Annotated in this window: 45 protein-coding genes (1 of these 45 running past the window's edge); 16 read left to right on the top strand and 29 right to left on the bottom strand. The window is 61.1% G+C overall.

The features are described 5' to 3' along the window. On the bottom strand, nt 1–533 hold the 5' end (the start) of the coding sequence (locus tag NFR19_RS00735) for a site-2 protease family protein (RefSeq protein ID WP_251211866.1). Its footprint begins 577 nt before the window's first position; only the first 533 of its 1110 coding nucleotides appear in the window; it begins with the start codon at nt 531–533; its stop codon lies beyond the left edge, outside the window. Nucleotides 534–818: 285 nt separating this feature from the next. On the opposite strand from NFR19_RS00735, the gene NFR19_RS00730 reads away from it, so the two are divergent. The 3 genes from NFR19_RS00730 to NFR19_RS00720 are packed head-to-tail and all read left to right on the top strand — an operon-like array spanning nt 819 to nt 6251. After that, nucleotides 819–4970, top strand: a complete 4152-nt coding sequence (locus NFR19_RS00730) for a VaFE repeat-containing surface-anchored protein (RefSeq protein ID WP_251211865.1) — start codon at nt 819–821, stop codon at nt 4968–4970. Nucleotides 4971–5017: 47 nt separating this feature from the next. After that, nucleotides 5018–5509, top strand: coding sequence for a hypothetical protein (locus NFR19_RS00725; RefSeq protein WP_251211864.1), 492 nt, complete (start codon nt 5018–5020; stop codon nt 5507–5509). Beyond that, complete coding sequence (locus NFR19_RS00720) at nt 5502–6251, top strand: class B sortase (RefSeq protein WP_251211863.1); 750 nt, start codon at nt 5502–5504, stop codon at nt 6249–6251. The genes NFR19_RS00725 and NFR19_RS00720 overlap by 8 nt, the downstream gene beginning before the upstream one ends. Here NFR19_RS00720 and dxr read toward each other — a convergent pair. The 5 genes from dxr to pyrH are packed head-to-tail and all read right to left on the bottom strand — an operon-like array spanning nt 6239 to nt 10564. Beyond that, entirely contained in the window at nt 6239–7342 is a 1104-nt protein-coding gene (gene dxr, locus NFR19_RS00715; protein ID WP_251211862.1) for a 1-deoxy-D-xylulose-5-phosphate reductoisomerase, read from the bottom strand. The two genes, NFR19_RS00720 and dxr, sit on opposite strands and share 13 nt — an antisense overlap. Beyond that, nucleotides 7332–8480, bottom strand: a complete 1149-nt coding sequence (locus tag NFR19_RS00710) for a phosphatidate cytidylyltransferase (RefSeq protein WP_251211861.1) — start codon at nt 8478–8480, stop codon at nt 7332–7334. The genes dxr and NFR19_RS00710 overlap by 11 nt, the downstream gene beginning before the upstream one ends. Beyond that, on the bottom strand, nt 8480–9253 hold the full coding sequence (uppS, locus tag NFR19_RS00705) for an undecaprenyl pyrophosphate synthase (protein WP_251211860.1): 774 nt from the start codon (nt 9251–9253) through the stop codon (nt 8480–8482). The genes NFR19_RS00710 and uppS overlap by 1 nt, the downstream gene beginning before the upstream one ends. A gap of 19 nt (nt 9254–9272) precedes the next feature. Next, nucleotides 9273–9836 (bottom strand): ribosome recycling factor, encoded by a 564-nt coding sequence (gene frr, locus NFR19_RS00700; protein ID WP_251211859.1) that lies wholly within the window; start codon nt 9834–9836, stop codon nt 9273–9275. 11 nt (nt 9837–9847) lie between these two features. Then, nucleotides 9848–10564: a UMP kinase gene (pyrH, locus tag NFR19_RS00695; RefSeq protein ID WP_251211858.1), complete on the bottom strand. Its 717-nt coding sequence runs from the start codon at nt 10562–10564 to the stop codon at nt 9848–9850. Between the two features lie 393 nt (nt 10565–10957). Between pyrH and NFR19_RS00690 the strand changes: the two genes are divergently transcribed. Further along, complete coding sequence (locus NFR19_RS00690) at nt 10958–11656, top strand: sortase domain-containing protein (protein WP_251211857.1); 699 nt, start codon at nt 10958–10960, stop codon at nt 11654–11656. Nucleotides 11657–11725: 69 nt separating this feature from the next. Here NFR19_RS00690 and NFR19_RS00685 read toward each other — a convergent pair whose 3' ends face one another. Beyond that, nucleotides 11726–13030, bottom strand: coding sequence for a (Fe-S)-binding protein (locus NFR19_RS00685; RefSeq protein WP_251211856.1), 1305 nt, complete (start codon nt 13028–13030; stop codon nt 11726–11728). Nucleotides 13031–13194: 164 nt separating this feature from the next. Here NFR19_RS00685 and thrH point away from each other — a divergent pair, with 164 nt between their 5' ends. Next, nucleotides 13195–13794, top strand: a complete 600-nt coding sequence (gene thrH, locus NFR19_RS00680; protein ID WP_251211855.1) for a bifunctional phosphoserine phosphatase/homoserine phosphotransferase ThrH — start codon at nt 13195–13197, stop codon at nt 13792–13794. A 33-nt stretch (nt 13795–13827) separates the two neighbouring features. Here thrH and NFR19_RS00675 read toward each other — a convergent pair whose 3' ends face one another. After that, on the bottom strand, nt 13828–15705 hold the full coding sequence (locus NFR19_RS00675; protein WP_251211854.1) for an elongator complex protein 3: 1878 nt from the start codon (nt 15703–15705) through the stop codon (nt 13828–13830). Between the two features lie 155 nt (nt 15706–15860). On the opposite strand from NFR19_RS00675, the gene NFR19_RS00670 reads away from it, so the two are divergent. Then, complete coding sequence (locus tag NFR19_RS00670) at nt 15861–16757, top strand: class I SAM-dependent methyltransferase (protein WP_251211853.1); 897 nt, start codon at nt 15861–15863, stop codon at nt 16755–16757. On the opposite strand, the gene NFR19_RS00665 is transcribed toward NFR19_RS00670, so the two are convergent. Continuing rightward, a complete protein-coding gene (locus tag NFR19_RS00665; protein WP_251211852.1) occupies nt 16691–17989 on the bottom strand; it encodes a radical SAM protein in 1299 nt (432 codons plus the stop codon). The genes NFR19_RS00670 and NFR19_RS00665 overlap by 67 nt on opposite strands. 315 nt (nt 17990–18304) lie before the next feature. Here NFR19_RS00665 and NFR19_RS00660 point away from each other — a divergent pair, with 315 nt between their 5' ends. From NFR19_RS00660 to NFR19_RS00645, 4 genes are all read left to right on the top strand, one after another. Then, entirely contained in the window at nt 18305–18730 is a 426-nt protein-coding gene (locus tag NFR19_RS00660) for a 6-pyruvoyl trahydropterin synthase family protein (RefSeq protein ID WP_251211851.1), read from the top strand. 99 nt (nt 18731–18829) lie between these two features. Further along, a complete protein-coding gene (locus NFR19_RS00655; protein ID WP_251211850.1) occupies nt 18830–20053 on the top strand; it encodes an LL-diaminopimelate aminotransferase in 1224 nt (407 codons plus the stop codon). A gap of 1 nt (nt 20054) precedes the next feature. Continuing rightward, nucleotides 20055–20540 (top strand): phosphatase PAP2 family protein, encoded by a 486-nt coding sequence (locus tag NFR19_RS00650; protein WP_251211849.1) that lies wholly within the window; start codon nt 20055–20057, stop codon nt 20538–20540. 18 nt (nt 20541–20558) lie between these two features. Beyond that, entirely contained in the window at nt 20559–20897 is a 339-nt protein-coding gene (locus NFR19_RS00645; protein ID WP_251211848.1) for a hypothetical protein, read from the top strand. Here NFR19_RS00645 and NFR19_RS00640 read toward each other — a convergent pair. Both NFR19_RS00640 and NFR19_RS00635 read right to left on the bottom strand, forming a co-directional pair. Beyond that, nucleotides 20864–21430 carry a hypothetical protein gene (locus NFR19_RS00640; protein WP_251211847.1) on the bottom strand — a complete coding sequence of 189 codons (567 nt, stop codon included), beginning with the start codon at nt 21428–21430 and terminating at the stop codon, nt 20864–20866. The two genes, NFR19_RS00645 and NFR19_RS00640, sit on opposite strands and share 34 nt — an antisense overlap. After that, nucleotides 21431–23041: an alanine/glycine:cation symporter family protein gene (locus NFR19_RS00635; protein WP_251211846.1), complete on the bottom strand. Its 1611-nt coding sequence runs from the start codon at nt 23039–23041 to the stop codon at nt 21431–21433. 315 nt (nt 23042–23356) lie between these two features. On the opposite strand from NFR19_RS00635, the gene NFR19_RS00630 reads away from it, so the two are divergent. The 4 genes from NFR19_RS00630 (at nt 23357) to NFR19_RS00615 (ending at nt 27243) form a co-directional block, all read left to right on the top strand. Then, a complete protein-coding gene (locus NFR19_RS00630; RefSeq protein WP_251211845.1) occupies nt 23357–23980 on the top strand; it encodes a DUF4433 domain-containing protein in 624 nt (207 codons plus the stop codon). Between the two features lie 9 nt (nt 23981–23989). Next, nucleotides 23990–25108, top strand: coding sequence for a type II toxin-antitoxin system antitoxin DNA ADP-ribosyl glycohydrolase DarG (gene darG, locus NFR19_RS00625; RefSeq protein WP_251211844.1), 1119 nt, complete (start codon nt 23990–23992; stop codon nt 25106–25108). 168 nt (nt 25109–25276) lie between these two features. Further along, nucleotides 25277–26548, top strand: a complete 1272-nt coding sequence (locus NFR19_RS00620; protein WP_251211935.1) for a hypothetical protein — start codon at nt 25277–25279, stop codon at nt 26546–26548. A gap of 8 nt (nt 26549–26556) precedes the next feature. After that, on the top strand, nt 26557–27243 hold the full coding sequence (locus NFR19_RS00615; RefSeq protein ID WP_251211843.1) for a PspA/IM30 family protein: 687 nt from the start codon (nt 26557–26559) through the stop codon (nt 27241–27243). Between the two features lie 70 nt (nt 27244–27313). Here the strand turns inward: NFR19_RS00615 and NFR19_RS00610 are convergent, their stop codons facing one another. Together NFR19_RS00610 and NFR19_RS00605 are read right to left on the bottom strand one after the other, a co-directional pair. Continuing rightward, entirely contained in the window at nt 27314–28051 is a 738-nt protein-coding gene (locus NFR19_RS00610) for a TlyA family RNA methyltransferase (protein WP_251211842.1), read from the bottom strand. A 165-nt stretch (nt 28052–28216) separates the two neighbouring features. Further along, on the bottom strand, nt 28217–29266 hold the full coding sequence (locus tag NFR19_RS00605; protein WP_251211841.1) for an aspartate-semialdehyde dehydrogenase: 1050 nt from the start codon (nt 29264–29266) through the stop codon (nt 28217–28219). A gap of 83 nt (nt 29267–29349) precedes the next feature. Here NFR19_RS00605 and NFR19_RS00600 point away from each other — a divergent pair, with 83 nt between their 5' ends. Then, nucleotides 29350–29910, top strand: a complete 561-nt coding sequence (locus NFR19_RS00600) for a DJ-1 family glyoxalase III (protein WP_251211840.1) — start codon at nt 29350–29352, stop codon at nt 29908–29910. 118 nt (nt 29911–30028) lie between these two features. Here NFR19_RS00600 and mnmA read toward each other — a convergent pair whose 3' ends face one another. The 3 genes from mnmA to NFR19_RS00585 are packed head-to-tail and all read right to left on the bottom strand — an operon-like array spanning nt 30029 to nt 33503. Further along, nucleotides 30029–31219: a tRNA 2-thiouridine(34) synthase MnmA gene (gene mnmA, locus NFR19_RS00595; protein WP_251211839.1), complete on the bottom strand. Its 1191-nt coding sequence runs from the start codon at nt 31217–31219 to the stop codon at nt 30029–30031. Next, nucleotides 31216–32190, bottom strand: a complete 975-nt coding sequence (locus tag NFR19_RS00590; protein WP_251211838.1) for an ATP-grasp domain-containing protein — start codon at nt 32188–32190, stop codon at nt 31216–31218. The genes mnmA and NFR19_RS00590 overlap by 4 nt, the downstream gene beginning before the upstream one ends. Nucleotides 32191–32225: 35 nt before the next feature. Next, nucleotides 32226–33503 (bottom strand): aspartate kinase, encoded by a 1278-nt coding sequence (locus tag NFR19_RS00585; RefSeq protein ID WP_251211837.1) that lies wholly within the window; start codon nt 33501–33503, stop codon nt 32226–32228. Nucleotides 33504–33593: 90 nt separating this feature from the next. Between NFR19_RS00585 and NFR19_RS00580 the strand changes: the two genes are divergently transcribed. Continuing rightward, nucleotides 33594–34619 (top strand): peptidase, encoded by a 1026-nt coding sequence (locus NFR19_RS00580; protein WP_251211836.1) that lies wholly within the window; start codon nt 33594–33596, stop codon nt 34617–34619. 78 nt (nt 34620–34697) lie between these two features. Here the strand turns inward: NFR19_RS00580 and NFR19_RS00575 are convergent, their stop codons facing one another. The 13 genes from NFR19_RS00575 to NFR19_RS00515 all read right to left on the bottom strand — a co-directional run bounded on the left by NFR19_RS00575 (nt 34698) and on the right by NFR19_RS00515 (nt 57573). Beyond that, nucleotides 34698–35321: a DUF47 domain-containing protein gene (locus NFR19_RS00575; RefSeq protein WP_251211835.1), complete on the bottom strand. Its 624-nt coding sequence runs from the start codon at nt 35319–35321 to the stop codon at nt 34698–34700. Between the two features lie 124 nt (nt 35322–35445). Next, nucleotides 35446–36501 (bottom strand): inorganic phosphate transporter, encoded by a 1056-nt coding sequence (locus NFR19_RS00570; protein ID WP_251211834.1) that lies wholly within the window; start codon nt 36499–36501, stop codon nt 35446–35448. A gap of 113 nt (nt 36502–36614) precedes the next feature. Then, the gene (locus NFR19_RS00565; RefSeq protein ID WP_251211833.1) at nt 36615–37286 is read right to left on the bottom strand and encodes an MBL fold metallo-hydrolase; all 672 of its coding nucleotides are present in this window, start codon (nt 37284–37286) and stop codon (nt 36615–36617) included. Nucleotides 37287–37297: 11 nt separating this feature from the next. After that, the gene (locus NFR19_RS00560; RefSeq protein ID WP_251211832.1) at nt 37298–39568 is read right to left on the bottom strand and encodes a RelA/SpoT family protein; all 2271 of its coding nucleotides are present in this window, start codon (nt 39566–39568) and stop codon (nt 37298–37300) included. A 9-nt stretch (nt 39569–39577) separates the two neighbouring features. Further along, nucleotides 39578–42928, bottom strand: a complete 3351-nt coding sequence (gene recJ / locus NFR19_RS00555; RefSeq protein ID WP_251211831.1) for a single-stranded-DNA-specific exonuclease RecJ — start codon at nt 42926–42928, stop codon at nt 39578–39580. A 100-nt stretch (nt 42929–43028) separates the two neighbouring features. Further along, nucleotides 43029–43952 carry a hypothetical protein gene (locus NFR19_RS00550; RefSeq protein ID WP_251211830.1) on the bottom strand — a complete coding sequence of 308 codons (924 nt, stop codon included), beginning with the start codon at nt 43950–43952 and terminating at the stop codon, nt 43029–43031. Further along, nucleotides 43952–44320, bottom strand: coding sequence for a hypothetical protein (locus tag NFR19_RS00545; RefSeq protein WP_251211829.1), 369 nt, complete (start codon nt 44318–44320; stop codon nt 43952–43954). Before NFR19_RS00545 ends, NFR19_RS00550 begins: the two co-directional genes overlap by 1 nt. A gap of 28 nt (nt 44321–44348) precedes the next feature. Beyond that, nucleotides 44349–44741: a hypothetical protein gene (locus tag NFR19_RS00540; protein ID WP_251211828.1), complete on the bottom strand. Its 393-nt coding sequence runs from the start codon at nt 44739–44741 to the stop codon at nt 44349–44351. Beyond that, nucleotides 44725–49224 carry an InlB B-repeat-containing protein gene (locus tag NFR19_RS00535; RefSeq protein ID WP_251211827.1) on the bottom strand — a complete coding sequence of 1500 codons (4500 nt, stop codon included), beginning with the start codon at nt 49222–49224 and terminating at the stop codon, nt 44725–44727. Before NFR19_RS00535 ends, NFR19_RS00540 begins: the two co-directional genes overlap by 17 nt. 121 nt (nt 49225–49345) lie before the next feature. Beyond that, nucleotides 49346–50050, bottom strand: a complete 705-nt coding sequence (locus tag NFR19_RS00530; RefSeq protein WP_251211826.1) for a hypothetical protein — start codon at nt 50048–50050, stop codon at nt 49346–49348. Nucleotides 50051–50235: 185 nt separating this feature from the next. Continuing rightward, nucleotides 50236–50904, bottom strand: a complete 669-nt coding sequence (locus NFR19_RS00525; RefSeq protein ID WP_251211825.1) for a hypothetical protein — start codon at nt 50902–50904, stop codon at nt 50236–50238. Nucleotides 50905–51266: 362 nt separating this feature from the next. Continuing rightward, entirely contained in the window at nt 51267–51908 is a 642-nt protein-coding gene (locus tag NFR19_RS00520) for a hypothetical protein (RefSeq protein ID WP_251211824.1), read from the bottom strand. 94 nt (nt 51909–52002) lie between these two features. Then, entirely contained in the window at nt 52003–57573 is a 5571-nt protein-coding gene (locus NFR19_RS00515; protein WP_251211823.1) for a hypothetical protein, read from the bottom strand. Nucleotides 57574–57671: the final 98 nt, after the last annotated feature.

Raw genomic sequence — 57671 nt, 5'->3', positions numbered from 1 at the left:
TCGAAGAGCGCATGCGCATCGGGCACCGCGCGGGGCGTACCGGCCGCGCTCTCGGTGGAAAGCGGGCGGCACAGCCGCGCAGCCACGCGCCGCTGGGCGCGTGTGGGCTCTTCTGCTGGCGTGCGGTAGAGGTCAGCTGCATCATGCTTGCGCGGGGCCTCTACGCTGCCCCATTCCACCAGCTGATCGAGCGTATCTTGGGCTTCCTCTTCGCTGATATCGCACGCCCGAGCAATATCGGGAAGCGATGCGGTTCCCTGTTCGTACACGCAGGCAAGCACGGCCTTGGCATGCTCGGAGATGGGGCCCATCTCCATGCCGCACACTTTCGCATAGCCGCCAAGCGGCACTGCGGTCACCCCGAAGCGCGTGCCCGCCTTCTTGAAGCCAATGCTGGGGCCTGGCAGGCCCAACATGAATTCAGTGACGCGCACGCCGAATACGCGCGCCGCCAGGTAGTGGCCACCTTCGTGGATGAATACCAGAAAACCGATCACGAAGATGGCACAGACGATCATGAAGAGAATGTCCATATGCTGCTTTCCGTATCAAACGCGCTCACGTTCTTTGCGCGGTATTGTGAAGCATCGTCCCGGATCACCGCAAGAGCGGTATCAGGTTCATGCAAGTTCTGCGCAAGAACGCCAATGTTTCCACACAGGATCCGTGCCCGCAGACGCCAACGGGCCATACGCCAAGCAATGCGAAACGCGCCTGAAACGACGCCGACCGCATGCAGCAGACGTGCATCCGCCGCGCCAGAGCGCATCGCTATAGTCAATACAGAGCAATGCTGGTTTCGCGGATAGGAGCGCACGGTGGCAAAACAAAACGTATCGCGAGCAGCAGCGCGCATGCGCTGGTGGATGATGGTAGGAATAGCGATAGCACTCATCATCGGACTGATACCGAAGATACCGCTTGGAGCCCAAGAGGCGTATGCCGGAGGATACGCGCAGCTCGATGTAGGCGGATCGGTGCCCTATGGCGGCTACGAGACGCACCGCATGAGCGTTGAGGGCACCGTCGCCTACTGCGGACAGCCTTCAAAGGCAACGCCGCTCAGCGGCACCTACCGCAAAGACCCCATCACGCCCACCTGCCCGCCTGGTGGCACCCCCTACGATCCCTCCGCCGTGGCCGCAGCGCTCTGGTTCGGCTACGGCGGTCCTGGATTCGACACGTCGATGTGGCCACGCACCTGGTTCGATGGCACCGCTATGACCGCAGATCGCTACCTGGCGCTCACCCATATCATCGTGGCCGATTTCTACGCCTGCGATGGCGCTGCCGCCCTCAGCGGTTGCTCGGCGGATTTCCGCGAATGGGCCGGGAGAAACGTATTGGGATATTGGGTGGACGGTCCCAACTACGGCACGCCTCAAAACCTTATCTTCACGCGTGGCTCGGAGGTCCCTGAAGGTTTCCGAAACGGGTGCTTCCAGATGTCTACCGGGTCTGACCGGCAAGTGATCTTGAGCTTTGTCCCTGGTGGATGGGTGAGCATCGCGAAGCGCTCGGCTAACACGACCATGACCGACAACAACCCCTGCTATTCGCTTGAGGGTGCCCAGTACGGGATCTACCACGATCGCGGCTGTGCCAATCTTGCCGCCACTCTGAAGCTTGACGAGAACGGACAAGCGACCTCGGGGTATTTGGGCGTCGGCATCTATTACGTGCGCGAGACGAAGGCGCCTGTCGGCTATGCCCTTGACGAGCGCATCTATGCCGTGTCGGTCGAAAGCGGGCAAACCGCGCGCGTGAACGGCGGTTCAGTTGCCGATGCGCCCCAATGCGCCGCGCTCGAGATGCTCGTGGCGAAGATCGACACCGAAACGCGGGAAGGCCGCGGACAGGGAGGTGCTACGCTCGCCGACGCGCAGTTCACCGTCCGCTTCTACCCGGGGCACTACACCAGCGTAGCCCAAGCAGAGGCAAGCGGGCAGCCGCAGCGCAGCTGGACGGTGCGCACCGATGAGCACGGATGCGCCCGCTTGGACGAAAGTCACCTCGTATCGTCAAACGGTGACTTCTTCTTTACCAGCGACGGAAAACCAGCTTTGCCGCTTGGCACCGCACTGGTGCAAGAGACAAAAGCGCCCACCGGCTATCATCTGAGCGATACCAGCGTGCATCTCGTACAGCTGACGGCTCACGGAAGCGCCGAAACGGCCGTTTCCTACCATGCTCCCACCGTAGCCGATCAGGTCTATCGCGGTGACGTGCAGCTCGTCAAGGCGCGCGAATCCGACCAGAACAGACTTGCTGGCGTACCTTTTCGCATCACCTGCAACACGACCGGAGAGAGCCATGTCATCGTAACCGACGCCAATGGCCAAGCAGCGACCCAGAGCACCTGGAACCAACACTCCCGCAACACGAACGCCAACGATCGCGCCATACGCGCTGACGGTACGGTAGACGAGACGAAGCTTGATGCAACCTGCGGTATTTGGTTCGGAAAGGGGCGCGTCGACGATTCCAGAGGGGCCCTTCCCTACGGGACCTACACCATAGAAGAGCTACCCGTTGCGGCGAACGCCGGACTTGCTTTGATCCGTATTCCAAGCCTGACCATCGACGAACGCGAAGGCCACCTTGTTGACCTAGGCACCCTTGACAATCAGGCCATTACCGAAGTGTCCATCACCACGGCCGCCCGAGAACGAACAAGCGGCAGCAAGAGCATCGGTGCCGACCCGCAAACCACGATCATCGACCGGGTCTCCTACGCTCATCTGGACACCACGAGCAACACAGCTTATGAGCTGCGCGCCTCCCTCGTCGACGCGCTCACCGGTGAGGCGCTCCACCACAGTAACGGAGATGCCATCACCGGGCATGCGCGCTTCACGCCGACACAGCCGAACGGCTATGCCGAGGTAGTGATCACGTTCGATTCGCGCGCGCAGGCAGATCGCGACGTGACCGTCTACGAAGAACTGGTGCGCTGCGATACGGGGGCTGTGGTGGCCGAGCACAAAGATGCCGCCGATTATGCTCAAACGGTGCACATCAAGGGGCAGATCCTGCGAACCACAGCATCTGACACAGCCGATGACGACAAGCTCGTATCAGCCGATCCCGAAGCGTCCATCACCGATCGGGTCACCTATCGCAACCTGATAGCTGGTGAGGCATACACCTTGGAGGGCTCTTTGTGGATCGAAAGCGACGAGGATACCGGTGATAGTGATGAGCCCGCGTTCATACCGCTGTGCGATGCGCAGGGAACACCCTACCGCACTGAGATGCCCTTCGTACCCGAGTACGAAGACGGCACCGTTGAGGTAGCCTTCACATGCGATACCACCGCACATGCGGGTAAACGGGTCGTGGTGTTCGAGCGCTTACTCAAAGACGGACAGCTGATCGTCTCCCACGAGGATAGCGCGGACCAGAACCAGACCGTGACCGTCTGCGCCCCTCGCATTGCCACCGTTGCGACTGACTTCGCTGACGGTGACGATGTGGTGGCCTCTGATGGATCATCCACGGTGGTGGATGCCATCTCCTACACTGACTTGATTCCCGGTAAGGAATACCGTTTAGAGGGTAGCCTCATGGTGAAGAGCGCCTCGGTGGGCAGCGATGGGACACCGTTTTGGGATGTCGAGCCGCTGCTCGACCAGTCAGGAAGCGCGGTCAGAGCGGATACGACGTTCACACCTGATGCTAGTACCGGACAAACGCAGGTGCGCTTCGATTTCGATTCGTCTTCATGCGATGGACGCGACCTGGTGGTGTATGAAAAGCTGTATCGCAATGATACCCTCGTTGCCGAGGACGAGGACCCCTCCAATGAGGATCAGAGCTTCTCAGTACGCGCGGCAGAGCTCTGGACCGTGCTCGGTGGCGCTGACGCGGCTGCCAAAAACATACCCGCTGACTCAGAAGCTGCTTTCATCGACCAGATCAGCTATGCGGATGCGGTCGCGGGCGGTTCCTACACGGTCTACGGCCTGCTCGTGAACGCGGAAAGCGGTGCTCCCATCCTTCAATATCACGATGAGAGCGCACCGGACGAGGCCGCCCTCGCAAGCCAACTCATGCGCCACCTCCTTGAAGCATCCGAAGCGGTGGATACCGATAAGACTGATGCTGACCTGCGCGAACTGTTCGACCATCAGCGCGAACTGCCTCGCGACTTCGATGGGGACGCGCTCCGCGATGCGCTCAACCAATACCCCGATCTGACTCAGCATCTGGTAATGGCAACGAACAGCTTCACCGCCGAGAGCACTGCCGGTTCCACCGAGCTGGAATACCGCTTTGATGCGCGCGGCCTCGAAGGCACAAGAGCGACTTCGATGGTCATGCTCGTCAAAGACAATACGGTCGTCAGCCAGGAGATGGACCTTACCAGCACCGACCAGACCGTCACGTTCGTGATCGGCACTATCGCAACACGAGCATGCGATGCGACTGATGGCGACCAAGTGCTGTTGAATAGCGCATCTGCCCGCATCCGAGACGAAGTCGCCTTCGAGGGCCTGACCTCTGGCAAAGAGTACGTGCTGGAGGGCGTGCTCTACGATCGCGCTACCGCAAGTCCCTTGCTCATCGGTGACAAGCAAGTCACTGCCACCGCTTCGTTCGTTGCAGCCGCCGAGGACGGCACTACCTCGGTCGAGTTCTCCTTCGATGCCAGCAGGGCAGCTGGCAAGCAGGTCGTGGTGTATGAATATCTGTATCGCAATATGGAGACCACCGACGGGCACGCAGAAAAGGTCTTGGTGGCGCAGCATGCCGACCTCAATGCCGCAGAGCAGACCGTATCCATCGAAGGTACGGGCTTACCTGGCACCGGATACGACAAAACCGGCGATGCGGGCACGCCCGGCATTGCGCTCGGTGCCCTTGGTGCGCTCGGTGCCTTTGGTGCATCGCTCTACGGCATTCAGCAGATACGCCGTCGTAACCGAGAAGCGGACCAAAGCGTACAACGTGCGCTGCGCCGAGGGTAGCAAGCGCACGCCCATCGTCATCTCATCAGGCAAGCAAAGGAGCACCTATGGAACGACTCGAAGCGAAAACATCCCGAACGTATCTCAACCTCGCCGCAATCACGCTGGGAACGGCGGCCATCTGCCTGTGCGTCATCTGGTCGCTCAGCGCTTCTGCGGGCATGCATCCGGAGCAGGCGCAAGCAGAACCAGCGCACAACGACAGCGAGCATACCCACGCATGGCAGCAAGACGTGGAGCTCGTTCACCACGATGCTCTCACGCATCAGGTCCACCATGATGCTCAGACGGAGACCATCATGGTGCCCCACACTATCTGCAACAGCTGCGATGCCATCATTGACAGAGCGACCGCAGAACATGCTGCTGCGACCAGCCACCTCTCCTACACTCCTGATGTGCCGCGCCCCGAGCAGCGAATAACGCAAGAGGCGTGGACGGAGACCGTCGTCGATCAAGATGCCTACGAAGAGGTGGTCGTCACCACGGAAACTTGTTCGACCTGCGGCACCCGCAGAAACGTAGCTGCTCATGCATGAGCAGCACCGACGATCCGGACAGGCCGCGAGCAGCGCGATCCCCGTGCGGGCGGTAGCAGCCTTCCTGCTCGCAGCGGCATTGGTCGCGGTGTCAGCCGCGATCGCACTGTGGTTTGCCTGGTGCAGCCACAGTGCGAGCACTGATGCGAACCCCCATGGCCTCACGACCTGCGACACCGATGGTTTTCCGATCGTTGACTGGCACTACTGGACCGCAGTGAACCCCGATGTCGTAGGTTGGGTCAGCGTGCCCGGCACTCGCATCAATAGCGCGATCGTGCAAGCGCCCGCTGATGACCCCACGTATTATCTGAGCCACGATATCCGCAGAAATGCGAACCATCTCGGATGCCCCTATCTTGACGCAACCTGCGCGTCCACCGGCCTTCTGAGCGGCAATGCCGTGGTGTTCGGGCATCACATTAAATACGGCGCACCCATGTTCGCCGACTTCGCCGCTTTTGCGAGCCAAGAGTTCGCGCGCACGCACGCCGTCATCTTGCTGCAAACACCCTTTGAGAAGCGCATGCTCACCGTGTCAGGCGCAGCCATTATCAACGGATACGACCAGACAAAGCGCACGACCTTCGCCGATCAGGACGACTTCGCTGCATGGTATGCCGATCGGATGAACGAGTGCTGCGTGCAGCTTGACAGCGCACCCGCCGAATCGTGCGTCACCTTTGTCACGTGCAGCTATACCCGGTATTCCAACGAAAGGACGCTCGTCTATGCAACATGAACGCTCGACAAGAAGCGGCAAGCAGCCTCGCGAGCCGCAGCATCAACGCCCTCAAGCTGATCGACGCTCTCGACGGGCTGCGTGTCGTGGCTGCTCATCACTGCTTCAACGCAGGCAGGGATGTCAAGAAAACCGCAATCGCCGCGCAAAAAGGCAGCGACGGCCACTTCATTCGCGGCATTCATCGCCGCCGGCAAGGTTCCTCCCACTGCCCCCGCTTGCCGAGCGAGCGAGAGACAGCGAAACGTATCGGTGTCGGGAGCCGCGAAATCGAGTCGTCCCAGCGTGCGGAAATCGAGCGGCTCCACCGGCGCATCCCACCGCTCCGGATACGACAGCGCGAACTGTATGGGGATGCGCATGTCTGTGGTCCCCAAATGCGCCTTCACGGAACCGTCGGCGAACTCAACCATGGAATGTATGGCGCTCTGAGGCTGTACGACCACCTGAATTCGCTCGTAGGGCATATCGAAGAGGTGGTGCGCCTCGATCACCTCGAGCCCCTTGTTCATCAGCGTGGACGAGTCGATGGTGATCTTAGGGCCCATGGTCCACGTGGGATGCGCCAGCGCATCGGATGCGGTCACCTGCGCGAGCTCATCGCGCGTCCGCCCACGAAAGGGCCCACCCGATGCGGTCACCCACAAGCAGGAAACCTCACGAGGATCTTCGCCGAGCAGACATTGGTAGATAGCGCCATGCTCAGAGTCGATCGGCATCAGCTGACCGGGTTGCTGCGCCATCGGCATCAACAGGTCGCCGCCGACGACCAGCGACTCCTTATTGGCCAACGCCAACGTCTTGCCTGCAGCCAGCGTCTCGTAGCTCGCGCGCAAGCCCGCCGATCCGACGAGCGCGTTCACCACGATATCGGCATCATCAAGACCGATGAGCCCTAACGCCGCATCAGCGCCCACGGCGGTGTGCTGCACGCCAAACCGTGCAGCCTGACCCTCCATTTCGGCAACGCGCGTGCCGCACGCGAGCGCCACCGCGTGCAGACGGTCGGAGTGCTGGGCTATCACGTCAAGCGTCTGGCGCCCGATAGAGCCGGTAGAGCCGAGGACCACAACGCCCTTATTAGATGACATAGGGAATGACGCCTCCTGCGATCATGAGGAATGCTGCGGTGACTGAAGCTAAGAACAGCGAATCTGTTCGGTCAAGCAAACCGCCATGCCCTGGCATGATGGTGCCAGAATCCTTGAAGCCGGAATTGCGCTTGATGCGGCTCTCGGCCAGATCGCCCAGAACCTCCATGAGACCGCAGATGAACCCGAACACGAGCGCCAGCGGAACAGGCAGGGAGAGCCCCGGGATGAACGACATGACAAGCCATACCAGCATAGAGCCCACCAAACCGGCCAAAAAGCCTTCCCAGCTCTTTTTGGGGCTGACGCGCGGAGCAAGCTTGTGCTTGCCTATTTTGCTGCCCACGAAATACGCGAACGCATCGTTGGCCCACACGCTCAGGAATATCATGAACATGACCAAGCCGCCCCACGGGGGTTCCACAGATTGCCGTATGATCATCAGCCCGCAGAGCAGAAGGCCGGTGTACGCCGCTCCGAAAAAGCTGATGGCCACATCTTGAATGCGTGCGCGCAACCAGAACACATACCACACCAAAAGCGCGATGAGCAGCACGATGGCGACCACCAACGCACCTGCCAACCCGAAGAAGTAAGTCGCGGGGATGAACAGGACAGCACCCCCAATGCCCAGCGCCTCATTGGGCAGTTTCGCATCAGAGCGAAGCATGTAATAGAACTCACCTGCGCAGATGCCCGCCACCACCATCAGGTACACCATGGTGGGTATATTGCCCGCGAACACACAGGCGATGGTGAGCAGCGTATAGACAAGACCCGTTCGGAAGCGCACCTGCAAGCTCGAAGGATTCTTGAGCTTCTTCGGGGCCTTCCCCAAAGCGGTCTCCTTCACCTTCTGACGCTTTTCCGCCCGCTTCTCCTTCTTTTGCATTTTCTCGGCAGCCTCATCAGGCGTCACATCGTAGTGCCACGGCGGCCCGGGTGGCGCTGCTTCGGGATCGTAGATGATGGCCGGGTCGCACGCATCCCGGCCCGCTCCCAGCTCTTTCGTGGTGGGACGCGCTCGAAACAGTGCTTTCTCGTCAGCCTTGCTGATCAGATCGGCCACCTGCTGCTTCAAGCGCTCGCGTGCTGCGCGCTGCGTCTCGGTCAACTGCTCTTGCTGCGCCTCGTCCATCAAAGCGCCCCGAATCGTCTGTCGCGGCGCTGATATTCCAGCAAACACCGCAAGAATTCGTAACGATCGAAATCGGGCCAGAGCACCTCCGAGGAAACGAACTCGGCATAGGCAGCCTGCCAAAGCAAGAAGTTAGAGAGCCGTCGCTCGCCGCTCGTGCGAATGAGCAGTTCCGGATCAGGGATGCCCGCCGTTGCAAGATGGCTCTCCAAGAGCTCTTCGGTCAGGCGCGGCACCTCGCCTCCGCTGGCTACCACCGCAGCCACCTCGCGCATGTACTCGTTCGCTGCGTGCACGATCTCGGCACGACCCCCGTAGTTCACCGCCACCACCAGCGTCATCCCCTGGTTATGACGCGTCTTTTCCCAAGCGGTCTGAAACGCCTCCCGCGTTTCCGCGGGCAGCGGGGAGAGATCCCCGATGGTCATCACGCGAACGCCCTCCGCATGCAATCCATCGACCTCGGCCAACATGGTCTTGGCGAACAGGTTCATCAGTCCGACCACTTCATCTTCGGGCCGCTTCCAGTTCTCGGTGCTGAACGAATAGATGGTCAGGTAGCGCACCCCCAGATCATTGGCGCAACGGATGGTCTCGCGCACCGCCTCGATGCCCGCCTTATGGCCGCGCAGACGATTGAGCGCACGCGCTTTAGCCCAGCGACCGTTCCCATCCATGATGACGGCCACATGCTGCGGAATGCGCGCTGCGTCCAACTGCGCCGGATCGACATCGGACGGCGACGCGGGAAATATGTAGGAAAGCTCCTTCAAAAGCCTCTGAGGCCGCGCCTCATACCTCCATGACCTCGGCTTCTTTAGCCTTCACGGCAGCATCTACATCGGCAACGTATTTGTCGGTCAGCTTCTGCACCTCAGCCTCGGCGCGCTTCGCCTCATCTTCGGGCAGCCCATCGTTCTTTTGCGCGCGCTCGATGGCAGCGTTCGCATCGCGCCGCGCATTGCGCACCGCCACGCGCGATTCTTCGGCATAGGTGCGACACTGCTTCGCCAGTTCCTTGCGGCGTTCCTCGGTCAGCTGCGGGAACGGCAAACGAATGACCGACCCGTCGTTGTTGGGCGTAACACCCAGATCGCTCTCCAGAATGGCGCGCTCGATGTCTTTCAGCGACGACTTGTCCCACGGCTCGATGACCAGCATGTGCGCATCCGGCGTCTTCACGCCCGCCATCTGATTGATGGGCGTGGCAACCCCATAATAGTCAACGGTGATGCGATCGAGCACCATCGCATTCGCACGACCCGTGCGCACCGACGCGAAATTGTCATGCAATGAACCGAGCGCCTTGCCCATGCGCTCTTCTGCGTTCAACAGGATCTCATCTACCTCTGCCATAGCGCATCCTCTCAGTCGATCGTGGTTCCCACATCTTCGCCCCGCAGCGCCCGCTGTATGTTGCCCCGCTGGGTCAGGTCGAAGACGATCATGGGAACATCGTTATCCATGCAAAGCGAGGTGGCCGTGGCATCCATGACGTTCAGCCCCCTGTTCAGCACTTCCATATACGTGATGTGGTCGAACCGCTGCGCATCCGGATTCTTGGCCGGGTCGCAATCGTAGACGCCGTCCACCTTCGTGGCCTTCATCAGGCAATCCACATCAAGCTCGCATGCGCGCAGGGCAGCTGTGGTGTCAGTGGTGAAATACGGATTGCCCGTACCCGCGGCTAGGATCACCACGCGCCCCTTCTGAAGATGCCTCATGGCGCGGCGGCGAATATAGGGCTCGCTGACCTCCTGCATGTTGATAGCGCTTTGCACGCGGCTGAACACTCCGTGGCGCTCGAAAGCGTCTTGCAGCGCTAAGGCGTTCATGACCGTAGCCAACATGCCGATGTAGTCCGCCTGCGCGCGATCCATACCTTCGGCCGAACCCGCCAATCCGCGGAAGATGTTGCCGCCACCCACCACGATGGCAAGCTGCACCCCATCTTGCACGATGTCCGCTATCTGGTCGGCAAGGTCGTCCACCACTTTCGGGTCAATACCGTATCCCTGGTCGCCCGCGAGCGCCTCGCCCGAGAGCTTCAGGAGAACACGGTCGTACTTGTAACCGTCTGCCATGGGCACTGGCTCCCCTCTTCGCCGCTTTCATTCTTACCATCTTACCCCGAAACGAGCGCAGCTTCATGCGCGATATGCGATTTCTTGGCGTCGAGCACCATCTGGGGGCTGCGATGCGCGCATCGGGTGCGCGTGCTCAACGCGCACGTTCAACGTCCTTGCTCGATGCGCGTTTGCTTGGCACGCCTACCCGCCCACAGTGGTTCTCGCCGAGATTTCACAAATGTAACAAAGATTACATTTGACATTCGTCGCGGTTGCGAACGCGCTTTCAAACGCAGCCGCAGCCACCGACGAACTATTCTGAGACCACGCAAGGTGAGATCAAAGGGCGACCACGAGGTCGGATCAAGGAGCGGAGGCCTTCACGCGAGAAGAGGAAGGCATCCGAGAATGAGCGCGATAGGATCAAAGCGCATGCTGGCCGCATCAGCGGCGATACTGCTTGCCACGTTCATGGCAACGACCGTGGCCACGCCCCAAGCGCACGCAGACGAGTACGCCATCGAAGATGGCATCGAGCAAGCGGTGGAACATGCCTGCGACCTCACCGTGGCCCAAGGCGATGACCTCCTTGATGCGCAAGCTGCCATGGTGGGTGATGATCTTGCCGCTCTGACGACGCAAAACGATGCCGAAAATGCTGCACGGGCGGCAGCCCAGCGCGCAGCGACCACCACGCAAAGCACGCAGACGCAGAGGACTCAGGTTACCGCAACGGGGCCGAGCACCATCAACGTAGATGGCGTGTCCATGCACTTCGTAGATTCGTACCAGTCATCCTCTGCCCCCAGTACGGGCGCGGGGCTCTGGATGGGCTCAGACAGCACCACCGACGGTAGCTGGGGTTATTTCATCGGCCATAATCCTGGATCGTTCTGGCACGTGATGGACCTTACCTCAGGCGACGCCGTCACCATAACCGATCGCACAGGCGCCAGCCGCACCTACCATGTGGTGGACGCCTTCACCGTAGCGGACAGCACCTATTGGGAAGAGATCCAAGATCGGGTGACCGGATACGGCGAGTCCGTCATCTTGCAGACCTGCTGCGGCGACCATGCCAACTACCGCGTCGTGGTGGCCGTCTGATCGACACCGGCGCGTCTTCCGCGACTCCTGCGACCATCGCGCACTCGCGCGGGGCGACCTCGAAGCGACCTAGTAGAACGTCTGCGTGAGCCAGGGGCCGTATTCGCCGGTCCACATGCCACCGAGGTTCGCGAACACCGCTGCCCAGTCGATCTCAACGCCGAACAGCATCTCAAGGTAGTGCTTGGAGTCCATACCGCGCTCGGGCGCATTCAGATTCGCCTGCGCCAGCGTGTAGGTGCACGTGGGGCACATCGTGATGACGGTTTGGGTGGCGGTGGCGCGCGCCTCTTCCATCACCTGCCACACGCGGTCATCGGTGATCTGCGGGTCATAGGCCGCCACCGCGCCGCCCGCACCGCAGCACAGTGTGTCCCGCTTGCAATGCTCCATTTCCGCCTGGCGCGCATCAGGCACGAAGCGGCGCATGAGCTCACGGATGGCGCGCCCATTGCGTCCCGTCAGACGGTCATGGCACGAATCGAAGAACGTGACCGACTCGCGCAGCAGCGGCGCGAACCCGACCGGCTCTCCAGCCGCCACGCGCCGCTCTGCCAGCTCCAGCATCAACGCAGGCAGCGGCACGATCGCGATATCGGCGGGCATATCGTCGGCGAACTCATCAGCGCACCCCGGGCACACGGTGACCATGCGCCTGATGCCCGCTTGCTGCATCTGTTCCACGAAGCCGCAGCGCAACGCCTCGGCGCGCTCGAACAGCCCCGCGCTCATCAGTGGACTGCCGCAACAACCATCGCACAGCGCCCACTTCACGCCGCATGCGGCCAGCCAATCGCCCACCGCACGCGTCACCTCGGGCGCGTAGCTGACCAAGCTGCATCCTGGGAAAAACAACGTATCGGCAAGCCCTGGCCCCGCCTCGGCCGCCGCGGCCAGCGACACGTATTCCGGATACGCCACGCCGTGAATAGCCCGATACGCACTGAAGATGTTCCACTCGTTATCCACCATGACCAGCTTCGAGTCGTCGGGCGGCATCAAGCCCGCGCGCATGAACAGCTGGCGCCACGCGCGCATATCCTCGGGCGCCAGCACATGATGCGCGCACGCCGCCGTGCAGTGCCCGCAAAAGCAGCACTGGCGCAGCGCGTTGTACAGCAGGTAATCCTCCGCCACCAGCGCCATCACGGTCTGCGGCTGTTCGTCTTCAGGCAACGCGCTGATACGATCGTAGGCCGCAGCGATGGTACCGATATCAAGCCCAGGCCCGCGAAGCACCTCGCAGCGCTGCGTGCATTTCCCACAGTGGCTGCACGTGAGCTGCCGCGCCGTAAACGACACGATGGCATCCATCTTCGCATTATGAATGCTGGGGCTGGCCTCATACGCTGCCAGAAAATCGCGGACCGCCATGCTGTCTCCTTACCGCCTGCCCGGATGCGTCTGTCCGCACCCGCGCGCTGGCACCATCATTCTCTCGATTATAGCCCGCATTCGACGGCTTTTTCGCCGAAACCGCTTTCGCGAACAGGGCCGCCGCGGTACCCTTGGTCGGTGACCAACGAAAAGGAGCCCCCATGAACGTTGTTTGCCTTGATTTGGAAGGCGTGCTGGTACCCGAGATATGGATCGCCTTCGCTGACGCGACCGGCATCCCCGAACTGAAGCGCACCACGCGCGACGAACCCGACTACGACAAGCTGATGGAATACCGCCTTGATATCCTGCGCCAGCATGGGCTGGGCCTCGCGCAGATCCAAGAGGTCATCGCCGGTATCGACCCCATGCCGGGCGCCCGCGAATTCCTCGATCAGCTGCGGCCGCTCGCGCAGGTCATCATCATATCCGACACGTTCAGCCAGTTTGCCCGGCCGCTCATGGAGAAGCTGGGCTGGCCCACCATCTTCTGTAACGAGTTGATCGTAGGCGAAGACGGCATGATCGAAAGCTACCGGATGCGCTGCCCGCAAACGAAGCTGACCACCGTGCGCGCGCTACACGATGCCGGGCTCGATACGATCGCCTCGGGCGATTCGTACAACGATGTGGGCATGATCCTCGATTCGAAAGCCGGGTTCTTCTTCCGCACCACCGATGCGCTGCGCGCCGAATACCCAGACGTGCCCGCCTACACGGAGTACTTCGACCTGCTCGAAGCCATCAAAGCCGCGCTGTAGCGCCATCGGGCTCGCGCGAAGGGCCTCATGCGCTCATGCGACAGGCAAGCGCTCAAGATCCTTCACCTGATACAGCCCGTTGTCGCGAAACCCGAGCGAGCGATAGTAGGCGCGCGTGCCAATGGCACTGATCACATTGACCTGTCGATACCCTGCCGCCTGAGCTTGGCGGCAGGCCTCATCCACGAGCGCGCGGCCCAATCCCCCATGTTGCGCCGCGCTCGCGTCGGTATCGGACTGGCCGAGCGCGGCGACCTTCCCATACACGTGCACCTCACGGATCATGGCTTGACCGAGCCCAAGAGGAAAAGCCGTTTCTTGCAACGCTTGCACCACCGCCTCCGCGCGCGGTAGCGACAGGCGCAAGAAGCCCGCAAGACGACCTTCGCCATCAACCCACTGCAAAAAACGCTCGCGGCTGACCGTGGTGTCGTAGGCAATCGTTTCGAGCCGCAGGTCCTTCCGGTCAACCTGACTGGTCGCTATCTCGCGAAAGCGCATCTCTTGACAACGGCCCTCGCCCGCCGCTACCGCAGCCCGCACGCGCGCCTCCACCATCTGGCGCAGATTCGTCTTCTTGTTGCCAGCGATGATGTCGGTCGACGAGATATCGCGGATCATACGCGAGATGCGCACATGGGCCGGCGCCTCCATGAGGTCAGCCGCAAGAAGCGCGATCAGGTCCTCTTCGGCATAGGGCACCCACTGACCATGCGCATACCAATCGGTGAGCCGCGCGCTTTCAACCAGCGCGCAGGGATAGAGCTTCACCTCGTCGGGAATATAGCGTGCATCATGCATGAGCAGGCGAAACTCTGCCGCATCGGAGGCGGGCGTGGCACCTGGCAGGTTCGCCATCAGGTGGATATGCGACTTGAAGCCGAACAGGCGCAACAGCGCGAAAGCACGCTCCACCTGCGCTGGGTCGGTGGGGCGACCGCAACGCTCGAGCAGGCGCGCATCCAACGTCTGGATACCCATCTGCACCTTCGTGCAGCCAAGCTGCCGCAGGAACACTGCATGATCGGCGTTTACCAGCTCAGGCCGCGTTTCCACCACCAGCCCCACGCAGCGGTGCTCGGCGTTCTCGTTGAGACGCTGCTGCTCTGCGAGCTGCTCCATGCTCGCCTGCTGCACCGCGCCCGCACGCTGCCACGCCGCGCTTTGACCGTAGAGACGCTCCCATGCTTCGGCATAGCGCACATCGCCTTCGCTCACCTGCTGCTGGAGAGACGCCACCTGTTGCGCGAGCACCGCCGGATCGCTCGTCAAGCCACATTCCTCATAGAATGCGCGACGCTGGTGGGTACAGACACTGCGGGCATCATTGGACGCGTTCAAGGCACGGAAGAGCTCCGTCATGAACCACACCTGATAAGCGCGCGGATAGTCGCTCCACGTTCCTCCCAGCACGATCAGCTCAACCTTGTCGGTCACGTGTCCCATGTCGCTCAAGGCGCGCAGGCGCGCCGCCACCTGCATATACGGATCGAAGAAGCAGCGCTCAGCGCGCTGGCAGGCGGGCTCATCGGCCAGATAGCTCTTCGGCATGCGCATATCGCTCGGACAGAAAACGCAGTCGCCTGCGCACGGCCACGGCCGCGTCAGTACCGTGATGGTGGCAACCCCCGAGGCTGTTCGGCGCGGCTTGGCGCGCAGCAAGCGCACGACCGCCGTGTCCACCACTCCGCCCGCAGGCGCGCCCCATGCTGCCAGCACTTCGGGCTGCTGCTCACGCAGGCGTAGATACGCTGGGAGCAGGCGCTTCTTCGCCACCTGACGCGTACCATCGTGCATCTCGCGGTTGCGTTGGCGCACCAGCTTATCCAGCCACGCGTCATCGAGCGTGCAGCGGCCCTCCTGGGTTTCTGCTCGTATTGCGTTAATGATCTTTTGTAACGTTTCGTTCACAGTTTTCCCATTATACTGGGCGCCGCATGTGGCTGCTGGAACAGCCGCGCGCGTGTATCGGGAAGGGTGCTGGTGCACACCGTATCCAGCACCCATTTTCTCGGTCGCGCCTCTTTCGCCTTCATGCAGCATCACCGCCGTGCGATAATGGCCGCATGGATACGCCCACCGCCGCAAAACTCCGCGCGCTCACGCGCGATCTCTACGACCAGGCAGCCCTTTCGTTTTCGGACACCCGCGCGAGCGCGTGGCCGGGCTGGCAGCGCGTGCTGGACGCATGGCCGGGCTGGCAGCGCGATACGCAACGCGCTTGTCCTGAACACCCGATCCGCGTGCTCGATATCGCCTGCGGCAATCTGCGCTTCGAGCGCTTCTTGGCTGAAGCGGCACCCGATGCAGTCTTTGACGCCCACTGCGTCGATGCGTGCACATCGCTTGCCTGCGACGCAGCGCTCAACGTGCCCGACAACGTCTGCATTCACTTCCACCCGACAGATGTGCTGGAGGCGCTTGAGGCATCTGAAACGGTCACGCCGCATGACGCCGCACACCGCCCTTGCCAGACCGTCACGCCGTCCCCCTTCCGCGCCACGCCGCCTGAGACGCTCTTCGATATATGCGTCGCTTTCGGTTTCATGCATCACATTCCGCTGCCCGCATGGCGCGCACAGCTCCTGCAAGCGCTCGTCAACCGCACGCGCGAAGGCGGCATGATCGCCGTGTCGTTTTGGCAGTTCCTACACGATGCGCGCCTGGCCGAGAAGGCCGCCGACGTCACCCGCTGCGGCTGCCAGCGCCATAACCTCGTCTTCGATGACGCGCATGACAAGCTGCTCAGCTGGCAGGATCGCGCTGACCTCTTTCGTTATTGCCACCACTTCTCAGACGACGAGGTGGACCAGCTCGTTACGGGCGTGTCGGGCGCGCGGGTGCTCGGTCGCTTCAACGCCGACGGGCGCGCAGCGCTCAATCGCTACGTCGTGCTTCAGCGCACCGGCGCCGGACAGAGCGACACGTCAGTCAGATACGCATCATCACCGTCAAGCTCGTAGACGAACGGGCACAGCTGCGGTTCGACGGGCGCGCCGTCCGCACGCACAACACCGCGCAGCGCACCCAGATGCTCCGGCGAGAACGCCAGCGATCCTTCCGCAGCATCTTCGATCATGTCCGTGCACCCCGCTTCGCGCAACGCCGTGCGCACCGGCTCCACGTCAGGGCCGAACACCTTCACCGCCTTCAAGAAGAAATCCTGGTCGTCAAAGACGAGACAAGGATGGACGTCTTTCGCCCGCTCGTTCTTCTGGCGGATCTCCGATCGGTGCTTGTTATCGAGCGAGCAATAGTGCAGCCCCAGCCTGAGACCCTCTTCGCGCGCCCACAGCATGAGCTCCAATATGAGCTCTTCGCTGCCCGCCACCGCCAAACCGCCCGAGTAGCCGTAGTCATACATCACATCGAACGGCGGATTCTTCAAGCTGAAACCACGCCGCTCGAACTCGGGCCAGTTGCAGAACGGAAAGCAGAATTCCAGCAAATTGATGCCGTCGAGCCCCACATCATCGAAAGCGCGCAGAAGGTTGCGCATATGCTCGCCCGCACCCGGAATCACCGGCATCTCCGCCATTACGCTGGGCAGATAGCGCTTCGCCAGCCGCATGGCATCCAACACGCGCTGCTGCATCTCGGGCGTATCGTCGTCCTTCACGCTGAAACGGATCTCGTCCAAGCCCGCATCGCGCAGGCGCACGACCCGCTCTTCGGTGAGCAGGTCGCCTGAGGTGTACATGCGCAAGTGCGCCTCGGGGAACAGCTCGCGTGCGCGCTCGAAAAAGCGGATGGCGTTCTCGAAATCCAACAGCGGCTCGCCGCCGGTCAGCCCCACGCACGCAAGTTGCTGCCGCTCGGCCGCCGCGCGCTCAAGCTCATCTTCCCAAGGACATCCTTCGTGAAAGAAGCGATCGTAGTCAGCCACGTTATGATTGAAGCAGAAGTAGCAATCGCGATGACACTTAAACGTGGTGCTGATCGTTTCCGAGCCGTCAGCGCCAGTGCACTCCACGCACGCCGGTGACAGATACCCGCACACCAGCGATGCCCCAGCGTTACGCACCGCCGCGCCTGCATCGGCAAGGTGCCGACGCAGGTCCGCACAGCGTTTCTGGGACGCCAACCCCTCGGCGCGGCTTTGGAATCGCAGGCCTTTCGCCTGCAACGCTTCCACGTAACGCCGCTCGACCGCTTCATACCCAGCTCGCGCTCGCTCTAGTGCCTCGTTTGCCACATGCATCCTTTCATCTGAGAGCTCTGCCCATTGTAGGCGCTTTTCACCGCGTGCACTACTGCGGCATCCGCAGCGTTGATAGCATCGCCGCAAGAGCCCCATCACCTCTGCGCGAAGGCCAACAAGACGCTCCCAGGAAAATCGGACATGACGCACAAACGTCTGACCTGGGGTTTGTATAATAGCGTCCATCTGTCCTGCACGATTGAGCCGATCATCTCTCTTTTGGTGGTCGTTTTTGCCGCAAATCTGCCTTTCCAAGGCCCTTTTGTGCCAAAAACAACCAAAAAAGCGAGAAGCGCAAACGGAGGTGCCATGTACGAGCTCAAAACCGACGCTTTCTTCGATTCGGCGCATTTTCTCGCCGACTACTATGGCAAGTGCGAGAACCTGCACGGGCACCGCTGGCGCGTGGAGGCCACCATTGGCGTTGCGGATGGCGAGCTGGGCGCGGAGGGCACCGAGCGCGATATGGTATGCGATTTCGGCGCCTTCAAGAAGGCCGTGCGCGAGCTGGCCGAGGAGTTCGACCATGTGTTCCTCGTCGAAGAAGGCACGCTGCACGATGCCACCATCGCCGCTCTTGAAGGCGAGGGCTTCCGCCTCAAGATGCTCCCCTTCCGCACGACCGCCGAAAACCTAGCGCGGCACCTCTTCGAGCGCTTGAGTGAAGCTGGTCTGCCCGTAGTGCAGGTGGAGGTCGACGAAACGCCGAACAACCGCGCCGTCTATCGACCGTGACCGCTCATCTTTCATTACAATGAGCACCTGAACGCATAACGCGCTCGAAACAGAGCGACTCTATCATAGACCGAACCAACGACGAGACCGGAGGCTCCCATGACGAAGATGAACGCGAATTTCGCGAAATTGCCCGGCAGCTACCTCTTCAGCGAGATAGCGCGACGCACGGCGGCGTATCAAGAGGCGAACCCGGCGGCCGCGCTGATCCGCCTCGGCATCGGCGATGTGACCCAGCCGCTCGTGCCCGCGGTGATCGCAGCGATGCACGAAGCGGTGGACGAGCAAGCGGCAGCGGCCACCTTCCACGGATACGGCCCTGAGCAGGGCTACGCGTTCCTGCGCGATGCGGTGGTGGAGCATGATTACCGTGCGCGCGGCGTGGATATCGCGGCCGACGAGATCTTCATCAGCGACGGCGCGAAGAGCGACTGCGGCAACATCGGCGACATCTTCGCCGTGGATAACAAAGTGGCCGTATGCGACCCGGTGTACCCCGTGTACGTGGACAGCAACGCCATGGCCGGGCGCGCTGGTGACTGGGACGCTGCGGCTGATGCGTGGACGAACCTGATCTACATGCCCACCACCGCCGAGAACGGCTTCTGCCCCGCGCTGCCCGACCAACCAGCCGACATCGTGTACCTGTGCAGCCCGAACAACCCCACCGGCACCGCGCTTTCCCGCGAAGAGTTGACGCGCTGGGTCGACTGGGCGAACGACTGCGGCGCGGTCATCATGTTCGACAGCGCGTATGAGCGCTTCATCACCGAGCCGGACGTGCCGCACACCATCTACGAGATCCCCGGTGCGAAGACGTGCGCCATCGAGTTCCGCAGCTTCAGCAAGACCGCTGGCTTCACGGGCATGCGCTGCGGCTACACCGTGGTGCCCAAGGCGCTCGAGCGCGACGGCCAGAACCTGAACGCCATGTGGCTGCGCCGCCAGACCACCAAGTTCAACGGCGCCAGCTATGTCATCCAGAAGGGCGCGGCGGCCATCTACACGCCCGAGGGCGCGCGTCAAGTAGCCGACGTCATCGGCTTCTACCTGAACAACGCGCGCGTGATCAAGGAGGGCCTGGAAAGCGCCGGGCTTGAGGTGTACGGCGCCGTGAACAGCCCGTACGTGTGGTGCAAGACGCCTGATGGCATGGGCAGCTGGGACTTCTTCAACAAGCTGCTGGAAGAGGCGAACGTCATCACCACGCCAGGCGCGGGCTTCGGGCCAGCCGGCGAGGGCTATATCCGCCTGACCGCCTTCGGCGATGCGGAAGCCACGCAAGAGGCCGTCGAGCGCATCAAGCGGATGCTCAAGGCCTAGCTTGCTGATCGCCGCGAACAGGGCGCTCACCGTTGTTGGATACGTAGCCTATCCACTGCTGCTGGTGCTGCTCGCCCTGTTCGGTCGCAGCCTGTTGCTGCGCTGCATCGTGGTACCAGCGGTCGGGTTCGCCCTCTGCTCCATCGTGCGCACGACCATAAACGCCCCGCGCCCCTACGAGGCCCCGGGGGCACCCGCACCGCGCATCCCGAAGGATACGCGCGGACACTCGTTTCCGAGCCGCCACACCTTCTGCATGGTCACCATCGCCTGCACATGGCTGGAATGGGCCGTGGCCACCAGCGGTGCAGCTTGGTGGGCAGCCGTTGTGGGCGGCGCACTGGTAGCGGCCAGCATCGCCATGGCCATCATGCGCGTGGTGGGTGGTGTGCATTTCGCGCGCGACGTGGTCGCAGGTGCCGCGCTCGCGCTTGTCGTATGCGCTGTGGGTTACCAGGCGATACCATGGACCCTGCTCCCGATCTAGAGGTTCTGGAGGCACACGATGTCGCACAAGAAGAAGGCACAGAAGAACGCGAAGGCTACGGCTGAGGCAAAGGTTAAAGCGAAAGCGAAGGCCAAAACGAAGGCAAAACGCAAATCAAAAGCCAAGACCAAAGCGATAGCAAAGCCCAAAACCAAAGCCAAGACCAAGACGAAAGCGAAGGCCGCCAAAAAGCCGCACGGCGAAACGGGCAGCACAGCGAAAAAAGGGGCCAGCGCCTCAAAGAAGCTGCTCGCGAGCCTTCATTGCACCGGCTGCAAGAAGCGCTGCCCGCTGAGCGACCCACGCTGCAAGAAAGGTCGCGCTCAGGCCGATGATTTCCTAAAGAGCAACAAGTAGGCGCACGCCATCAGCAAAAGCCCGAGAGCATCGAAGCCCACGAAACGCGCAATGCTGTCGGTCAGCGCATCGAAGCCCGCTGGCAGCCCCGAAGCGACAACGATCTCTCCCGCAAGGCCAATGACCTGCTGCACGATGATGAGCGCGCCCAATACACGCTGCTGGGCTGGCTTCCACAGGAACAGCGGATACGTGACGTTCCACATCAGAAACGCCACGCCAAGCCCCCGCAGCGCCGCCTCGCCAGCCGGACCGCTCAGCTGATACGCGGCCACGTAATCGCCCGGCCACCCGATGAACTGCACGGCGCACAGCACATTCCATGCGAACACCACGCCATAGGCAAGACGCGCGACCCACGCCGAAACGGCAGCGGGCACCTGCACGGCGCCCGCCCTTGCGGCCCTTCCGACCGTGGTGGTCTGGCCGGTTCGCGCGGAGCGCACGACCCTCGCAGGCTCCGCGCCCAGCGCGCCCCCGTCAGCCTCTTCGACCGCCGTGGTCGCCTCTGATATCTTGCGCGGCTCGGTCACCTACGAGCGCTCCACCGCAACCTCGTCGGTCACCGCACCGCCAAACGCGATCACGTCTTCCTCATGCCAGCACTCAGTAGCGGGCAACCCCGGAATGGAGTCGGCATGAAACACCGGGTTCTTGCCAGCCTTGCGCTGCGCGGTGTAGTCGGCCAGCGCTGCAAGCGCCCATTTTCCCAGCAGCAAGATGGCAACCAGATTGATGATGGCCATGAAGCCCATGAAGATATCGGAGAGGTTCCACGCCAGATCGAAGTTGTTCACGGCGCCGATCATGATGAAGCACAGGCACATGATGCGGAACCAGAACAGCAGCGTCTTATTGTTCTTGATGAAGCGAATATTGCCCTCCGCATAGAAGTAGTTGCCCACCAAGCTAGAGAAGCCGAACACGAAGATGGCCGCCGTGATCAGATGGATGCCGAACGCGCCGATGGAGTTGTTCATGGCCATCTGCACGAACTCCATGCCCTTGACCGAGGTGGCCAGCTCAGGGTCTTGCACGTAGAAGACCATCATCATGAACGCGCTGCACGTGCAAATGAGGATGGTGTCGATATAGACCGACAGGCTCTGCACGAGGCCCTGCTTCACCGGATGCGACACATCGGCGGTGGCAGCGGCGTTCGGTGCGGAACCCATGCCGGCCTCGTTGCTGAACAGGCCGCGCTTGATGCCCCACATCAGGCAGCTGCCCGTGAAGCCGCCCGCGAACGACTCAGGATTGAACGCCTCGGTGAAGATGAGCGACAAGATGGCTGGCAGCTCGTTGGCGTTCGCGATGGTGGTCCACAGCGCAATGGCGATATAGGCCACCGCCATGAAGGGCACGATCACCGACGTGATAACCGAAATGCGATGCATGCCGCCGAAGATGACCAGCGCCGTGGCGATCACGATCAGCAAGCCCACCAGCGCATTCACCGTTGACCGGTGCTCGAGGATCACATAGTAGTCGAGCGCCGAGGTGATGTTGAACGTCTGCAAGCCATTGAAGCCGAACGCAAAGCATAGGATCAGCGCGATGGCGAACACCACGCCCAGCCAGCGCTTCCCCAGCGCCTGCTGAATGTAGTAAGCCGGGCCACCGCGAAACGTGCCGTCCGGGTTCTTCACTTTCCAAATTTGCGCGAGCGTGGACTCGATGAACGCGGAAGCGGACCCCACGATGGCCATGAGCCACATCCAGAACACCGCGCCCGGGCCGCCCATGGAGATAGCAGTGGCGATGCCCACGATGTTGCCCGTGCCCACGCGGCTGGCAGTGGACACCATGAGCGCCTGGAACGAGCTGATGCGCTTCTTCTTCCCTGCGTGCGCCTTAGGCGTGCCGCCGCATTCAGCCGTCATCACATCGCTGTCGGTCTCGCCTGCGTCTTGCGCGGCATCCGCCGCCTCTTCCGCCTTGATGCGATCGCTTGACGCCGTCAGCGACTTGAACATGTCGCCGAAATAGCGAATTTGCACGAACTTCGTGCGAATGCTGAACCAGATGCCCGCCACCACGAGCAGAATGACCAGGATGTAGGTGTACATGAAATCGTCGATCTGGCCCGTTGTGGCGACCAGCACCTCGTTGATCGCCTCCAACGCCTCATTGAGTGCGTCCATGGGTCTCCCTTCTGCGAGGGAATGCGCTTTCATCTTGCCGCTGGCGCAAGCTGTGTTTGAAGTGGGTGTGGCGCGTGCAAAGTGAAGGAGCATTGCCTTCCTATATTGCTCGTTCTGATTATAGCGTTAAACCAGCCGCAATCCGCCGGTAGTGTGAGGAACGGGCAAAAGGGCATGCCCACGAAACAGTCTTCACGACAGGCAAGTATCTCACTGGGATACGCTATGAAAACTTGTCATTTTGAAAAGAGAACATATGTATGTGTTCATAGGTCTGCTATTATCGTTCTAGCACACCGATTGGGGGCCTTGTCCATGGTTCAGAGCCTGGCATACCAATACACTCAACGCACCGGACGGGCGCATTTGCACAACATCGCACCGATCGCAAATATTGCTTCGATTCTGCAATATGGAATTCTTTCACATGAACGAGCATCTTGCCTACTCCACCATGATATCTCGATGCAAGATGTGCAAGACATACGCAGCGCTGTGATCGTCGACCATGTCTTACAAAGATCCCTTCACCAGTATGCGAATCTTTATTTCGACGCACGCAACCCAATGCTTTACAAACGGCGAACCATGCGAGATTCGCTGTGCGTTCTCCACGTCTCATATGGGGTCCTCGATCTTAAGGAGACGGTTGTTGCCGACAGAAATGCTGCTGCATTCTACACGGCCTTCTACCATCCTGCTGACGCTTTACCGAAGCTTAACTTCGCACTTATCTTCGCCGATTACTGGACCGACGATGACCAAGTCAGATACTACATGAGGAAATCGATAAAGTGTGCAGAGGTGCTTGTCTGGGAATGCGTACCCGCTCGCTTTATCGTGGGTGCTAGTGTTTTCTCTGAACAAAGCGCAGAATCATTGCGCGCTCAGGGCTTTCTCCTGCCCATCTATATAGACAAACATTTGTTCTTTTGCTAGAGTAAATTCATGCTCGTGACTATCGGAAACATATTCGAGAGCAATGCCAAGACCTTGGTAAACACGGTCAACTGCGTTGGGGTTATGGGCAAAGGCATCGCAAGAGACTTCAAAGAGCGTTTCCCTGATATGTACCGAGATTACAAGAAACGCTGCGCAGAAGGATCCCTGCATCCTGGAAAGCCTTATCTCTTCACCGATCTATTCGACACTTCGATTCTCAATTTCCCCACCAAGGATCATTGGAGATCATCATCAAGGCTCTCTTATGTCGAAGAAGGGCTCGACTGGTTTCGGGACCATTGGAAAACACTTGGAATCACCTCGATCGCATTCCCTCCACTCGGCTGCGGAAACGGCGGCCTTGCTTGGGAAGATGTCGGGCCGCTCATCTTTGAAAAGTTGCACGACCTTCCTATTGATATAACGATCTATGCTCCCTACGGCACTCCTCAGCATCAATTAGCTGATGAATTCCTTTCATCAAAGCAACGATCAACAGGAGCTGAATGTGGAACACAAGGAAGGCGCTACGACCATAAGTGGGATCTCATTTTGCACGTCGTAAGATCCCTTAATACCGAAAGCCTTATACTTCCTGTCGGCAGAACCATCTTTCAAAAGATCTGCTACATCTTGACGCGCTCTGGTGCCGAATTAGGGTTCAGGTTCACCCAGGGCGATTACGGTCCGTATTCGGTCGAGGCAACGAACGCGCTCGCCGTTATCGCAAACAACAATCTGATTCATGAAAAAACATTCGGAAAGATGATTCAGATAGAAGTTGTTCCTTCTTTCCAGTTTGACGCCGCGCGCTTCACCGCTAAAGAATTGCGCGCAGCCGAAAAGACCATCGACCTATTCCGGCGCATCCGTAACACCGAACAAGCAGAACTGAGCACCACTTTGATCTACTCATACGACCAGCTATGCGAATCACGCAAACAACCCAAGCATCATACCGATTCGCCAGAAATCGAAGCCGATGCCGTGATTGATTATACGATCGACTGGAAGCCCCGCTGGGCAACGCAAAAGAAGCGAGAAGAACTCAACAGCGAGCTTTTCTACCTGACCGCTCTTGAGTGGATAAAGGTATCGAGTTTTTCCTCTCTCCCTGTCTTCTGACAAGCGTCATACCTTCTGCTTTTGATTTGCGTCGCTTCTGTCATGTAGTTTTTCGGGTACATCTCCTGCGACGTGCTGTGTTTCGGGTTGCTGACAAGTAGAGTATGTGCGCCAATCCTGAGCATTTTCCTCCATAATGGTAGGAACTTCCGTTTTGAAAGGGAACGTATGGGCAGATCGGGCGGTGGCAGTTTCGGAGGCGGCGGCTTCGGCGGTGGGTTCTCCAGCGGAGGCGGCGGCTTCGGCGGCAGCTTTGGTGGCGGACATCGGGGAGGCGGCCGCAGCGCGGGTGGCTTCGGCGGCGGCTCTTCGTATGGCGGCGGATACCACGGCGGTGGTGGCAGCTGGCTAGGCGGCTTTCTGTGGGGCAGCCTGCTTGGCGGCGGCCGCGGGCAGACGGTGGTGGTGCAGCAACCGCAAAGTGGCGGCGGTTCGCCAGGCGGATCGGGCGGCCCTACTGGTCCGAATGGCCCAACGGGTCCAGGCGGCCCGAACAACGGCGGCATGCAAGACCCGAACTCCAAGCAGTCAAACGGTCTTGGGTGCCTGTTCATCGTCGTTGCTGTTATCGCGGTCATGCTGGTCATCGCGATCTTCGGCGGCCTGTTCGACGGTGTTGCAGGCGTGCCCGCATCCACGGTCGAACGCACGGCTCTTCCAGCCGGAACAGCTCAGGTCACCGAGTTCTACACCGACGAAGACGGCGATTGGGTCCACACGCCCGCGCGCCTCGAAGAGGGTCTGCGGCAGTTCTATGACGAGACCGGGGTATGGCCCTACGTCTACATTCTGCCGAACGGCACGACCACCTCGAGCAAGCAGCTGACCGAGATGGCCCAGAAGCTCTACAACGAGCTGTTCACCGACGATGCGCACTTCTTGCTGGTGTTTTGCGACAACAATACCGGCGGATACAACTGCGGGTACTACGGCGGGCAAGCAGCGCGCTCGGTCATCGACGACGAGGCGGTGGAGATACTGGCGGCCTACCTTGAACGCAACTACGACGACATGAGCCTGAGCGAAGAGCAGATATTCTCGAACACCTTCGCACAGACCGGCGAGCACATCATGAGCAAAACAGTGAGTCCGGCCATCCCCCTTGCGGGTGCGGTGATCGTGGTGGTCATCGCGGGCGTTATCGTCTTCATCGTCGTGCGCAGGCGGCAGGCGAAGAAGGAGGAAGCCGACCGCATGGAGCGCATCCTGAACACGCCTCTTGAAGAATTCGGCGACAAGAACCTAGAAGATCTGGAGAAGAAGTACCAGACGGATCAGACGGCTCCTGCAACCCAGACAGACCACGTGACCCACGCCGCTCAGGGAACCCCCATGACACCGGAGCAAACAACGACCCCAACGCAAACGACCCAAGGCAGCACGCCAACCATTGTGGACAGTTCCGCTGCGGCGGATGTACAGGCTACGAAGCCGGAATAGGAGAGAACATGGCAGGAATACTCGATAGGTTCACCAGCATCATCAAGGCGAACATCAACGACCTTCTGGATAAGGCGGAAGATCCCGCAAAGATGGTGGACCAGTACATGCGCGAACTCACGGAAAGCCTCGCCGAGGTGCGCGAAGCCACCGCAGGCGTCATGGCCGAGGAAACCCGCTGCAAGCGCATGATGGACGAAAACGCAGGCGAGATCGCCAAGTACGACGGCTTGGCACGCAAGGCGCTCGAAGCGGGCAACGAAGACGACGCGCGTCAGTTCTTAGCGAAGAAGCAACAGCTCGAAGCAAAGAACGAAGGGCTGACCGTTGCCTACGACGCCGCGAAAGCGAACGCGGACAAGATGCGGCAGATGCACGACAAGCTGGTCAGCGACATCGAGCTTTTGAAGGGCCGCCAGGAAGCCATCAAGGCGAAAGTGGCTGTTGCGAAGACGCAGGACAAGGTGAACGACATCTCGGCATCGGGCGCGAAGGCAGAAGGCGCCATGAGCGCGTTCAACCGTATGGAGAGCAAGGCTGACGAGATGCTGGACAAATCCAACGCCATGGCCGAGTTGAACGCACAGCCCAAAGATACCGCCGATGACCTCGCCAAGAAGTACGAAGAAGCTGGCAGCACCGCTGCGGTGGATGACGAGCTGGCGAAGATGAAAGCGGAGATGGGCCTGAACTGAAAGGCCTCCATACGAGCAGCTTTCGAACCCCGGGTCAACCGATTCGGGGTTCCTTATTATCTGGAATGGACTACTCGAACACTGCGCGAACGAGGTATTCTACGTTGCCCTTGGGGCCGGTGATGGGCGACTCGACCGCGTCGGTCACCTGAAAGCCCTGCTCCTGCAAAGCCGCCTTCACTTCCTCCACCGTGCGCGCACGCACCGCCGCGTCCCGCACCACGCCACCGTCGGTCTCGCCCACGCGCGACTCGAACTGCGGCTTCACCAGACCGATGAACACCGTGCCAGGCGCAGAGAGCGCCGGGAACACAGGCGCTAACGCAGCCAGTCCGATGAAGCTGACGTCGATGACGATCAGACCGAAGGGCGCGCCGAGCGCCGCTGGGTCGGCCGTGCGAATGTTGGTGCGCTCGAACACGCTCACGCGCGCATCCTGCCGCACCTTCCACGCCAGCTGCCCGTAGTTCACATCCACGCATGCCACCGCCGCCGCACCCGCCTGCAGCAGGCAATCGGTGAACCCGCCGGTGGACGAGCCGATGTCAATACAGCGCAGACCCTGCACGTCCTGCCCGAATGCATCCAGCGCCCCTTGCAGCTTCTCTCCCCCGCGCGAAACGAAGCGCCGCGCGCCCTTCACGAATAGCTCAGCATCGGGCGCCACCAGAAGCGCCGGACTCTGCGCATACGCGGTGCCCACGCGCACCTCCCGTGCCATGATGGCGCGCAGAGCCGCCTCGGCATCAGGGAACAACCCCCGCTGCACCAGCAACTCGTCAAGCCTGATCTTCTTCTTCCGATTCACAAGCGAAACCCGTCCAGCCCGCGCACGATCCGAATGAACTTTCAGCAGGATTTTGGATGGTGCTCACCAAACGAGTTCCGCAGCGAACGAGAATGCCCAGTGGGCATGTTCGCCGAGCGAGGACTGTCTGAGCGACCGAGCGCCATCCGAAACCCGTAAGACAAGCTACGAAATGAGAAGCTGCGCGATCTGCACGGCGTTGAGCGCCGCACCCTTGCGAATCTGGTCCGCCACATCCCAGAACGCCAGCCCGTGCTCCACGCTCTCATCGCGGCGCAGCCGACCAATGAACACGCCATCGGTACCAGCCAAGATGCCCGGCATGGGATACGCGCACGCCGCCAGATCATCCATCACCTGCACGCCGGCCGCCGCCTCAAGGGCCGCCCGCGCCTGTTCCACGGTCACCTCACCTGCGAACTCCACGTTGATGGACTCGCCATGGCAGCGCAGCACCGGCACGCGCACGCACGTGGCGCTCACCGCCAGGTCGTCATCGCCCATGATCTTCTTCGTTTCCACCACCATCTTCCACTCTTCCTTGGTGGAACCATCATCCATGGGCACATCGATATGCGGAATGCAATTGAACGCGATACGATGCTGGAACGCGTTCACCTCAAGTTCGCCTTCGGGCGTGCCGTCCAAGAACGCACGCGTCTGATCGTACAACTCGGCCATCGCTGGCGCCCCGGCACCGCTTGCCGCCTGATACGTGCTCACCACCACGCGCTTGATGCGCGCCAGGTCGTACAGCGGCTTGAGCGCCACCACCATCTGAATCGTGGAGCAATTCGGGTTGGCGATCACACCGTTGTGCCACGCCACATCCTGCGGGTTCACCTCGGGCACCACTAACGGCACATCCGGATCCATGCGAAACGCACTGGAATTGTCGATCATCACCGCACCCGCGGCCACCACCGCATCGCGCATGGCCTTCGACACGCCAGCGCCTGCGCTAAACAGCGCGATATCCACGCCCTCGAAGCTCTCGGGCGTCATCTCCTGCACGATCAGCTTGCCCGCGGGCACCTGGCCGCAGCCCTCGAAATCGAGCTCCTTGCCAGCCGAACGAGCGCTCGCCAGCGCGCGCACCTCCGACGCCGGGAAATCCACATCATGGAGCACCTTGAGGAACTCAGCCCCCACCGCGCCGGTAGCTCCTGCCACGGCAACAACGGGATTCGCGGGCATCTGCTTGTCCTTCAACATTTCGGTTCCTTTCGCATCGGCGGTCGCATCATTATAGCTTTCGCGGGCATAATAGACGCATGCAAGCGCTCAAACGATCGGAGATGATGCACATGAAGCTGGCGATGATGCTCGGCGAGGGCTGTGAGCCGTTGGAAGTGGTGGCGCCCGTGGATGCGTTGCGGCGCGGCGGTGTTGAGGTGGTGCTGGTCTCGGTCATGCCCGAGCGCGCCGTGATGGCGGCGCAAGGCATCCGGATGCAAGCCGATGCGACCATCGGCGAAACCGACCTGATGGCCTTCGATGCCATCTGCCTGCCGGGCGGCGAAGGCGGCGTAGCGAACCTGAAAGCATGCGCGAAGCTGGAAGAGGTGCTGCCCGCGTTCATGGATGACGACGCGCGCACGGTCATGTCCATCTGCGCTGGACCCACGGTTTTGAACGCCTGGGGGTTGCTGACCGGACGCGCGGCAACCTGCTACCCCGGCTGCGAGGAAGGCTTTCCCGAGGGAACATATCAGGGACAAGGCGTTATCACCGATGGCAACCTGATCACCGCGAGCGGCCCGGGCTACGGGCTCGCTTTCGGCATTGCGGGACTGCGCCGGCTCGCGGGAGACGAGGTGGCTCGGAAGGTGGCCGCCGATATGCTCTTCCAAGAATAAGAGAGCCTCGCGCGCCCCACGCGACCCCTCAGCGTACGGCGTACGGCGCGCAGGCATGCTCGGATGCGCGGCTGCGATCAGTCCGCGCACCGGTCGCACCACGATGGATCACGAGCGCCTACGGAAGGCAGGTGGTCATGCTGCCACCCGCAAGAAGCACATCGCCATCGTAGATGGCGGCTGCCTGACCCGGAGCGCATACGCGCTGCGGTGTGGCGAAGGCGACGCGCAGTGTGTTGCCAGCCAACTCCGCGGTAGCTGGCTGAGACTGCTGACGATAGTGGGTCTTCACCTGCACTGGCCGCGATCCCTGCCATGGGAGTACCGACACCACATTCGCATCAGCGGCTATCACCCCGCCGCACCGGGCCTCGCAGGCGGTGCCCACCACCAGTTCCCGCGTATCCATACGCTTCTCGAGCACGTACAGCGGCTCGGACGCAGCCACGCCAATGCCCTTGCGCTGTCCCGCCGTGAAGTGGATCAGCCCAGGATGCTCACCGCGCACGATGCCCGCACGGTCCACGATCGGGCCGGGCTCGAACGCGGCATGCGCATGCGGCACGCCGCCCACGTCACCCTCCGCAGCACCTACCGCGCTTTCCGCGATGCCCTCCGCAGCGCCCGACGCATCGCCCGCTGCGGAATCTCGCACCTCGGCCGCCCCGCTCCCCATATCGACCATGCGCGCGATGAACGCAGCGTAGTCGCCGTGTGGCACGAAGCAGATATCCTGGCTCTCCGGCTTCTCGGCCGCCCGCAGCCCCGCATCGCGCGCCAGCGCACGCACTTCGTCCTTCGTGCCCACCCCCAACGGGAACAACGTATGCGCAAGCTGGTCCTGCGTGATATTGAACAGGAAGTAGCTCTGGTCCTTCGACGCATCGCGCGCGCGGAGCAGCTGCCAGCGACCGGTCTCTTCGTCGAAGGATCGACGCGCGTAATGCCCTGTTGCCAGATAGTCGAATCCAGCTTCGCGGCGCACCTCATGCAGCGCGGCGAACTTGATGTGCTTGTTGCACGTCACGCACGGGTTGGGAGTATCCCCTCGCAGATACGCCGCGCAAAACGCATCCACCACCTGCTCCTTGAAACGGTCGCGCAGATCGACCACCCGATGCGCGATGCCCAGCCGTGCGCACATCGCTCGCGCGTCTTCGATGTCGGCATCCTGCTCCGCATCCAGCAGCCGCATGGTCACGCCGGACACGTCATAGCCATCCTGCAGCAACAACGTAGCAGCAGCCGCGCTATCCACCCCGCCGCTCATGGCCACGAGAACCCGCGCGCGCTGCCTTGCGCCGCTCATGCGCGCCCCACCAGCTCAACGATGCTCTCCGCCATGTTCACCCCGCACGCATCGAGCATGCTACGGAAATGCGGATTGGAATTGACCTCGCACACCAGCGGCCCGCGAGCCGAGCGCAGAATGTCCACGCCACCGAAGGAAAGACCCAACGCCGCGCACGCCGCAAGAGCGCACGCTGCCTCATCGGACGTAGGTTCTGCGGAGCGCCCGCGTCCGCCCGCCGTGATGTTCGACCTGAAATCCCCGTTCTGGCTCTCGCGAAGCAGGGCGCCAACCACCACGCCATCCACCACCGCCACGCGCAGATCGCTCCCCGCACTCTCAGCAATGAACTCCTGCATAATGAACCGCGTGCTGCCCAGACGCGCCACCGCATCAAGAAGCTGGCGCTCGCTTCGCACCAACATCACCTGTTGCCCGAACGAGCCGTGCACCTCTTTCACCACCAGCGGATAGCCCAGCTGTGCGGCAGCCCGCGAAGCAAAGCCCAAATGCGCCTCTTCCGGCGCTGCGAACGCGAGGGGCGACACGAACGTGCGCGGCGTGGGCACGCCAGCCGCATCGAGCGCCAGCGCCGTGAGCGCCTTGTCGTCGCACCACTCAACGGCCGATGCCTGGTTGAACAAGCGCGCCCCTACCGATTCCAGCATGCGCGCCAGCACCATATCCTTATCCCAGAACAAGACCCGATCAGGACGCAGCGCAGCAAGCCGTTCGCGGTTATAAGGAAGATCGGTCGTGCGCACCATCCGCAGGTTCATGTCACACCGAGCTGCCGCCGCCAGCAGCAACTCGTACAGATCGTCGAATTTGGGGCTGTGCAGAAAGCCATTGACCACCAGCCAGACCGCATCCGCGCCGCCGACCAAGCCCGTTTCCGTCGCCCCAGGTGAAACCGCCCGCGCGCTCGCGCACACCGTCAAAGCGGCGCCCGCATCCGCATCTGCCTGCGCATTCACGTTCGCGCTCATCTTCGCCGAACCAGCCGCAACCACCGCGACAGCGCTCAGCGGCCCTTCTGCATCTTGGCGGCAATCTCTTCGGCGGAAAGCTGCGTTTCCTCGAACACGCTCTCGGAGTCAAGATCGAACGCCGTATGCAGCAGCTGCACCGCACGCTGCGCCTCGGCCGCATCGATGACCATGGAGAGCCGAATGGGGCTCGTAGAGATGGCGATGATATTGATATTGTTGGCACCCAACGTGTCGAATGCCTTCGCCGACACACCCGGCGACGACTTCATGCCGGTACCCACCAAGCTGATCTTCGCCACATCCTCTTCCACGTCCACCGACTCCGCGCCGATCTGCGGCACGATGGTCTCGAGCGCCTCCTGCGCGCGCGGCAGGTCAGAGGCTGGGCAGGTGAATGAGATATCCGTAGCGCCATCAAGGGAGGTGTTTTGGATGATCATGTCCATGTTCACCGCCCGAGCGGCCAGCGCAGTGAACACCTTAGCCGCCACGCCCACGGCGTCGGGCACGTGACGCACCGTCACCTTCACTTCGGATGTATCGTGCGCAATACCGGTAATGACGGCTTCCTCCATCTGAGGTTCCTCCTTGATATAGGTGCCAAGGGCGTCGGAAAAGGCCGAGCGCGAATGGATGACCACGCCCCACTTCTTGGCGAACTCGACCGCGCGGCTCTGCAACACGCCGCTGCCAGCGCTGGAGAGCTCCAACATGTCGTCGTAGCTAATCTGGCTGAGCTTGCGAGCGCGCGGGGCCACGCGCGGGTCGGTGGTATACACGCCATCCACGTCGGAATAGATCTCGCACGCATCAGCGCCGATGCCCCACGCCACCGCTACCGCAGTCGTGTCCGATCCGCCGCGCCCGAGCGTGGTGATGTCGCCGTTCGCATCGATGCCCTGAAACCCAGCTACCACCGGCAGTAACCCCGCCGCGAGCGCTTCTAGGATGCGCTCGTTGTGCACCTTCACGATGCGCGCCTTGTTGTGGGTGCCGTTGGTCTCAATGCCCGCTTGACGCCCCGTGAAGCTAATGGCGGGCACGCCCATGGCGTCAAGCGCCAGCGCCAGCAGCGTCATGGACACATGCTCGCCGGTGGACAGCAGTCGGTCCAGCTCGCGCGCAGGCGGGTTGCTGGATACCGCGTTCGCCAACCCCATCAGCTCATCGGTGGTCTTGCCCATAGCCGACACCACGGCCACCACCCGGTCGCCTTGCTCCCGCATGGCAGCCAAACGCTTCGCCACGTTCTTGATCCGCTCGGGCGACGCCACCGAGGTGCCGCCGAATTTCGCAACTATCAGTGCCAAAAGGGCCCTGCCATTCTTCACAATTTGGTCGTATGCGCGCACTATTATAGGCGTGTACGCGGGCCGCTCACAACGCGAAGGAGAGAAATCATGCCAGCCGTCATCACACACGATGAGTTCGGTCGTCAAGTCTATGACAGTCTGTACATGATGATCGGCGAAAGCCGTGACGAATTCCAGGCGTTCTTACTGGGAAACCAAGGTCCTGACGTGCTGTTCTTCGGGGCGTTGCATCCGCGTACGGCGCGCGCCAGCCAGCTGGGGTCGCGCATGCATCGCGAGCAGCCCATTGAGACGCTGGCGGCGTTTCGCGATGCGGTGGATGCCATTCCGCCCGAGGCCCACAAGACCCCCGCCTGCACGCCGCAGCCGCGCACACCGGGCGCGCCCGATGCCAGCGCCCACGATATCGCCCGCGCCTACGTGCAGGGGCTGCTCTGCCATTACCTGCTGGATAGCACGCTTCATCCCTTCATCTATGCGCAGCAGTGGGCGCTTTGCGACGCGGGCGTGGAAGGGCTCGATCGCAGCAGCGCGCACGAAGTGCATGCCGCCATCGAAAGCGAGCTGGACGAGCTGGTGCTCTCGGTGAAGCGGGGACAGACCATTGCCGATTTCGACCCGTCGCGCAAGACGCTCGTGGCCAACGATCATGTGCTCAACATCGTGTCCGCCCTGTATGAGCGCGTTGCGTCGCGCGTTTTCGAAGAATCGCTCCCCGTGGGCGCGTACCGCGTGTCCGCTAAAGCCTATCGCTTGGCGCTACGCGCGCTCTGGTCGCCCACCGGCGTGAAGCGGGCGCTGCTCGGTCGCATCGAGGAAGTGGCGCGGCGCTATTCGTACGTGCGCGCCATGAGCCACCGCAACCATCGCATCGAGCGGTCGCTCTTCGACAACCGCGACCACGACCCCTGGTTCGACGAAGATGCTGGCATGAAACGCACCGAGAGCTTCTGGGATCTGTACGACCATGCGCTCGAAGAGGCCTTCATCGGTGTGCCGGAGTTCGTTACCACCCCTGATCTGGGCGCGTTCTTGCGTCGGGTCACCGAAGGGCGCAACTACAACGGCCAGCTTGCCGAGCCCGTGATCGTCAGCGCGGAAGATATCCGATAGCAGCGCGCAACTACCAGCGAGCCATCGCGCCACGGGAACGAGCGCTCCGGGAGCACCACGGGGGTGCCACGCGCGTCTCTAGTTCTTCAGCAGGATGGTGCTCACGATGTCGGCGGCGTGCTCGGTGGCATCGCAGCACTTCTCCATGCGCTCGTAGATGCGCGACCACACCAGCACGTGCATGATGTCGTCGTTATCCTCTGTGTGTAGGCGCCGCATGGCCTCTTGGTACAGACTGTCGGCCTCTTCCTCATAGGAATTGATATCCACGAGCAGTTGCTTGAACTTCTTGTTCTTCTTGAAATTATGGAACTCGCACATCATATGGTCGAGCGCCTTGACCGACTTCTTGATGAGGCCGGAAAAGCGCAGGGCGTCCTCGGGCATAGTGCGAATGTCGTACACATACATATGACCCAGCACATCGTCGATGTAATCCAGCACGTTGTCTAGCGCTTGGGCCAGCGCAACCACATCCTCCCGATCGAAGGGCGGCATGAAATCGACCGCCGCGGCCGTGAAGATGTCATGGTTGATGTCGTCGCCTTTGTTCTCGAACTCGTGCATCTGCTCCATGGTGTCGGAGTAGCCGCTGGCATCGGTAAACGTACGCATGGCCTCAATGAGCAGATCGGCCTCTTCCACGGCCAGCCCGGTCAACTTCTCGTACGCCTTGAAGTAGTTGAACTTGTTCTTCCCCATTGCGACCTCTCCATTCATGGTTCACAGCCAAAACCAACTCACACGATGATATCAGGGCACGCGCCCGCTGCTCGCACAAGATGGAACTGTGCCCATTCTGTTGCCGTGATTTCGGCGAGCGCCGCTACAGCACCAGCAAGAACAGCTTCGCGAACACGAAGCCCATCAGGCCGCAGCCCGGGAACGTGAGCACCCATGTCTTCACCATGTCGATGGCGATGGACCACTTGACCGCTTTCGGGTTCTTCGCCGCGCCCACGCCCATGATGGCCGTGGTGTTGGTGTGCGTGGTGGACACCGGCAGACCGCCGAATGTGGCCACGATCAGGCTCACGAACGTGGACGAGCTGGCCGCGAAGCCCTGGAACGCCTCCAGCTTCACCATGTCAACGCCCACGCTCTTGATGATGCGCTCGCCGCCGACCGCCGTACCCAGCCCCATGGACAGCGCGCACAGCAGCATCAGCCATACCGGCAGCGACAGCGCGTCGGTGCTGGTGCCCATGCCCGCCGCCATCAAAATGGCCAGCACGAAGATGCCCATGAACTTCTGGCCGTCTTGGGCCCCATGCATGAATGCCACGCCTGCGCCCGAGAGCACCTGCGAGGCACGGAAGAACACGTTCGCGCGTTGGCGGTTCGCGTTGCAAAACACGCGCTTGATGATATGGAAGAACACCCAGCCCAGACCAAAGCCCATCAGCGTGGACAGCAGAATGCCGTAGATGACCTTCACCCATTCAGCCCAGTTGATAGCATCGAAGCTGCCCATGAGCGCTACGGCGGCACCTGTAATGCCCGCGATCAGTGAATGCGATTGTGACGTGGGAATGCCGAAATACCAGGCAACGCTGCCCCACACGATGATGGCCACCATGGCCGCCATCAGCGTGACCAGGGCCTTATGGGAATCGCCGCCGAAATCTATCATGCCGAAGATGGTCTGTGCCACGGCGGGCGAGATGGCCGAGATGACCAAAAGCCCCACGAAGTTGCAGATAGCCGCCATGATGATGGCGCGACGCGGTTTCATAGCGCGCGTGCTGACCGCAGTGGCGATAGCATTGGGAGCATCGGTGGCGCCGTTCACGATGATGACGCCGATATTGAGCAAGGTAACAACCAACAACAGCGGGTTGCGCAGCAGTTCGGTGATAAAGAACGACCAATCCAGGGACACGGCGTGCCTTTCAACGGTTTCATCACGCCAGAATTTTAACATTGAACGAAGCACCGAAGCGGCGTGCCGACCAACGGATCGGTAACGCCGCTAACACAGAAAGCTTCACGCGCCTATTCCGGTTCGTCGCCGAACAGCGCGAAGGTGCGGCGCTCGCCGCCAATGGTGGTCAGCTGATTATGCCCGGGCAGCACCGCCGTATCATCCGGCAGCGCAGCCAGCTTCTTCATGGACGCAGCCATATCCGCAGGCGATCCACCCTCGAAGTCGGTGCGACCCGTGGTGCCCGCGAACAGCGTATCTCCGCTTATGAGCACCGGCAGACCCTCGGGGTGATTCCCGAATTGCGGAATGCAGAACAAGCACATCGACCCCGGGCTGTGCCCCGGCGTTTCGATGACCTTCCACTCCATGTTGCCCACGTGCACCACATCGCCAGTAGACACCGTGCGATCAACCGGGCAGGCGGCCGCGCGCCGCGACGTGCCCACATCGGCCGGGTGCTCGATCAGGGGCGCATCGCCCACGCTGGCAATGACCGGCGCGCCCGTGGCCTCGCGCAGCGCAGCCGCGGCACCCATATGGTCCCAGTGCGCATGCGTGATGATGATGGCATCCAGCGGTGCGCCATCCAACGCCGCCAGGATCTTCTCAGCATCCTGCGACGGATCAACCACGAACGTGCCCGCCCCATCGGAGACGAGATACACGTTGTTCTCAAGCGGCCCCATCACCAGGAAGCGCACGTCCACGCACAGGCCGTTCACCGTTACCAGATCAGTCATATCATATCCTTTCAGGCTGCCGGAGCTTTCTGACCCGGCATCATGCGGCGCGCGTCGAAGACGCCCTCCACCGACGCCAAACCCTTGATCGCCAGATCGATCATGGCCAGGTCGCTCACTTGGAACAAAAAGCGCATCTCCACCAGACCGTCGCGATGCGTGTTGGTGGTGCACGAGATGACGTTGGCGCCCACGTCAGAGAGCACGCGCGTCACATCCAATAGCAGATTCATGCGGTCGAGCGCTTCCACGTAGATCTCCACCTTGAACGTGTCCTGCACGCGCGCGTCGCCCGCCCACGACACTTCGATGATGCGGTCAGGATCGCGCTTGAGGTCAGATGCGTTCGGACAATCGGCCCGGTGCACGCTCACGCCACGGCCACGCGTCACGAAGCCGATGATGTCATCGCCGGGCACGGGATTGCAGCAGCGCGACAAGCGCACCAGCACGTCGTCCACACCCTTCACCACCACGCCGTTGCTGCTATGCGTTTCATGCCGCTTGGGCCGCTTCACCGAGGTCAGCATGGGCAGCTTGCCCACCGTGGAGCCCTCCCCCACCCCTAAAGGCGTGGTCTTCTCGGCCTCGTTCGCGCGGTCGACCAGCAGCTTCAACATGCGATTCGCCACATGCTGTGCGCTCTCCCTGTTGCGCGCGATCTGCACGTACATGTCGTCGGTGTCGTTGAAGCCCATAGCCTCGGCCACCGTCTTCAACGCGCGCACGCTGCGAGCGCTCGAGAGGCCCAGCCCATGCTTGCGCATCTCGCGCATCAGCATGTCGTGACCCTCTTGGCGGTCATCGTCGCGCGTCTGCTTGCTGAAATACCCGCGTATCTTGTTGCGCGCCGAGGGCGTGGCCACCATGCCCAGCCAATCGCGCGAGGGGCTGGCGCTCTTCGACGTCAGCACTTCCACGCGGTCGCCCACGTTCAGCTTGTACGACAGCGGCACGATCTGCCCGTTGACCTTGGCGCCCACGCAATGGTTGCCCACCTCGGTGTGCACGGCGTAGGCGAAATCGATGGGCGTAGCACCCGCGCGCAGCGTCTTCACATCGCCGCCAGGCGTAAATACGTAGACGTCGGCGTTGTCCAGGTCCATCTTCAGATTCTTCAGGAACTCGCGCGAGTCGTCGGCCTCGTCTGACCAGTCGATCATCTCGCGCAACCACGCCAGCTGCGAATCAAGCTCGTCGCGGCTGACACGGCCGCCGCCCTCCTTGTAGCGCCAGTGCGCCGCCACGCCATATTCACTGGCACGATGCATCTCTTCGGTGCGAATCTGCACCTCGAGCGGACGACCCGCCGGGCCCATCACCGTGGTGTGCAAGCTCTGGTACATGTTGTACTTCGGCATGGCAATGTAGTCTTTGAACCGCCCCGGCATCGGACGCCACAACGTGTGTACGGCCCCCAGCGCGCTGTAGCAATCCTTCACCGATTGTACGATGATGCGCACCGCGATCAGATCGTATATCTCAGAGAAGCCCTTGCCCTTCTTCGTCATCTTCTGATAGATGGAATACAGGTGCTTCGGGCGCCCCATGATGCGCGCATCGATGCCCACCTTCTCCATCTCGCCATGCAAAACGCTCACCACATTGCTCAGATATTCCTCGCGCTCAGCGCGGCTGTCGGTGACCATGCGGCTGACTTGCTTGTATTTGTTGGGCTCAAGGTAGAAGAACGCCAGGTCCTCAAGCTCCCATTTCACAGAATTGATACCCAAACGATGCGCGATGGGTGCGTATATTTCCAGCGTCTCGCGGCTCTTAAAGATGCGGCGGTCTTCGCGTAGGCTGGCCAGCGTGCGCATGTTGTGCAGCCGGTCGGCCAGCTTGATGACGATCACGCGAATGTCCTTGCCCATAGCCACCAGCATCTTGCGAATGGTGGCCGCCTGCTCATCGGAGAGCGACCCCACTTCGATGCGCGTGATCTTGGTGACGCCCTCCACCAGCTGGCGCACGTCCGCGCCGAACTCGCGCTCCACATCCTCGGGCGTAACCTCGGTGTCCTCCACCGTGTCGTGCAGAATGGCAGCGCACACCGTTTCCGCATCCATGCGCAGATCGGCCAGGATCTTGGCTACCTCGAGCGGATGGTTGATGAACGGCTCGCCCGATTTGCGCAACTGGCCCGCGTGCGCTTGGTTGGCGAACTCGAACGCGCGCGCCAGCATAGCCTCATCGTCAGGACCCATGTACTCGCCAATCAAGGTGGCAAGCTCGGCGAACACCTCTTCGGGTGCCCTGGGCGGAGTATGTTCGGCAGACACGGCCATGTCCTAACGTCCTTCGCGCTTCGTGTCGGGCGTGATGGGATGCGTGATGCGCACGGTCAAGCGGCCTAAGTCGGCACGCATGGCCCAATCGCGGAAAGCACGGAAGATGCCCAGCTCGTCTAGGCCCTCGCAATAGCGCACCGAATCGGTCAACTCGCACTTCGGCGCGCCAGCGTTCACGCGGATACTGTGCGTGGTCACGCCATTATTATACGTTTCCTGCGTCTCTATCAGGCCTAGTTCGCGAAAAACGGACACGCCGCAGGCGGCAGCCGTGGGTGAAACGATACGGAAACGGTCAGATGCCTGGCGCGCCAGATCGTCGAACGTCAGCTGGAAGGCATCGTGCGGACATTCCTTCTGCAGGCTGCACAAGCAACGGTAGACCTGTGCCATCACGTCGCGGTCAGGCGTCAGATCGGCCAGAATGCCCTCGTTGATGGACACATCGTCGCGCCCGTAGAGCAGGTGTATCCATGCCTCGCGCCCGTCGCGCCCGGCGCGGCCCGCCATCTGGTTGAACTCCACCTCGTTGAACGGCATATGGTAGAGCACCACGTTGCGAATATCGGGAATGTCGATGCCCTCCCCGAAGGCTGAGGTGGACACCAATACCTGAATGTCTCCCCTGCGGAATAAATCCTCAATACGGTTGCGCTCGATACGTGTCAGCCCGGCATTGTAGAAGCCGATCATGGGCGCCAGTTGCGGCACGCGACGGCGCAAGCGCCGCGCCACGCCCACACTCTGCTCGCGCGAGTTCACATAGATGACCGCCTTGCCACCCGATGCCACCAAATGCGCCAGGTAGTCGTCGCGGTTCCTGATGTTGCGCTGGTCGTTCACATGAAGGTTGTCGCGCGAAGCATCGTCCACCACGCGATCCTCAATGGGCAAGGTAGCCTCCACATCGTCGGTCACCTCACCTGGAGCAGTTGCAGTAACCGCCAGCACCACCGGGCCGCCCAGCTGACTGACCACACTGCCCAGCTGGCGGTAAGCGCACCGCTGGCCCGCTTTCGCCAGGCCAATATGGTGCGCCTCGTCCACCACCATGAAGCCGATGCGTCCGGTGTGAGCCAAGCGGTCGGCGTGGAAGGCGAGGTATTCCGGCGTGGTCAGCACCATGTCCACGCTGCCCTCGGCAACGCCCGCATACACCGCTTCGCGCTCGGTCTGGCTGCTCTCGCCGTTCAGCACCGCGCAGCGCAACCCGAAACGGCCCAGTTGGCGCGCCATGTGGAAAGCCTGGTCGGCCATGAGCGCGCGCAGCGGATACACGAACAGGCTGGCCTTATGATGCACGAGCGCCTGCATGGCCGCATACACCTGGAACACCAGCGACTTGCCGCGTCCGGTGGCCATGACCCCCAGCGTGGAGCGGCCCGCTTGCAGCCGATCAAGGATCTGCCGCTGTGCCGGATGCAACTGGCCATTGCCAATAATGGCCGAAATTACCTCAGCCTCGAGCGCCTTCGGATCGCGCGCGCCCAGCTCCTCCCAGAAGGCGCGACCGCGCTCCGATGGCTCCGCTGAGCTGGGGGCCGCATGACGGCGCGCCTGCGTGGTCAGCGCGCAGCCCGCCGCATCCTCCGCCCGCCCAAACAGCTGCTCGAACAGACGGTCGACCTCAGGATCGATGCACGCATGCAGCCCTTCGCATCTGCACGCGGGCGCCAGCGTCTCCAGCATGGCCTTCACGTTGCGCCGACCGCGCCACTCGTCGATCTGCACGTTGAAGGCAGCATCCACCACCGAGTCGTTGTGCAGCAGGTCTTGGATGTTCTGACAGTGGAACAAGATGCCGTTCACGCTGGCACGCCCATCGGTCAACGTGCAGCTGAAATGGTTCTTGTCGGCGCCCACCGCTCGGCAGTTCGCAAGCGTCACGTTGCGCGCCAGGTACAGCGGCACGCGGTTTTCCTGCCCGAACGGCGCTAGCAAGTCGACCATCTGCACCGCAGGAAGCGTCAGCTCGTTCAAGCCCACCAGCGCATCCACTTCCATGATGGGTTGGAACTCGCTTTCGGGCAGCTGGTCCATGTAGGCGGCCAAGCGCTGCGCGAACGCAGGCAGGTTCTTCGCGGGAAGGGTCACCCCCACCGCAGCCTCATGCCCACCGAAGCGCGTGAGCAGGTCGGACGCGCTCTCGATGGCGGCGAACAGGTTCACGTTGCCCACCGACCGGCCACTGCCGCGCGCCTCGTCGCCGCAGATGGTGAACAGCAGCGTAGGTACGCCATACATGCTGACCAAGCGGCTGGCCACAATGCCCTTCACGCCCTCGTGCCACCCCTCGCCCGCCACCACCAAGGCGCGCTGCCCGTCGTAGATCTGCGCAGCTTGTTCCTTAGCAACCTCGGAAAGCTCCGCCTCGATAGCGCGCCGCTTGTCGTTAACGCCTTCCAGCTGGCGCGCCAACTCATAGGCTTCCGGGTAGCTGTCGCACATCAATAGGTCCAAGGCCAACTGGGCATCGCCCATGCGGCCGGCCGCGTTCAGGCGCGGCACCAGCGTGAAGCTGAGTGAAGTCGACGTGATGGCCTTCCCTGCAGCACCGCTTGCCTCGGCCAGCGCCACGATGCATGGCCTCGCTTCCTCGTTCATACGAGCCAGACCATCGGCCACCAAGGCGCGGTTCTCGTCGCGCATCGGCATGAGGTCAGCTACGGTGCCCAGCGCCGCGAAATCCGTGTAGCTGCGCCACAGGTGCGGGAACCCGCGGCGGCTGCCCAATACCTGCACCAATTTCAGTGCCACGCCCGCACCAGCAAGAATGGCACTAGGGCAATCGTCCACCGTCTTCGGGTCGCAGATGGGCACGTCGCACGGCATGAGATTGCCCGCCTCGTGGTGGTCGGTTATCACCACGGGCACTCCATCGGTCACGATGGTCGCCACCTCTTCGGCACACGCGATGCCACAGTCAACCGTGACAATCAGTTCAGGCTGCAACGGCTTCATGCGCTCATAAGCCGCCATCGTAAGACCATAGCCCTCTTCGAAGCGCTTCGGAATGAACGGGGTGGCGCGTCCGCCCAGCGCCCGAATGCCGCGCGTGAGCACGGTGGTGGCAGAGATGCCGTCCAGGTCGAAATCGCCGAACACCACGATGTGCTGGTGTGCGTCGATGGCCGCCTCCACCGCATTGGCCACTGCGGTCATGCCGGGCATGTCGTAGGGATTCAACCAATCACGCTCAAGGGAAGGACGCATGAAGTCCTGCGCTTTCTCGGGCGTATCAAGACCGCGCGCAACCAACGTTGCGGCAATGAAATGTGGCAGATTCAACTGCTGCTGAATGCGCGCAACCGCATCGGACGCGGCGGCGCGTACTTCAAACTGGGCTGGCATGTGCTACCTAACGTGCTCGTTTCTCTTGCGCACGATTGTCGCACATCGCAAGCACACTCGCATGCACGGCAGCCGGTCGTCTTCAAAACTACAGAGAGCATCATGCTCTGCAAGGATGCGCGCAACCATGAGCGCACGACGCCTTCTTCACACCCAGTACCGCATTCAAAACGTAGCTGATGCGAGCAGCCCGGCCGTAACACCCCGCAATGCCACCCAGATCATAGGCATACCGATACCCCATATCGCGCAACTGACACGTCAATTCGTGGCTTTCGCGACCATAATCGGAGACCACGAAGACGCAGATATCCCGATCGGGAAGACAGCGCGAGAGGTCGGCTTGATCCATATGGATGCCACTCTCGAAATGAGACCCACGCTCATCCGACGTGAAATACGCGATGGCCCCCTCAAGCGGATAGCTGATGGCCCTGTGCTGAGGTCGCGTATCGATCAGCCTATAACCACCCAATCTCTCTGCCGCATCGTAGGCAGCCGACAGATCAAGATAGCACGGTGCGGGTATGCGCAACTTGGATTCTTCGGCATAATGGCGTCGCTCAAGGCTTCCCTGGACCGCAAAGACGTCCACCTTGAACGCCACGGCAACGCCAAAGGCAAGCGCACTGCCAAAGAAGATGGCACACACGAAGACCCAGACCAGCCTGGCTACGGGCATCTCGGATGGCACGCTTGACGCGATCGACCACGTCAACACCCCACAAGCAGCCACGATCAACGTAGACACCGCCTGCCGGGCAGCAATGCTGGGATACCTGCGATAGCGAATACGCGCTACCCGCTCGGACCACGTGCGCAAGCTCTCTTGCGCCGCACGCCGCGCTTCCTCATCTGTGGCCGCAACGCACGCATCCACCAGTCGCTCCCGCGCTTCGTGTTCGATCTGCGGATCGCGCGCACCGACCATGCGCCCCGGCTGCGGCGTGAGCAACCACACGATCGCCGCGAAGACCGACACGAGCACGATGGCACCGCCAAGAAGGTGTAGCCATTCCTCCATTACGACTCGCCGTTCTGCGGCCATATGCGCATGAGCTCGACGGCGCTCTTTCGCTCGAAGAGAGGAACCTCGAAGGCATTCCGAGCCAATATGGTGTAGAACCCCTTCACGCCGAAACGGCACACGCCCTTGTTCGTCTGCCGACTCGAATAGATATAGACACCCTCGTCCGTGAACCACTCGAGAGCTTCGGCCAAGAGCTCATGCGGGACCGTATCCAGGTCGAAGTAGAACTCCCGATACCTGATCGGGCGCCCCATGTTCAAGACGATGCGCAAGAGCGATGGCCACCACAGATGCCATCCCGTACCCGCTCCCGGCTCGGGGCGCTCGGAAACCACGACTTTTCCCACTACCAATTCAGGCATCGCTGCTTCACCCTACGATACGGCAAGATCACCGCGGCGGCATATCCGGTATGCGCGCGGAGAATGCTCGCTCCATGCGCGACACGCAGTCCCAGATAGCTGGCAGGTACTCTTCACAGGCGGTAAGGCTGCGTTCGTGCGCATCGGCTTCCGCACGCTGTTCGCTTGCGATGCGCACTGCCTCGTCCTGCGCAGCAGCGGCTTGTTGCAGCGCATCGGCATACTGCTGCTGCATCTGCCTGATCTGCATATCCCGCTGATACAGCTGTTGCGAATACGCAGCCGCGTTTTGCGCTAGTTCCTGCTCGTACAGTTGCGTGAGCGTTTCAAAATGGCTCACCACGTTCTCTACGTCCACGCCGCCGACCCGGCGCTTCTTGAACTCGATCTGAGTGAGATAGTTCTCACCTACAGTTGTCATCTCGATACCCTTCCTTGCGTTTACGCCCAGAATAGAGAGCCAATACGCCACCGGTCAGCGCCATCATCGAGAGCACGCCAAAGACGATTACCATGGCATCTCCGGTCGGCGCCAACCCAGCCGCCGACATCATGTTTCGCAGAGTGGTCAGCGGGGTGAGCGGCTGTGCCGTTCGCTCGACGAACTCCACATGGACCCGATGATCATCGCTTACCTCGGAGAATGTCCACTGGTCGCGCCTACCTTCATAACGCGTGCCATCCACCGTAACGCTGGATACCTGATAGCCTGCATCTGGTTTGAACGTGAACACGGCGCTCTGACCTTCGTTGACCCCCACACGCCCGGACGGCTCGATGCTGCCATGCTCGCCCGCCGTGGCTGTGATGACGAAGTCGTATTCCTCTGAGGGATCGCCCCCTGGCTGCTCGGTGCCGCCCGAGCTTCCGGCAGAGCTGCTGGAAGAGGACCCCGCAGATGAGCTACCCGACGACGAACTACTGCTGCTCGACGAGCTGCTATCAGGGCCTTCCGGCTCCTTCGTAGAGCGGAACTTCGCCGTCAGAAGGCCGCTCGCGTGCGGCTCCAGCGTAGCTACCCCATTGGCGTAATCCAGCTTCGACGGCTCTCGCGCCGCGAAGAAGGAGAACAGACCCGGCTCGCTGTCCTCTATGTACTCAGGCTGGCCGTCCAGCACATAGCCATCCGCAGCCACCACGTTCACCTTCACGCTCTGGCCGTCACGCACCAGCAGGGCGCCTTCCACGCTGTTCGTCGCAGACAGCTGGCCGCCTTCTATCTCAAGGTCCAGGCGCACGGTATGGAAGAGCATCTCCTTGAAGGTCACATGCACCTGCATGGTGCCGTCTATCGCGCGCACCGTGATCTTGCCGCCCTCAACCGAAACCCGCGAAGGATTCACCGCTGTGCCGTTAGCGTAGGTCACCTCAATGGAATCGAAGATGTACCCTGGCTGCGGGCGGCACGTCAACACAGCATCTTGGCCCGCCGCAACCTGCATGGTCGCAGGCGATATGGTGCCGTTCTCGGCCGTAGCGGTAATGGTATGACGATCGACCTGCGGCGTCGCGCCCGGACCGAACACGGCGCTGATCTGCATGCCGTCCTCAATGTCGTAGAAATCCCACGAATACGTGTTCGACGCCACCTTCTGGCGGTACTCGGTCGGGTCGTTGGGATACCTTGTTATGATCTCGGTCAGGCGGTAGCCCTCGTCGGCCCAGAAGTAGACGCGTGCGCCATCATCCAGCACCACATCAACGTTACCCGATGGGCTGAGCGTTCCGTGCGCCACGTTGTCATCCACCCAGATGGAGGCGGTGTCGCGCTCGAATTCCGCATACACCTGCATGCCGCCCTTCAGCTCTACGTTGAAGTCGCCGCCCTTCGGGCGCCCCTCGGCGATATCCTCCTTGCCCTGGGTGCTGATCAGCCACAGATGCGCCAGGCGATAACCCGCATCGGGCTTAGCCGTCAGGTCAACGCTGACCGTGTTGCCCCGCGGGATGCGCATCTCTCCGGAAGGCGATATGAAGCCGCCATCCGAGCACCCGATGGTGGTGGTGTCCAGCGCCCCCCAGATGGCATTCGCGTCCTCGGTGAAGCTGACATTGATGCTGACGCTCTGGGTCAGGATATCGCCTGGCAAGGGCAAGCTGTAACCATACACGGCATCTCCGTCGCCCCCGCCGAGCGTCTGGTCGCTGATCAGCGGCAGATCGTCTTTCGTGTACACCTTGACCAATTCTCCGCTGGTGGTCACGATGCGCACCTCGTCCAGCGTATACCCGTCGTTCGGATAGATGCTGAACGTATAGGGCGTGCCCTTCTTGATGCGCACGTTCGGCGGCATCACCAGACCGCCCAAAGCGCCCTCGGGCTCGTCCTCTAAGGGACTGGCCACTGCTGCACCCGTCGCCTCGCTGGCAGCCTCGTCTGCCTGGTCTGCCGCCTGATCGGCTGCCGCGCGGCTGCTTCCTGCCGCAGCGCCCACCACACCAGCAGGCGTCGTATCGCTCAGCGTTTGCGGCACCGCACCCAGCATCGATGCCTCACGCGGACCGCTCTGCTCGGTGGATAGCGGTACCGTGCCCGACTGCATGGCCGCCGCGCTGCGCTTGCTGATGGATGTGTTCACCGAAACCGTGATGTCGATGTACTCATCATCGTCGTCAGCTGGGGTGAACACGATCTTGATGGGGTGATCCTCTGCTTTTTGATAGGGCAGCTCCACGCTCACCGATTTCGGGTTGCCCTCACCGCCGAAAGAGATGCCTTCACATAGGACCCTGTTTATCACATAGCTAGGCTTAGCGGAGATGCGAAGCATAGACGGCGAGGTGCCCTCTACGACCCTGATAGGGCTATCGGTAGTCTCCCATGGGCTGCCGTTGAGCTGGAAATCACCATTACTGGGACGCTGCGCGGTCACAAAATAGTCGGTATAGCCCGCGAACTGCACGCAGATGACCATGTCCTCCAACGCACGCGTGTGTATCTTCCAGCCGTCTTCCTCGTTGCCGGAAAGATCGGATGCAAGATCGGTCTGCACGGTGCCATCCGCCGAGATCAGATACGCCCGCACCACCGTGCGATACGGACCGCCCTTCAAGCTCACCTCGGCCATGCTGCCGCGCTTGACGCTGGTGGAGGCCACCACCACCTTGTCGCCAGTATCGGTGCTTGCCGCATTGCTGGTGCCGGTGCCGGTCTGGGCCAAGGTGACCCCATCGCCATCCACGATGCGCGCCACCACAGCATAGGCGGGAAGATCCGCACCCTGCGCGCTGGCATGGCACACGAATCGCAACCGCGTGTTTGCGGTCATCTCGTCAACAAGGCAGGTGCTCCCGATCATGGGAGGCCCCGCCTGCCAGGTAGCACCGCCATCGGTAGACACTTCCGTGCGCAGGGCCTCATGGCTGGTGCTGGCGAACACCACGCTGACGCCCGACCCCCGCATCAAGCCTTCCAGGCGCACCGATGCCCCCGGCGCAGCACTGACAGACGACGCATCGCGCAGCGTTCCGGTCGCAGAGATGCTCACATCGCTCGTCAAGGGCGCGCCCGCTTCATCGCAGGCCATGGCCTCGAAGGTCACCGGAGCGGCATCCGGGTCGCTCTCCGTTCGCTGGAAGGCGACCACCATCTGGTAGCTGCCGCCCGCCTGCAACAACCCGGTCAGCGAGAGTGCGCTGGGCGAGGTCAGCGCCTGCGCCGGATAGGAGAACACCTCACGGTCCAGAGCGTCGGTCACCACAACGCTGGCAACCTTGTAGCCTGCGCTCGGCACCATGACATAGCGGATGTCTGCCGGGTTGCCCCACGCATCAGCCATCGACCAGGTCTTCGTGCCAACAGGGCTCACCTGACCGCCCGTGCCCTCAACGCGTGCCGACACCTGCACCGTATCGCCATTCTGGAACATGAGCGCATAGCTGCCAAGCCCTTTGCCGCCATCCTTCGGAATGATCACATAGAAATGCTCCACCCCGTCATCGTCGGTCTCGCTGACGGCTTGCAACCCGTTGCCCGCATAGACGGTGGTGCGCCCATCCTCGAACGCCACTGCCTTGGCCGCGCCCTGCTCGATCAGGGCCGCCTCATCTGCGGTGATGGAGAATGCTACGGAATCGATGGACTTCACGCAGCCTGCGATGCCCGACACGCTCAGTTGCCAGGTGTGGCTCAGCGCGAAGCCGCCCGCCACCCCCGCGAACGCATCCAGCACGGCCTCATCCTCGATGGGGCTCGCGCAGACGAGTTCGGACCCTTTCAAGAACACGCCGGTGATGCGCGCATCAAAATCGTACGGGTCGCTGCCCTGCGGCGCATACAGCACGGTAAGGTAGTTATTGCCCACCACCACGGTCATGGTGGTCTCGGCTTGCTCGCCAGTGCTGGGCTTCACCGCGGTCACCGTGAAACGGTACTCCCGCTGATCCTGCAAGCCCTCATTGCTGCCAGCCACGATCTGACTGCCCAAGGGAAGCACGATCTCCTTGTTCTCAGCAGCGTTCAAGGTGCCGCTGATGCCGAAAGGCTCATCGGCGGACCCACCCACCAGATGCACCGGCTCGAAGGGTTCTTCGCTGCCTGCGGGGCGGCTCTCCGCATGCCAGGTATAGGTGATCCTCTCGGCTGCGCCCACCACATGAGCGCTCAGCGAGGCCCACGAAAGCTCGTCCAACGTGCCCGAAATGCTATCCAACGTGCGCTGGAGCGAGAAGGGGCTGGTGTCCCCGTAGTAGGCATACACGCTGGTGGACATGGTGGTCTTGTCCCCCGGGGTCTGGCTGCCCGGGTTCTGGATGACGCTCTGGTCCATGCCCCACTCGGCCTTGTCGCCGATGATGTCCCCGGTCGAATAGCTCACATCCTGCTCGTCAGGCCCTGTCACACCCGCAGCACCAGGAACGGCATAGGCGGGTGCAGCCATGCCCATAATGAGCAACGCGCACATTGCACACGATATGATCCTTTTGAGAAAACCGTTCATAGCGCTACCTCATCAGCTGCCTCTCAGTGCTCCCCAGCATGAAATCGCCCATTCCCTTTACGTGCCTGGCCCCAACCTGGCCCGATCAGTTGGCCACATTGATGACCAGCTTGGCCGCCGCCGTGCCCACTTCCTCTTCCGAGTCGGGATCAAGGGCATGGAACTCGGCGGTGCACTCGTAGGTGCCCGCATCCAGATCCGTGGAGAGCTTGTCCGATTGGATGTGATAGTTCGGTTCAAGGATGCCGCTCTCGTAGATGGTCTCACCTGTGTCGTCCCGCTTGATGTCAACTTGCATCAGATACCGGTTGCCTGGCACGTTCTCTATGCGCAGGTCGCCTTCCGAGGTGCCATCTTCGAAGGTGACGTTGGACGATATGGATATGTTGAACATGCCCTCGTCCACAGCGCGGTTCAGCTCGGCGACGATCTCTTCTTCCGTCTTGCCTTCCAGCTGGCCGAGCGTACCGGCGCGCCTTCCTTGCTCGTCGTTCCCGCCGAGCAAGATGAACGCCAACACTATCGCCAGGATGATGGCAACCAAGGCCACCACGATGCCGATCCAGAAACCGGCGCCGCGACGACGCTTCTTCTCCTCCGGGGGCTGCTGTGCAGACCCCGGCGCTGCAAAGCCCGGCTGCGGGACGGGCTGCGGCGCCTGACCTCTTTGCGCCATCTGCGGCGCGGCCATGTTCGCCTGCTGCCCTACCGGGTAGTGCGGCGCACCGTAGGCGCCTGACGGCGACACGGGGCGAGGGTTGCCAGCATCCTTGCGATATTCATTTGCCATTTCGGGGGTGCATCCTTACACTCGTTGCGATGGGAGCCAGCCGCCAAGGCCCATGGCCACAGGGGCCAGCTCCCGCTCTTCAGGGCATCTGGAGCGGCGCAACCGCCAAGAAGCTGCCGCTCCGGTGCCTGCTACTTCGCCTTTATGGCGCCATTCGACAGAGCGTCGAACAGATGAAGCTCTTTTTATGCCGTCGCCTTCGCGATGGTGTAGGTCATATCGAACAGTTTGTCAGCCAACTCGGTCTGATCCTGGATGCTGCCAGCATCAGAAGTGCTAACAAAGGACTTGCCAACGATATCAAAGCCAGCAGAAGAGCCCTCGGCGATGGTCAGACCAAAGTTGGTGTAGCCGCTCGTAGTCGCAGTTGCCAGGTCGATCTGCTTCGCACCGGTGGTGAACAGCATCTTCATGGTCTTCGTCGTGGTCAGGGTCGTACCCGTTGCCACAGCACTCCACGTGACTTTACCATTCGTGTTCATCTTCGCATTGACATTGGTGACCTCGACGGTGTTCTTGCCGGTGTTCTTGATGTAGTAGTTGCTCGGCGTGATGATGGTCTGCTCAGTGTTGCCCGAGGGGTTGATCACCACATAGACGCCCAGCGGCACTGCAGCCGACACCTGGTTCTCTGACTCGCTGGCGGACTTGTCGTAATAGGCCAGAACGTCCGTGCTCATGGTAGGCTTGTCAGCGTTCGGGTCCGTAGAGCCTTGAACGGCATGGTCCTGCTTGTCGCCGGTCGCATCGCCAGCCAGGCCGGGGTCAGCGAATGCCGGCATAGCGGTGCCAATGGCCAGAGCTGCGGATACTGCTACGGTGCCGAAGATCTTCGTCATCTTCTTCATGGTCATTTCCTCCTTGTATCGATGTGACCATTTCTCTATATCAAAAGGTTCCCTACCCTTTGATACCTCTCTGTGAAGGCTCGGCTTCGCTTCATGCCTGCCTTCGAGCGGATGCGCCTTGGCGCTTCCTGGATGCGATCGCATCCTGTTCAGTACGGCCGCTCGGGTCTTGGTGCGGCCCCGAGCGATGCGCCCCTGGGTGAGGGCGCATCCCCCGTCTATCTGCGGGCTGGCCCCATGGGCACGCACTGCCTTTGACCAGCCCTGCGCTCTCCAACGGAGAGCAAGGGCGTTTCCCAGTTGAATGGGGATTCAGCAATAGGAAACGCCGTTGCTCGCCGTTGGCGCGCATGCGCTTGTGCGCTCGCCTAGCCCAGCACCTCCAAGTTCACCTTTGCGGCAGCCTGGCCCGTCTCTTGGAACGTGTCGGGGTCGAGCGCCGTGAACATAGCGGTGGCCTCATAGCTGCCCGGATCAAGATCGCGGGTCAACGTGATGTTCTCTATGTATTGGTTCGGCTGCAGAACACCGCTCTCGTAGAGCACATCGCCCGTTTCATCCTCGGTGATGGTCACCTGCATGTTGTAGCGGTTGCCCGGTACGTTCTCGATGTAGGCGGTACCGTTCGAGGTGCCATCCTCGAATTCGATCACGCTGGCGATGGAGATGTTGAACATGCCCTCTTCCACCTTGCGATCCAATTCGGCGCGCATCTCTTCCTCGGTCTTGTAGGGCGCCTGGCCGCTTTGCGCGTTCGTATCGAAGGGATTGTTGCCGTTGCAGGCGAACAGCCATATCAGAAGCCAGATGATCAGCGCCACGATGAGCACCAGCAGCACCACCAAGATGGTGCGCTTACGGCCGTTCTTCTTGGGGTCCTGGCCTTCGGGTTGCCCCAAAGCAACGTTCGGCGTGCCCGTGCGCGGCTGCACCGGCGCTTGCGGCTGCACCTGCACGCGCGGTCGCATAGGTTGGTTCGGAGCCTGGTTCATGTCGTTGTTGTTCGTCATCGGTATCCTCTTACTCGTGTCTTTCTACTTGCGTCTTTCCCTTATCTGCTAGCGCTGGGCACTCTGCTCAGCGCATGAGCAACATGCGTGGTCCCTATTCGAACCATTCGCCCCACCAGGTCTGCGTGGCGCTGCCGAAAGCGTATTGGTGCGCGTCGGCTTCGTTGAGCATCTGCAACTGCCATACGATCTTGCCCAGCTGTTCGCCCTTGCCACCGCCTTCCTCTTCGCTCTCGGTAAGGTTGAAGGTCTCTCCGTCAACCTCGTCTTGCGTCAAGGTGCGCAGGGTGTCCGCCAGGCACAGGCCCAGCTTGCCCACGGTGGTGCTCTGATCGATGCTGTTGGTGCCCTCTATCATGCACAGCTGTGCTGAGATCGCGCCGCCGGTGTAGGAGAACTCGTGAGCCTTGTCGTAGGCTTCGGTCTCGTCGTTGGTGGACCAGTAATCCCGCTCGAAGTAGGGGAAGCGGAACGCAGTAGCTGCCATATCGTCTTCGGTGGGCGCAGCGCCGCCATCCTGCGTGCGGAACAGCTTCGCGAACGCCTCTGCGTCTGGCGCAGACGTTGCGCTGACCGCCAGTGCGCGAGCCGTGCTGGACTGAAGCTGCACGAACTGAGCCGCCTCCATGCTGCCGCTCGCATCCGTCTTCAGATTGAAGCGGGCAGCATCGGTGGCTGCGGTGCCTTGGATGGTGGCACGCCAGCCTGCGACCAGCTTCACCGTAACGTCGCCCGTAACGGGCAGCCTGTCAGCTGGCAGCAGCTTATCGGCGGTCACGGTCAGGTAGCCATCGCTGCCCTCACCCGTAGCCCCGGCGAAGCTGAACGTCGTTGGTGCGCTAGCGCCTTCGCCTGATGCCGCTTCCAGGTCGACCTTAGCGTTGGCATCGCTGGCGCTCGGGTCGCTTTCCGGCAGATACCAGCTGGTCATCATGTGGCCCGCAATGCCCTCCGCAACGCTTCCATCCTTCATCTGGGTCGGTATGGTGGCCGTGGTGGCCGGTAGCTTCACCGACACCTGACTCAGGTCGTCAGAGCTGGTTGTCTCGGGCAGGCGCACCGTGTAGGAACCCGTGCTGCTGGCATCCGGTCCTGCATAGTCGTATTGCTGAGCCGCGTCCGACGCATCGGCATACTGGTACAGCTCGATGGTCATGTCGTGCAGTGCCACCGAACGGAACACTGCGTAGTAGGTCTTCGCCGAGTCGACCGTGCGCTGATCCATCGGCGTTACGGCCGAGGGGTTGTTCGGATCCGCTGTCATCGGGATGACGTCCGCGTCTACCTCCGCATTGGCCTGTTCGGTCCAGCCTTTGAAGTAATAGGCATGGTCGTTATCCCACGGTTTCTGAGGCGTGCCCACCCGGTTCTTGAAGTCGTCGGACTCCATGAACTCGGGGTACGGCGTGCCCGCATTGATGTCCTCTGCATACAGCGTGGTGGCATTGCCTTCGCTGTCCTTGACGTGCTCGTTCACAAAGGTGATCGGGAACGCATCGGGGTCGTTGAAGCTGACCTTGAACTCAACGTTGCCGAACACGCCCGGAAGTATCTCCGCCACATAGGCGCCCTTGCCATCGTTGGCGCTCGCATCCCATACCGGCATGGTCACCTTGGTAGGCTGCACATACATGGCCGCCTTGACCGTCGTGCCCTTTGAAGTGCCATCATCTGGGCCGGGTGCCGCCCCTGGCGAGTTCGGTGGCTCAGGATACGCGTCCTCCACCTTCACGCCATTGACCGTTACCTCCCACGTCGGGTTGGCCTTCCAGCCCTCGGTAGGCTCAGCGGTGATCACCACCTTCGTGCGCTCCGTGGAACTTTCCGGATAGGCGCTGTAGTAGTGCTTCGGACCCTCTTCGGTGGTGGTGGCCTCAGGTTCAAGGATCTCCACCTTGGAATCCAGCACGTGATGTTCGTCCACTGTGCTGCCGTTGGCCTCGGCCGTCACTTCGTACTGACGCGGAGCGCGCGTGTACACCGCGTAGTAGGTCTTGTCGCCCTTCACGATGCTGGCCTCAAGTTCCTCCATGGGAATGACGTCCGCGTCGATTTCCGGGTTCTCTTCCTCGGTCCAACCCTTGAACGTATAGGTGTAATAGGCGTCATCCGGGCGGGTCGGGTTCGCGTCTGGCATGATGGTGGAATCCACGAGCTCTACGAATGTTGCCGGACGTATATCACCTTGTCCAAACACCCACTTAAGAGTTGACCATACCTCATCTTGGAGCACATATGTACCGGTATATGTAGCCCAATAGGGATACTTCGTCTTCTCGTTCGTTGGATAGTACTGGGCGTACGGCTTGATATTTCCGTCACCATCAAGGCCGTCATAGTTCTTGAAATTAACCTGATGCCGATACACTTTCAAGTGATCAATGGAGATTTCCAAATCTCCCCGTATATTTCCAGGGAGCGTGAGCCTCCAACAGTTGTTCTCGCTATCCCATTTCTTAGACAACCCACCAAGATCTAATTCGATGTATTCGTCAGAGCTTTCATCGCGAGTTGGGTCATAATCTGGATGGGTCGGATCATAATCCTTGGAATAAGGGTTACTTATTTTATCGTATACATAGCTGGCGTTGAACCGGAACCTATTAGGATCGAAGCCTTCGAAAATATCGGCAGAATAGGTGATCACGATCTCTGTTTGCTTGTTATACGTATACGTCTCACTTTGAGGCTCGGTCACCTGCCAATTATCTGCACCCTTTTCAAATAATTGGTTCTTGATCGTGCTCTTATCAACCGCGCTTTGATCATAGGCATCTAAGAAGTCGTATTCTAAATGGATGCCCATATCACTATCTGTCGTGATGCTGTACGTTGCCTCCTTGGGGAAGCTGGGCTTGAACGTGATATCGCCCAAGACGCCCTTCTGGATGTCCGTTGTCCAGCTCTTGGTATTCGCGTTGTACACGGGCGTGCTTATCACGGTGCCGTCGTTTTCGTGCTCGGCATCGATGGTGAAGGTGGTGGCACCCTCGCCTTCGCCCACCGTTACTTCCCAGACCACATCCTGCACAGAGTAGCCACGTTCGGGCTGAGCCATTATGGTGACCGTTCCCGCCTTCGTCTCTTCGCTACTGGTGGGCACGAACGTATAGGTCGCCGGGCTCACGCTTGGGCCCCACTTGGCAACATCGAGGTCTTCGCGCACATTGTCGCCTTCAGCGGTCACATCTATGGCGACGTTGTACGACCTGCCCTCCGTGAAGGACACGCGGAAGTCGATCGCGCCCAGCGTGCCTTGCAGGATGGTGCACGTCCAGGTGCCCGTATCGCTGTTGTAGACCGGCTTGGTCACCTTGCCATCGCCAGGCACGGTGTCTGTGCTGGTGCCGAACTGGTATTTGGTGTAGCCATCGTTCTCGGCGCTGCCGGTGCCATCGTCGATCCAAAGCTCCCACGTAGCAGCATCCTTCGCATAGCCATCCACTGGGTCGGCCGCAAGCTCCACCTCGGTGGTGTCGGTGCCATCACCTGTTGGCGTTGGGTAATAGGCGTACTTGTGATTGCCCTCAGCATCCACCGGCCTGACTACCTGAACGCTGCTGACCTCTTCCCCGTCAATCTGGTTCACCTTGTAGTTCTGCACGCCCGTAGCGGTGATCTGGAATTCAGAGACTTCGTTGAAGCTGGGCACGAATTCCACCGAACCGGCAAAGCCAGCCTGGATCTGGGCCGTCCAGCTTACGTTGCCCGCGGTATCGGTGACCAGCTGGGGCTTGGTAACGGTGGGCGCGTGCATGGCCGCCTTCACCACAGTGGCGGCGCTGCCGTCGCCGGAGCCGGTATCGCTGCCGTCGCCGGAACCGGAGCCAGTGTTGCCACCTTCGCCACCGTCGCCGTCGCCGGTGGCGCCTTCGCCCGGATCATCCGAGTCGGCCGTATAGGTGATCTCATAACCACCAGCATCGTTGCCGCCATTCACCTTGATGACCCAAGAGGCCTTCGTGGTGTAGCCATCGTTGGGCTTGGCATCAATGACCACGTGCGTGTCCTGAGCAGGATCGTACGTATAGGTGTAGGTGTTATCGGCACCCTCAACGATGGTCGGCGCGCTCGAGCTTGGCGCCACGCTTGCGCTTTGCGCATGCTGGCCAGTCGATGCGGACACAGCGTAGGCATCATGGTCGGCAAACGATGCCGTGAACACCACCGGGCCAAGCGTACCAGCCAAGATGGTGGCCGTGCAGGTGCCCTTGGTATCGGTGCCGAAGGTTATCTGATCGCTAGTAGCAGCAACGCCGTTGACCGTGGCAGACCATGCTGCGTTGCCCGTATATCCAATGGCCGGAGTCGCTTTCAACGAAACGGTCTTCTCGGTGTTGAATTCGTACTTGTTGTCGTCAGCAGGTTGAAGTTCAACGCTCTGTGCATGATCTCCGCGCTCTGTTGAAATATCATACGAAGCAGCACTGCCGAACGATACCGTGTATTCAAGCGCGCCGCTTATCCTGCCTCCGCCAACAATGGCTGCAGTCCATTTACCCGGAATGACGTTATTACTGGCATCCTTGGCCGGCACTGGTCTAAGCAGCCCGTTTTCACCGAAACCGCTGGTTATAGGAGTACCGTCGAGCTTAACGCTCCAGGTGGCATTGCTTATATCGTATCCGTCGATCGGCTGTGCCTCCAGCGTAATGATCAGATTGCCGCTTTCGTCAACATTGCCATCATCGGCGGTATAGTCGCCCATGTTGAACTTGTAATTCTGAGGGTCGACGTTCAGGCTGCCTTCCTTCACATGGCCGTTTGCGGCAGCTTCAATTGTTATGCCATATTCCTTCGGCGTGTCGAAACGCACACGGAAATCTATATCGCCGTAGGTGCCGGGGTTAATGCTTGCAGTCCAGCCGACAACATTGCCGTCCTCCATCACTGGCTCAGGCTCTGTCACCTTGCCTGTGCCTGCTGCTCCGAACTCGTATTTGTTGTAACCGTTATCGTCGGTATCTTCGTTTTGGACGCCGTCATGTATCCAAAGCTCCCATGTGCCAGCAGCCTTATTCCAGCCGCTAATGGGATCGGCTTTCAGGGACAGCGACGTAGTGCCCGTCGTCGGCTGGAACGTATATTTTGTTTTTGCAGCCTCGTCTGCGGGAGCGGGCGCGGTTACCTCAACGCTTGCGTTTGCCGCGTGCGACACCTCGCTGGCCGTCAGGCTATAGGTTGCGCCTTCGGTAAACGACGGACGGAAGTCAATTTCTCCGTAAGTGCCGGGGTTGATATCTGCCGTCCAGTTGTCGTCAGCTTCGTTGTATACGGGCTTGGTTACCTTTCCTGAGCCATCTTCCGGAACATCCAGCTTCTTGAACCCGTTTGCATCTACGCCTTCGGTTGAGCCGTCCTTGATCCAAACTTCCCAGCTGCCTTTGGCTTTATCGTAGCCTGAAGCCGCATCAGCGTTCAGCGTTACTGTGGATACGTTTCCGCCTGCCGGTTTAAACGTATATGTCTGTGGTTCAACACTTGCGTTGCTCGCGTTTGCGCCTGCGGTTGCGCTTAAGTTATAGGTCTCCCCAGGTTCATCTTCGAATTCAGGCGTATAGGTAATATTGCCTGCAACGCCACGACCTATCCAGCCATGGTATGCTTGATAAGTGGATGTGCTCATATCCGCATTCGGCACGGTCTGGATAAGTGTTGCTCCCATAGATCCCTGAGGAGCTTTATAGCCGTATTCCCAGCCTTCAACTTTCCAGCCTTTAAGCTTATATTTATAGCCTGGCGCCAATCGAAGATGAATCTCTA

This window comes from Adlercreutzia murintestinalis (assembly GCF_943192905.1).
GTDB lineage: Bacteria > Actinomycetota > Coriobacteriia > Coriobacteriales > Eggerthellaceae > Adlercreutzia_A > Adlercreutzia_A murintestinalis.
The sequence above is the reverse complement of the archived record's forward strand: the minus strand, read 5'-3'. Positions and strand labels throughout refer to the sequence as shown.

Excerpts from the sequence above, each read along its gene's own strand:
- NFR19_RS00545 (WP_251211829.1), bottom strand. The coding sequence starts at position 44,320 with ATGCCTGAATTGGTAGTGGGAAAAGTCGTGGTTTCCGAGCGCCCCGAG.
- NFR19_RS00630 (WP_251211845.1), top strand. The coding sequence starts at position 23,357 with ATGGTTCAGAGCCTGGCATACCAATACACTCAACGCACCGGACGGGCG.
- NFR19_RS00550 (WP_251211830.1), bottom strand. The coding sequence starts at position 43,952 with ATGGAGGAATGGCTACACCTTCTTGGCGGTGCCATCGTGCTCGTGTCG.
- NFR19_RS00520 (WP_251211824.1), bottom strand. The coding sequence starts at position 51,908 with ATGACGAACAACAACGACATGAACCAGGCTCCGAACCAACCTATGCGA.
- NFR19_RS00620 (WP_251211935.1), top strand. The coding sequence starts at position 25,277 with ATGGGCAGATCGGGCGGTGGCAGTTTCGGAGGCGGCGGCTTCGGCGGT.
- NFR19_RS00515 (WP_251211823.1), bottom strand. The coding sequence starts at position 57,573 with ATGGGAGCAACACTTATCCAGACCGTGCCGAATGCGGATATGAGCACA.
- NFR19_RS00655 (WP_251211850.1), top strand. The coding sequence starts at position 18,830 with ATGACGAAGATGAACGCGAATTTCGCGAAATTGCCCGGCAGCTACCTC.
- darG (WP_251211844.1), top strand. The coding sequence starts at position 23,990 with ATGCTCGTGACTATCGGAAACATATTCGAGAGCAATGCCAAGACCTTG.
- NFR19_RS00590 (WP_251211838.1), bottom strand. The coding sequence starts at position 32,190 with ATGAGCGCGAACGTGAATGCGCAGGCAGATGCGGATGCGGGCGCCGCT.
- NFR19_RS00725 (WP_251211864.1), top strand. The coding sequence starts at position 5,018 with ATGGAACGACTCGAAGCGAAAACATCCCGAACGTATCTCAACCTCGCC.
- NFR19_RS00660 (WP_251211851.1), top strand. The coding sequence starts at position 18,305 with ATGTACGAGCTCAAAACCGACGCTTTCTTCGATTCGGCGCATTTTCTC.
- frr (WP_251211859.1), bottom strand. The coding sequence starts at position 9,836 with ATGGCAGAGGTAGATGAGATCCTGTTGAACGCAGAAGAGCGCATGGGC.
- NFR19_RS00605 (WP_251211841.1), bottom strand. The coding sequence starts at position 29,266 with ATGTTGAAGGACAAGCAGATGCCCGCGAATCCCGTTGTTGCCGTGGCA.
- recJ (WP_251211831.1), bottom strand. The coding sequence starts at position 42,928 with ATGCCAGCCCAGTTTGAAGTACGCGCCGCCGCGTCCGATGCGGTTGCG.
- NFR19_RS00720 (WP_251211863.1), top strand. The coding sequence starts at position 5,502 with ATGCATGAGCAGCACCGACGATCCGGACAGGCCGCGAGCAGCGCGATC.
- NFR19_RS00580 (WP_251211836.1), top strand. The coding sequence starts at position 33,594 with ATGCCAGCCGTCATCACACACGATGAGTTCGGTCGTCAAGTCTATGAC.
- NFR19_RS00565 (WP_251211833.1), bottom strand. The coding sequence starts at position 37,286 with ATGACTGATCTGGTAACGGTGAACGGCCTGTGCGTGGACGTGCGCTTC.
- NFR19_RS00690 (WP_251211857.1), top strand. The coding sequence starts at position 10,958 with ATGAGCGCGATAGGATCAAAGCGCATGCTGGCCGCATCAGCGGCGATA.
- NFR19_RS00540 (WP_251211828.1), bottom strand. The coding sequence starts at position 44,741 with ATGACAACTGTAGGTGAGAACTATCTCACTCAGATCGAGTTCAAGAAG.
- NFR19_RS00575 (WP_251211835.1), bottom strand. The coding sequence starts at position 35,321 with ATGGGGAAGAACAAGTTCAACTACTTCAAGGCGTACGAGAAGTTGACC.
- NFR19_RS00685 (WP_251211856.1), bottom strand. The coding sequence starts at position 13,030 with ATGGCGGTCCGCGATTTTCTGGCAGCGTATGAGGCCAGCCCCAGCATT.
- NFR19_RS00710 (WP_251211861.1), bottom strand. The coding sequence starts at position 8,480 with ATGGACGAGGCGCAGCAAGAGCAGTTGACCGAGACGCAGCGCGCAGCA.
- NFR19_RS00525 (WP_251211825.1), bottom strand. The coding sequence starts at position 50,904 with ATGACCATGAAGAAGATGACGAAGATCTTCGGCACCGTAGCAGTATCC.
- mnmA (WP_251211839.1), bottom strand. The coding sequence starts at position 31,219 with ATGAGCGGCGCAAGGCAGCGCGCGCGGGTTCTCGTGGCCATGAGCGGC.
- NFR19_RS00600 (WP_251211840.1), top strand. The coding sequence starts at position 29,350 with ATGATGCACATGAAGCTGGCGATGATGCTCGGCGAGGGCTGTGAGCCG.
- NFR19_RS00635 (WP_251211846.1), bottom strand. The coding sequence starts at position 23,041 with ATGGACGCACTCAATGAGGCGTTGGAGGCGATCAACGAGGTGCTGGTC.
- NFR19_RS00645 (WP_251211848.1), top strand. The coding sequence starts at position 20,559 with ATGTCGCACAAGAAGAAGGCACAGAAGAACGCGAAGGCTACGGCTGAG.
- NFR19_RS00530 (WP_251211826.1), bottom strand. The coding sequence starts at position 50,050 with ATGGCAAATGAATATCGCAAGGATGCTGGCAACCCTCGCCCCGTGTCG.
- NFR19_RS00535 (WP_251211827.1), bottom strand. The coding sequence starts at position 49,224 with ATGTGCGCGTTGCTCATTATGGGCATGGCTGCACCCGCCTATGCCGTT.
- thrH (WP_251211855.1), top strand. The coding sequence starts at position 13,195 with ATGAACGTTGTTTGCCTTGATTTGGAAGGCGTGCTGGTACCCGAGATA.
- pyrH (WP_251211858.1), bottom strand. The coding sequence starts at position 10,564 with ATGGCAGACGGTTACAAGTACGACCGTGTTCTCCTGAAGCTCTCGGGC.
- NFR19_RS00615 (WP_251211843.1), top strand. The coding sequence starts at position 26,557 with ATGGCAGGAATACTCGATAGGTTCACCAGCATCATCAAGGCGAACATC.
- NFR19_RS00670 (WP_251211853.1), top strand. The coding sequence starts at position 15,861 with ATGGATACGCCCACCGCCGCAAAACTCCGCGCGCTCACGCGCGATCTC.
- dxr (WP_251211862.1), bottom strand. The coding sequence starts at position 7,342 with ATGTCATCTAATAAGGGCGTTGTGGTCCTCGGCTCTACCGGCTCTATC.